A 57671-nucleotide genomic window follows, 5' to 3' on the forward strand; every position below is an offset into this window, starting at 1 on the left:
TCCCTTTAGCTCCACCATAAAAAGATTTACCAGAGAAGCCGGGAAGCTCGGCGACGGGCGTATAGCTCAGTTGGTTAGAGCGCGTCCCTGATAAGGACGAGGTCCTTGGTTCAAATCCAAGTACGCCCACCATAACTCCTCTGGTTCAGGCAGCGAAAGCTGCCGGTTGTTTGACAATTGAAGAAGAGTCTTGAAGAAAAGCCGCAAAAAATATGTATTAACAACTTAGTCGAGAACAAGAAATTGTTTTTCTTGGTGGTTAAGCTACTAAGGGCACATGAAGGATGCCTTGGCACTGGCAGGCGATGAAGGACGTGGTAAGCTGCGAAAAGCTTCGGTGAGCCGCACTCAGGCTGTGACCCGAAGATGTCCGAATGGGGCAACCCGGCTGGAGTAATGTCCAGTCATCGGCAACTGAATAAATAGGTTGTCGAAGCGATACTCAGGGAAGTGAAACATCTCAGTACCTGAAGGAAAAGAAATCAACCGAGATTGCGCAAGTAGTGGCGAGCGAACGCGCAATAGCCTAAACCGAGAAGTTTACTTTTCGGGGTTGCGGGACTCCGTCTGGAGAGAACGATGGTTAGCAGAAGGAACTGGAAAGTTCCGCCATAGAGGGTGAAAGCCCCGTAAGCGAAAATGATCGAGTATCCAGGAGTATCCCAAGTAGGTCGAAACACGTGAAACTTTGACTGAATCCGGGGGGACCACCCTCCAAGGCTAAATACTAGCCAGTGACCGATAGCGAATAGTACCGTGAGGGAAAGGTGAAAAAGCACCCCTGTTAGGGGAGTGAAAAGTTCCTGAAATCATGTGTCTACAAAGTGTGGGAGCGCAAGCGACCGCATGCCTTTTGCATAATGAGCCTGCGACTTACTCTAACGAGCGAGGTTAAGTTAAGAACGGAGCCGAAGCGAAAGCGAGTGTGAATAGCGCGACTAGTTCGTTGGAGTAGACCCGAAGCTGGGTGATCTATCCATGGCCAGGTTGAACCTCCGGTAACACGGAGTGGAGGACCGAACCAGTTCATGTTGAAAAATGTTTGGATGAGCTGTGGATAGGGGTGAAAGGCCAATCAAACCCAGTGATAGCTGGTTCTCTTCGAAATATCTTTAGGGATAGCCTTGCGCAATAATTTACGGGGGTAGATCACTGACTGTTCGCGGGCCCTTACCGGGGTACCAACAACTATCAAAATCCGAATACCGTAAATCGTACCGCAGGAGTCAGACAGTGGGGGATAAGCTTCATTGTCGAAAGGGAGACAGCCCAGACCGCCGGTTAAGGTCCCAAATTTAAGCTTAGTGGTTGAAGGATGTGGAGTTGCATAAACAGCCAGGATGTTGGCTTAGAGGCAGCCATCATTTAAAGAGTGCGTAATAGCTCACTGGTCGAGTGATTCTGCGCCGAAGATGATCGGGACTGAAGCTTAAAACCGAAGCCGCGGATTGTAACAATTGTTACAGTGGTAGAAGAGCGTTGTATATGGGTAGAAGCCGATGAGAGATCGGAGGTGGACTTTATACAAGTGACCATGCAGGCATGAGTAGCGAAAAACCGGATGAGAATTCCGGTCACCGAAAACCTAAGGATTCCTGGGGAAGGTTCGTCCGCCCAGGGTTAGTCGGACCCTAAGGCGAGGCCGAAAGGCGTAGTCGATGGACAACAGGTTAATATTCCTGTACTATCTGATCGTAGTGATGGAGCGACGCAGTATGCTAGATGAGCCAACGATTGAAAGTGTTGGTCGAAGCCATTAAGGCGTGATACAGTCAAATGCGTATCACATATGCCCCAGAGGTGTAAGGTAGTTGGAACGCAAGTTTCGACGAATTTATCGATGCTACGCTGACGAGAAAAACTTCTAAGCGTTTGATGATCAGGTATCCGTACCGTAAACCGACACAGGTAGGTGAGGCGAGAAGCCTAAGGTGCGCGAGAGAAACCACGTTAAGGAACTCGGCAAATTGACCCCGTAACTTCGGAATAAGGGGTGCCGTCATGGTGTAGGGACTTGCTCCCCAAGCCTGCGACGGTTGCAACAAAGAGGCTGGTGCGACTGTTTAACAAAAACACAGCTCTCTGCTAACTCGTAAGAGGATGTATAGGGAGTGACACGTGACCAATGCCAAAAGGTCAAGGGGAGAGGTTAGCGCAAGCGAAGCTTCAAACTGAAGCCCTGGTGAATGTCGGCCGTAACTATAACGGTCCTAAGGTAGCGAAATTCCTTGTCGGGTAAGTTCCGACCTGCACGAATCGTGTAACGATGCCAGCACTGTCTCAACGTGGATCTCGGCGAAGTTGTAATTCCGGTGAAAATGCCGGATACCTGCGGAAGGACGGAAAGACCCCATGAACCTTTACTGTAATCTGATATTGGTATTTGGTTATGATTGTGTAGCATAGGTGGGAGGCTGTGAAGCCGCTACGCCAGTACCGGTGGAGCCACAGGTGAAATACCACCCTGTTGTAATTGAATATCTAACCCCGAACCGTGAAGCCGGTCAGGGAACAGTGTCAGAGGGTCAGTTTGACTGGGGCGGTTTCCTCCTAAATCATAACGGAGGAGCCCGAAGGTACACTCAACACGGTTGGCAATCGTGTGCAGAGCGTAAGGGTAGAAGTGTGCTTTACTGTAAGACCGACAGGTCGAACAGTTGCGAAAGCAGGGCCTAGTGATCCAGCGATGGAATGTGGAATCGTCGTTGCTTAACGGATAAAAGGTACTCTGGGGATAACAGGCTGATAGCGGCCAAGCGTCCATAGCGACGCCGCTGTTTGGCACCTCGATGTCGACTCATCACATCCTGGGGCTGTAGAAGGTCCCAAGGGTTCGGCTGTTCGCCGATTAAAGTGGTACGCGAGTTGGGTTCAGAACGTCGTAAGACAGTTCGGTCCTTATCCTCCGCAGGCGCAGGATATTTGACGGGAGCATTCCTTAGTACGAGAGGACCGGGAATGACTAACCTCTGGTGTTCCGATTGTCGCGTCAGCGGCACTGTCGGGTAGCTATGTTGGGAACGGATAAGCGCTGAAAGCATCTAAGCGCCAAGCCCGCCCGAAGACAAGATATCCCTTCTTTTAGACTGAAGGCAGGTTGAAGACTACAACCTCGATAGGCTGCAGGTGTAAGCTCAGCAATGAGTTCAGCTTAGCAGTACTAATCAGCCGTGAGGCTTAACCACCTTTTTCTTCATCGTTTCCCTCTTCAAAAAAAGGGGAGCTATGCCGAAAAAGTTGCAAGACTCAGTTGTTTATATGAGTTGCTCGCTTCATTCAGACTCTTCTTAAATTGATTTTTTATTCCGGCGCCCATAGCGAAGTTGAAACACACGTTCCCTTCCCGAACACGGTAGTTAAGGGCTTCTGCGGCGATGGTACTGCACATACGAGTGTGGGAGAGTAGCACGACGCCGGATCTTTATCTTACCCCCTCCTGCATTACGGTCGCACCCGGCATGCATAAGGGGGTCTTTTTGTTTCGACATTATGAACGACAGACGCGTAGAGGAGTAGAGGACGTGCCGGACGACTACTGCGAGACGATGTTTGAATGAAGAGGAACGATTAATTCCGGCCGAAGGTTTCTAATGCCTTGAGAATTTCCGTTTTATAGGGATTCTTTTCGACTCCGATCAACACGAAGGAACCGTTGACGAAGGTCTGGAATTTCAGCCCGTTCACATAGACGAAACCATTTTCCTTGCAGAAATCCAATTTCTTCCGCTGCGTTTCGACATCGATGTTGTATTTGTAGACGCCGATATCCTGTTCCTTGCCGTCGGGCAGAGCTATGGTCACGGCCAAACCCTCGCCGGCTCCCAGCAGCTTGGGATTCACCGGCGCCACCGCAGTGACCGGAATGTTGCTGGCTGCCAGATGGTCAACCAGGTGTTTGACTTCCAGATGATTGTTGCCGACGCTGAAACAACCGGCGGCCAGCAACACCAGGGCCGTAAACAGCACACTGCCGAAGAATGCGACCCGATGGCAGTTCAATTTCCGCATGGTACATGGTCTCCTTTCGGTCATTTAATGCTGATGGCAGCCGCAGTTGCCGCCGCACTGGTGGGCGGAAGGACAATTTTCAGCGGCGGCACAACCCGAAGGCGTGTTGGCCGCGACGGCAAAGGCCGAAAATTTACGTTCCAACTCTTCGGAATGACAGGCGGGACAATTCACCGTTTCTTCACGGCGTTTCAACAACGCTTCAAATTCCCGGCCGCACTGGCGGCCGCGATATTCAAAAATAGGCATAACGTTTTCCGGTTCAAGATTGTTTTTGTTCAAAACCATTGTAAAGTATCATGCCATTGCGGCATTGTCAAAGGGTTGCCAAAAATTTTACGGATGAAAGAAGAATGCGAACGATTGAAGTGGCGGCTGCGGTGATTCTGCGGCGCGATCAGTGTTTGTTGTGTTCCCGGCCGGCCGGTAAGGAATTGGCCGATTTCTGGGAATTTCCCGGCGGAAAATTGGAACCGGGGGAATCGCCGGCACAATGCCTGAAACGGGAGTTGCGCGAAGAACTGGCGGTCGAAGCTGTTGTTTTCGACATTCTCAACCTTACCGAGTTCCGTTACGAAACCAAACAGGTCAAATTGTTCTTTCTGCGCACGCTTCTGCCGGCGGAGGCGGTCATTCGGCCGCAGGAACGGCAGTTGTTCCGCTGGGTGGCGCGCCGCTCGCTGCCGTCCTGCCGCTTGCTGCCGGCCGATCAGGCGGTGGCGGAATATCTGGCGAAGATTTGAGGCGGATCGATATGCTTGCGCCTGGGGCGGGAAATGCTTGGCGCTTGCAACTGCGGTGAGTTTTCGTGTCCGTTGTCCGAACGGCTCAAAGCTGCCGGTTCCGGGAGAGGCGACGGCGCCGGACATTGAAGCTGGGCGTCAATGCCGGCAGCGGTACACCACCGCCGGCGGCAAATTGCGCCAGACCACCGGTGAAATTTTCACTTCGCGGAAATGCTGCTTCAAACGGTGACGGAAACGAATTCCGGCCGGCAGCAACAAGCCCTGCAGATAGGCGAATGTGGTAAAATAACCGCCTTCATTCAGATTGGAGACGATCGCGTCGAGGATACGGTCCTGAAGGTCGCCGGGAAAAGCCGCCCACGGCAGGCCGGAGACGATGACGTCCACTTTGTTCATCGGCGAGGTGGCGACCAGCGTCGTCAATTCTTCGGCGCTGCAGTTGAAGACATTGACTTGCGGGTACGCATGGTGAAAGCGGCGGTAAATTTCCGGATCGAGTTCGACGGCGAAAAATTCCGAACCATCCGGCAGGGTCGCCAGAATTTCCCGGGTGATGACTCCGGTGCCGGGCCCCAGCTCCACCACTGCCCCGGCGCGTTCCATGCCGATTTCCCTGATCATCTGGCGGCAGAGTGAGCGGGAAGACGGACACAGCGCGCCGATACGGGACGGATTTTTGAGAAATTGCTTCAACAACAGCAGGCGTTCCATTTTACGCGATCCTTCAGTCTTGAAATTTCACCAGCCAGAGACGGTCTTCACAGCGCTCGAATGGCGGTTGTTTCCAACCTGCCGGCAGATAATTCGGGCTGCGGCTGCGCATCAGCAGGATCAACCGGTCCTGGTTTTGGCGGATGAATTCGGCATAACGATCGCCGGTGATCAGGCGATCGGCGTATTCCGGATAAGCGGACAAGCTGTGTTCCAACTCGCCGCCGGTATGCGGAAAATAAAAGTCGGTGCGGCGGTAAATCCAGGCTGCCGCGTGCATGACGTTCGGGTGAACCAACAATACGGCGTCATCCGGGATGTTCTGCCGGAATTTTTCCAGTTGTTCCGCCTGCGCCTTGCCGACGCCGACCTGGTGGGGGAACGCGGCCTGGCCGGCAATGATCACCAGCGCCAGGCCGAAAAAGAACGTGCCGAGCCGGAAGGACAGCGCTTTGCGGCGGAAAAACCAGAGGATGCCGCCCCAGTAAAGAACGGTGACCACCGGTGGAATCCATTTGTAAAATTCCGCTTTGCTGTAAAGTCCCGGGCAGAGATCCAGATGGACCAGAAGTTGGGCAACCGTGAAGCCAACGGCCGCCACCAGCAATATGATGGCCAGGATGTTCAGCGTGAGATCCAACGTTTTCCGGCCGCCGGCACGAAGATAGGCGAGCAGCCCGGTCGCGCCGATGATGGCCAGCGGTGCGAAGCAGGGCAGGACATAGGTCGCCAGTTTGCCGCTGGAACAGGAAAAAAAGAGCAACGGCATAATGAACCACAGCAGCGCGTATTTGAGCAGCGGATCGCGCCACAGCGTTTTGACCCGCTGTTTGAACCCGAGAATCATGCCGCCCAGCAGCAGCGCGGCCGGAAAAATGCCGCCGAGTATGACCGGCAGAAAGAACCAGAACGGTTCCGGGTGCTGTCCGGAGGTCTCTTCGAAGAAACGCTGGTAATGTTCGACCCAGAAGAAGTAGTGCCAGAAACTCGGCTCCTCCCAGTGGATTGCCAGGCACCACGGTCCGGCGACCAGCACGGCGAAAAGCAGGAGCAGCCAGGGAGTGGTGAACATGGCTTTGAAACGCCTTTCCCACAACAGATAGGGGATGACCGTCACCGCCGGCACCGCAAAGGCGATAAAACCTTTGGTCAGAAAAGCCAATCCGCAGCAACAGCCGCTCAAAACCAGATATTTTCGGCGTTCCCGGGGCGCTTCGGCATGGAGGGCCAGAAAGTAGAATGCCAGGATGCCGGTGATGAATGCGGTCATCTGGCTGTCCAGCACCGCAAAGACGCCGATGCCGTAGACCAGCCCGCAGGTCAAATAGAGGAGGCTGCTCAACAGGGCCAATGCTTCGTCTTTGCGGAATTTCAACACCAGAAAATACAGCAGCCAGGCGGCCAGGCCGGCGCACAAGGCGGAGGGCAGCCGTACCGCAAAAGCGTTTTCTCCGAAAACAAGCATCGAAAGCGCAGTCAATTGATAGCCGTAGACCGGTTTTTCAAAATAACGGATGCCGATCAACCGCGGCGAAATATAGTCGCCGGAGGCAATCATTTCCCGTGGAATTTCCCCATAGCGGAATTCGTCCGGAGTGATCATCGGCCGCCAGCCCAGCGGCAGGAGGTAGGTCAACAGAAAAAAGGCGATTACGCCCCAGCGAAACAGTTTACAGTTATTTCCCATCGTCATTTTCTTGGTTGGAGCCGGAATATTCCATATACATGATGCCGCCGCCGGAGGTCACTTTCAAATCTCCGGGCGGCAGCCGCTTGATACGTTTGGCGGAATCCATGACGATGACGACCGGTTGGCCGGAGGCGGCCAACTGTTCGAACTCCTCCGGCGACACCAGCCGGCCGGCGCCTTCCGGCCGATCCAGCCCGTACCCCAATTCGCTGCGGCTTTCGTACAGCATGATGTCAGCGCGTTTCCAGCTCCAGGCGGCCCCCGGTACCAGGTGTTTGAAGGCGACGATCCGGGTTTCCGGCGTCAGCCGGTCGGCCAGGATTTCCAGAAACGGCTCCGGCGCCAGTTTATCGACCAGCCGGGCCGGCATGACGAAATGCGCCACCAGCATCGCCGCCAGCGGACCGGCGGCAAACAGTGCAGTCTTGATAAAGCCGTCCGAATATTTTTTGATCTGATTGAGGACGAAACACCAGACGATCACTGCCAGTACGGCGGCAACCCACAACCAGCGCTCGTGGCGGTTATAGAGGGCGGCTTCCGCCGGCAGCAGATTGCCGACGGCGGCGGCGGTTTGATAGACGATGAAAGCCAGTCCGGAGGCCACCAGCAGCGAACGGAATAATTTGACGGTCAGCTCGAACCACCGGAGATCGCCTTGGGCGAAATAGCTTCGCAAGCCGGCGGCGACCAGGATGGCCAATCCGGGAAAACAGGGCAGGATATAGGTGCCGAGTTTGGCGCTTGAGATGGAGAAGAACAGGAATGGGAAGGCGGCGGAACAGACCGCGTAACGCAACAGGGAATTTTGAAACAATGTCCTGACTTTTCCGGCGTAGCCCTTGATGACGACCGGCAGCAGCAGTGTCCAGGGCAGCAATCCGCCGAGCAGGACCGGGATGAAATACCAGAACGGTTCCGAACGGTCATCACTGCCCTGGCCGGTGGTGAATTTGCCGAGATGTTCGACTTCGATGAAATAGCGCCAGTAGTCCGGATCGCGCTGATGGACCAGCAGCGCCCACGGCAGCACGACTGCCAGCATCGCCAGCAGCGGAATCCACGGCATCGTCCAGAATGCTTTGTAACGCTTCTGCCAGATCAAATAGGGAACGACCGTCAAGCCGGGGACGGCAAAGGCCAGAAATCCCTTGGTCAGGAAAGCGCCGCCGGCGAAAAGGCCGGTCAGCACCAGATAAAGAAATTTTCGGTTCGAACTGGTTTCTTCCAGCGCATAATAGAACGCGACGAGGGTTCCCAGCAGAAAAAAGGCCAGAATACTGTCCAGGACCAGATAGGTGCCGATGGCAAAAACCAATATGCAGGTCAGATAAATCATCGTCGCGCCCAGCGCCAGTTTGGCGTCCTCCGTCCGGCGGACCAGCAGCCAGAGCAACGCTCCGCCCAACAATGCGGCCAGCGCCGGCGCCAGCCGGGCGGCGAATGGAGTTTCGCCGAAGAGCAGGAAGGAACCGGCCGTCAGCCAGTAACCCATGACCGGTTTTTCGAAATATTTCAAATCCGCCAGGGTCGGAACGACGTAATTGTCGTTGGCGATCATTTCCCGGGCGATTTCGGCATAACGGGTTTCGTCCGGCATGAAGAGCGGCCGATACCAAATGGTGCCGAGGTAGGCAAGAATGAATATGAATATTCCCGCCCAGATAAGACGTTTGTATATCAAAAGATTACTTCTCCTGATGATTATTATACATATAGAAACGACTTTACAATAATCTGTCAAGCAGGTTTTCGCAAGTTTTTCCGATCAGAATTTCGCAAGATGGCATAGCTCCGCACCCGGTATCGGTTGAAATCCAACCGCGACCATCCCGCAGGATGCCCGGTAAAAAATAAACAGCCAATATCCCGGAATCTTACTCGGATGTGCTTCGGCCGGAGTTCGGTGGACGGCCGAATTGGACAATTTCATCGGAACAAGTGTAAATTTTCTGTAAAAAATGGATTCCTCCCCGATTGGAAAAAGGGGTCCGGGGTTGCATAAATCCGGTTCGAACATATATTACCCCTGTAAGAACCAATACGAAAGTGAAAGTTTAGTTTCCGAGGGTAAAATGAACAACAACTCTTATTTCCGGTCGGCGGTGGAAGCGATGGCCGGCTATGTGCCCGGCGAACAGCCGAAAATGGCCAATCTGATCAAACTGAATACCAATGAAAATCCCTATCCGCCGTCGCCGAAGGTGGCGGAAGTGCTGCAATCCTTCGATTATGAACATCTGCGGCGTTATCCGTCGCCCCGGGCCGACGACCTGTGCGAAACGGCCGCCCGGCTGTACGGTTTCAAGCGCGATGAAGTGATTGCCGGCAATGGGTCCGATGACATTTTGACGATGGCGTTTCGTTGCTTTACCGCGCCGGACCGGCCGCTGGCCTGCCTGATGCCGACCTATTCGCTCTACTTTTCGCTGGCGGAAATCCAGGCGGCGCCGGTGATGCCGATCCGCTTGAATTCCGGCGACTTCTCGCTGCCGGCTGATTTGCTCGACCGGGCGAAGGGGGCGAATCTGCTGATTATCACCCGGCCGAACGCGCCGACCGGCAACACGTTCTGCCATCGGGCGATGACTGAAATTTGCGGCCGTTTCAACGGCGTCGTGCTGTTTGACGAAGCATATGCCGATTTTGCCGACGACAACTGCCTGGATCTGGCGCGGGAATTCGACAATGTCATCGTTTCGCGGACGCTGTCCAAGAGCTATTCGCTGGCCGGGCTGCGGCTCGGTTTGGCGATGGGATCCCGGCGGTTGATCGAGGGCATGTACAAGGTCAAAGACTCCTACAACGTCGATATGCTGACCCAGTTCATCGGCCAGGCCGCTTTGCAGGATCAGGCTTATCTGCGACAGAACGTCGCCAAAATCAGGGCGACCAGAACCCGCCTGACGGCGGAGCTGGCCCGTTTGGGCTTCGATGTCGTGCCGTCGTCGACCAATTTCGTCTTTGCGGCGCCGCCGGACCGGGATGGCGGGCGTTTTTTCAAGATGCTGCGCGAACAGGCGATCCTGGTTCGTTATTTCAGCGGGGAAACGACCGGCGCTTATGTGCGGATCAGCGTCGGCGCCGAGGCCGATGTCGACCGGCTGTTGAAGGTGACCGAACTGTATTTGCAGATGCGGAAGTAATTCAAGCCGGCTTGGCGGAAGGAGGACGCGATGGTTCGGATACGGGAAACGGCGGCGGCCGGAACTTTTTATGAAGCGGATCCGGCGGCGCTCCGTCGCCGGCTGGAGGATTGTAAGGCGGCGGCCGGAAGGTTGTTGCCGGCCATCCGGCCGCGGCCGAGTGCGGCGGTGATTCTGCCGCATGCCGGATATGGGTATTCCGGGACGACGGCGCTGGCGACATTGTTGACGGTGGAAGAGGCGCCGTGGCGCCGTTATCTGGTGATGGCGCCGTCGCACCGGATCGGTTTCCGGGGCGTGGCGCTGGCCGATTACGACGCTTTTGCCACGCCGCTCGGCGTTTTGCCGCTGGACCGGGTGGCGATGGCGCAGCTGGCGTCGGCGCCGGGCGGTATGATCGGTTATGCCGACCGGGCGCATGCCGGCGAACATGCGCTGGAAGTGGAATTGCCGCTGTTGCAGTATTGTTTCGGCGCTCGTCCGCTGCTGCCGGCCGTCGTCGGCATGCTTTCCGCGGCGGAGGCGCGGCGGTTGGCCCCGGCCTGGCGGGCGTTCTGGAACGATGAGACGTTGTGGGTGATCAGTTCGGATTTTACCCATTATGGCCGGGCCTTTGATTATCTTCCCTTTGTCGAAGCGGTGCCGGAACGGCTCAAGGCGCTGGACTTGGGAGCGGTCGATTTGATTGTACGAAGGGATCTGGATGGCTTTGAGCGTTATCTGGCGGAGACCGGGGCGACCATCTGCGGCGCCAATGCGATCAAGCTGCTGCTGGCGGTCCTGGAATCGGCGGGCGGCGATTATGTGGTTGAATTGGTTCACTATACCACTTCCGGTGAAAAAACCGGCGATTTTTCCCATGTTGTCAGCTATGCGGGGGTTGCAGTTCGCCGAAAAGATGCTTAATTGAAAGGCGGGTGACGGAAAACTTTTAACTTTTTAGGACAGACTGGATGAAGAAGACAATCTGGATGTCGGCGTTGTGTCTGGCGGCCGGGATGAACCTGGCGGCGGCAACGGTGGAAGGAAAAGTATTCCTGGATGACAACGGCAATGGCGAACCGGATGCCGGAGAAAGCGGTTTGCCGGGATTTCTGGTCAGCGACGGCGTCAATTTCGCCAGAACGGATGCCGCCGGGCATTACGAACTGGAAGTGCGCGACGGCCAGAAAAGCGTTTATGTGCATCAACCGCGCGCTTACCGGGCGGACCGCTGGTTTTACCGATTGCCGGCGGAGCAGACGGCGCTGAATTTCGCGATGCGGCCGGCCGGACCGTTCCGCGGCATGTTTCTGCAGGTGGCCGACAGCGAAACGGAGGAGTTCGACTCCTGGCTGCCGAACCTGAAGGCGCTGGTGAAGGCCGTGGGGCCGGATTTCATCGTCCATACCGGCGACCTGTGCCGGATCGACGGCATCAAAGCGCACGCGGCGAATTTCACTTCCGAAAAAGTCGGCGTACCGGTTTATATCACGGTCGGCAATCATGATATCATCGCGCCGGTGGATGGTAAAGACTACAGCAGTTTTCTCGACCCATATTATTACTCCTTCGAATGGGGGCCGTATCTGGTCGTGGCGGCGCCGATGAATTACGGAGATGTCGAGCTGCCGTATGATCTGGCCGATTTCGGCGATTATCTGCAGAAATTGTTTCAAGTGATTCCGGATAACAAGCCGTTGATCGTCCTCGGCCATGAATTGCTCGCTTCCGGGGGGAAAAAGCGGATCGCCGGCCATGACGGCTTGCAGGTCGATTTGAATGAACATAATTTCAAAGCCTGGGTTTACGGCCACTGGCACAACAATATCGTCAACAAGCATGCCGACGGCAGCGCCAGCTATTGCACCGGCCTGCCGAACAAAGGCGGCATCGACCATTCACCGGTCTGCAGCCGGATGATGATAGCCGGAGAGGATGGCCGGCTCGCCAGCTATCTGATCTGGGGTGGGTTTGCCGACCATCTGAGCATTGCCGTGCCAGGTGAGAACATGATTCCGGCCGGCCGGCAGGAATTGCCGATATCGGTGGCGGCTTACAATTCCGGCGCGCCGGTCATCGCTGTAAAGGCCGTGCTCGGCAGCGATGACCAGGTGCTCGGCAGCGTCGTTCTGCGCAGTGAAAACGGTCTGGTCTGGAGCGGTTCGTTGCCGGTTCCGCCGGCCGCCGCAGGAAAGACGTTTCAACTGAAAGTGGTTGCCAGCCGGGTGGACGGCGAAGAGTTCGAACAGACGAAATCGTTTGTCTGGTCGCCGCCGGCAGCGGCGGAAACGCCGGTGACCGGCGAATGGAATAATCTGCTCGGCAATGCGATGCACAGCGGTTATCGGCCGGATTCGGCGATTCCGGCGGTGCAATTGCAGTGGCTGCAGCAGATGCCGGGCGAGAATTTCATGGTTGCGCCGATTTTGGCCGGCGGCAAGGTGTTTGCCGGCTGCATGGATGACGGCGATGCCGGGCGCGGCGGCATTTATGCCTATGATGCGGCCGGTGGCGAGGAGCTCTGGCATTTCACGACCGGTTATTCGGTCAAGAATTCGATTGCCTGCGGGGAAGGGCTGGTGTTTGCCCAGGATGCCCGCGGCAATGTCTATGCGCTGCGGATGGCCGATGGGACGTTGGCCTGGAAAGCCGATTCCCCGACCGACGGTTTGCCGGCGGTGGCCGGCGGGGTGACGTATGCCGACGGCGTGCTCTATGCCGGACAGCGGCGGAGCCTGGCGGCTTACGAGGCGGCCAGCGGCAAGGCGTTGTGGCACAATACCGCCTGGGACGAAGGCGAATCGACGGTCAATACCTTGTCGGTTGGCGATGGCGTATTGATCACTTCCGCCAATTGGCGGGCGTTGTACGGGATGGATGCGGCGACCGGTGAATTGCTGTGGCAGCATCGTGATGACGACACGCGATTTCAGTCGGCGCCGGCGGTGTTCCATGACGGCAAAGCTTATGCCAAGGGTTACCGCCAATTGCTGGAAATCGAACCGCGTAGTGGCGAGATTCTGCGCAGCAAGGAGTTGCCGGCCGATCTGCAGTCGGCGACTGCACCGGTGGTTGTCGGTGGCCTGGTGCTGGTCGGTACGGCGAACCATGGTTTGATGGCCGTCGATTTAGCGACCTTTGACGTGCGCTGGCAGTGCGAGGAAATTCAGCCGGCCTTGCTGGACACTGCGCCATATCACTGGCGGAGCAGGACGGTGGAGAGCAGTCCGGTCGTGCTGGGGGATACCGTATGGATTGGCGCCAGCGACGGATTTTTGTATGCGCTGGAATTGCAGACTGGACAAGTGAAACAGAAAATCGATCTGGGCGTGCCGGTTTTGTCCTCGGTGGCGGCTGGAAATGGTTGGCTTTTTGCCGCCGATTTCGGCGGCCGGCTTTTCGGTTTCCGGGCGGCTGCCGAATGATGGAATGAACTGTAAATATTGCCGGCCGGTCAGTTCAGGCTGATCGGCCGTCGTTCTTTTTGCCGGTAAGCCGAAGGGGAGACGCCGGCCAACTGGCGGAATCGTTTGTTGAATTCCTGCGGTGTGGCGTAGCCGACGGCCGTGCCGATTTCCTTGATGCTCAGATTGCTGGCGGCCAGGAGGTAGCGGGCTTTGTCGATGCGGCGATGCATGACGTAGCGGGCGATGGTCATGCCGGTCTGCTGCCTGAACTTCCGGGTCAGGTGGGTCTGGCTGACGGCGAAACGCTGCGCCAGCGCTGTGATGCAGACCGGACTGTCGGAGGAACGATCGAGTTCATAGAGCAGCCGCGAAATACGCCGGTCCGGGAAGGCGGTGTGCTGCGGCTGGCATTTGAGCCGGAACAGCGCGGACAACAGCAGATTTTCCGCCGCGGTCCGTTTTTCCGGGTCGTCGCTGCAGCGGAACAGGGCGACGAGTTCCGTCAGGTCGTCAGTCAGCCGTTCCGGCAGTTTGCCGGTCGGCCAGTGAAACGGCAAGCTTGTGTTGCCCTGCGGAGCCAGTTCGAAGTGGATGCACAGGTGAGTTCCGGGGGGTTCCAGGGCGTAACTGGTGATAGTGCCGGCCGGCGTCAGCGTCAGATCGCCGGGCGCCAGTTCGAAGCATTCCGTTGCCGTCCGGAGCGAACCGGAATAAGCGTACAAATGCAGCGCATGAAAATCCTCCAGACAATATTCCGTTTCGAAATTCCGGTCGCCGATCCGAAAGAAACCGGCCCGGATCAGCAGCGGCCGATTTTCTGGCGTCAATTCGAAGCATAATCCATGTTCTGCTTTCATTTTTTTGGCATCCAGGTTGAGTTGATACTATAAATAGGCGAAACAATACTATGGCGTCTTGGTTCTTGGACGGTTATTATAAGGATAAAACCGATTGGGAAATTGTCAAATCGTTTGGGAGAAGAAAAATGACCATCGACTCAAGAACACTGATCCGGCGGATTATCAATGGTGAATCAGTACCACGCAGTGGTTTCTGGATGGGGAATCCGCACGCCGACGCCTGGCCGCTGCTGCGAAGTTATTTTCAGGCGGAAAGCAACGAAGAAGTGCGCCGTGTTCTGCGGGATGATCTGAGCTGGCTGCCCTGTGACGGCGGCTACAAGGCCAATGGCGGCCAGCCGTTTCCCAATCCCCGCAAGAGCGAGGGATTGAGCGCGGCCGGAATTTTTTCCGATTGCGAGTCGCTGGCGGAAGTGGAAGCCTATCCGTGGCCGGCTCCGGAGGCGTTTGATTTTTCGGCCGAACTGGCGGCGGTACGCGGCGCCGGGGATCGTTATCGCGCCAGCGGCATGTGGAGTCCGTTTTTCCATCTGGTCGGCGACTTGTTCGGTATGGAGAATTATTTCATCAAGATGTATACGCACCCGGAAATCGTCAAAGCGGTGACCGGACACGTGGTGGATTTTTATCTGGCCGGCACGGAGCGTTTCTTCCGGGAAGCCGGTGAGGACGTGGACGGTTTCTTTTTCGGCAACGACTTCGGCACGCAACTGGATATCATGATCAGCCCGGACGCCTTTCAGGAGTTCGTTTTTCCGTATTTCAAAAAACTGACCGATCTCGGCCATGCCGCCGGAAAACAGGTATTGCTGCACTCCTGCGGCGCCATCGTCAAAGTCATTCCGGATTTAATCCGGCTGGGGGTCGACGCCCTCCATCCGCTGCAGGCCTGCGCCGCTCATATGGAAGCGGAAAGTCTGGCGCAGTTCCGGGGCCGGCTGGCTTTTTTCGGCGGCATCGACACCCAGCATCTGCTGGTGCACGGCACGCCTGATGCGATCCGTGCCGATGTGCGGCGGGTCCGGCGCTGTCTGGCGCCGAGTCTGATCGTCAGTCCCAGCCACGAGGCATTGCTGCCGAACGTGCCGCCGGCCAATGTCCAGGCGATGTCCGAAGCCGCTCACGAACCGTATTTGCCAATCCGGTGACCGGTGCTCCGGCGCCATTCCACACGGCAATGGCTCCGGCACCGGCCGGTCATCGTGCTGGCCGGCATCCCATGGTGTGTATTCGTTGCCTGGTTGGGGGGAACGGCGGTTTATTTGATCAATGCCTTCTTCTATTGCGGTTTTTATTTGCAGGCGAGCGAAGGAGTTGCGCCGTTTCAGGCGTCCCGGAACGGGGAAAAAGAAGAAATCGATGATATTTGCGTTGACGAAGGAGAGGGCAGGTAAAAAACGATTGCTCGCAATTGGAGTTGCCGTCAGCGTTTTTATCCCCGGAGGTTTTTCGTGTCACTCCGCAACGGCCTGCGGCCGACTGGCGCCGTGACCGGTGAAAGACCGGTATGGCGTCATCGGTGGGAACTGCTTGGCAGGTGCGCCGGATGGTTGGCGCACCTGCCAGATATAACAGGCCTTTTCAGCGCAGATATCTGAAGTAGAGATAGACCGTACAGATCAGAACGCTGACGATCATGCAGGGCGCACCATAACAGGTGAAATCCTTGAAGGACAGTTTGTAACGGTTCTTGTTGGCGATCTGGCCGATCACCACGTTGGCCGACGCGCCGATCAGAGTACCGTTGCCGCCGAGGCAGGCGCCGAGCGCCAGGGCCCAGAACAACGGTTCGCTGATCTGCAGCCGGATGGCTTCCTCGCCCTGGAGACCCATCTGCTGGGCGAAAACCGGGACGATCGAATGAATCAATGGAATCATCGAGATGACCAGCGGAATATTGTCGATGATGGCGGAAAGCACCGCGCTGCCCCAGAGGATGATCATCATCGTCAGGGCGAAATTGCCCTGGGTCAATTCGACCATTTTCTGGCCCAGCAGTGAGAAGACATCGACCAGTTCGAGCGCACCGACCATCATGAAAAGCCCGCAGAAGAAGAGGATGGTGTTCCATTCGACTTTTTCAAGCATCGTGCTCAGTTCGATCCGGCAGACCAGCGCCATGGCGAAAGCGCCGCAGATGGCGATCAGCCCCGGTTCCAGCCCGGTCAGCCGGCTGGTGAAAAAGCCGAGCAGCACCAGCCCGAAGACGAGCAGGGAGCGCAGCAACCGGCGCGGCAGCAGAATCGCCTGCTTGGGATCGGTCAGCAGAACCTGGGCGATGGCGTCCGGGTTGCTCCGCAGCCGTTTGCGCATCAGCAGTACGACCAATCCGAGCATAATCGCCATGATGACCAGGACAATCGGCGCCAAATTGAGCAGAAAGTCGTTGAAGCTCAAATTGCAGCTGGCGCCGATCAGAATGTTCGGCGGGTCGCCGACCAGGGTTGCCGTGCCGCCGATGTTCGAAAAGAGCGCTTCGAGGATCAGCACCGGCACCGTCGGCAAGCCGAGCAGTTGCGTGATCAAAATGGTGATCGGCGCCATCAGAATCACCGTGGTTACGTTGTCCATGAAGGCTGAAATCACCGCGGTTGCCAATAGGAATTCCGCGGTGACCAGGATTCCGTTGCCTTTGGTCTGACGGGCGATCAGCACTGCCAGATATTCGAAAACGCCGGTCGTTGCCATGATATTGACGATGATCATCATGCCGATCAGAAGACCGAGCACGTTCAGATCCACTTTGCCCAGCATGGCCGAGAAGTCGGCCACCTGGAACGCCACCATCAAGCCGGCTCCCAGCATCGCCGCAATGGTTTTGTCAACCTTTTCGGAGGCGATGAGGCAGTAGGCCAGAATGAAAATGATAATTCCTGTCCACATGAGTTAACGATTTCTCCCTGAAAATTTACAGATTGATGATTCTTTCAAGCAGCAGCGCCTGACTGATGATACCGAGCAGTTCCTGCCGATGATTGGTGATGTAAATCATCTGCTGTTTGAGAACGCTGATGCCGAAAACGATCTCGATAAGGGTGGCATTTTCGTGGAAGGTCGGAAGTTCCCGGTTCATCACGTCGCCGACGCAGGACGCCGCTTCGACGGCGAAATATTTCTCGAACGGATCGAAATAGCGGATGAAGCCGACGCTTTTGAGCTGGTTGAAAAAATCCGGAATGCCGAGTTTGAACAGTTCCGTACTGCTCAGTTCGCCGACCAGTTTGCCGTCGTCCAGGACCGGCAGGATTTCCTGACGATTTTCCGCCATCATCCTGGTCGCCTGGCGCAATTGCGTTTCCGGCGTGACGAACAGACGCGGCGGCGCCATGATGTCCGCCGCGATCAACGTATGGGTGGTGCTGCGTTGCGTGGCCAGCAGTTCTTTGAGTTCCAAGCCGGTCTGGGCGGCCAGCAGCCGGTTGCGTTTTTCTTCCGAGCGCATGCAACTGCCGAGATCGGCCATAAAGCGGAGGCCTTCCACCGGTTTGCTGTTCGGTACCAGCAGGAGGCAGGCGATGGCCAGCGGCTGGTCGTCCGGCGTCGGATGATTCATCGGCTGATCCAGGCGGCCGAAGACGACGACCAGGCATTCCAGGTCGTTCAGCCGGATGTGCGGAAGGATCAAACCATTGCCGATGGCGGTAGAAGCCAATGCTTCACGCGCCTTCACCAGTTCGAAAATTTTGTCGGCCGACAAGCCGCAAACGCGGGCGTTGTCGTCCCGGGCGGCGACTTGGCACAATTGCATGAAAAGGTCGTCGCAGTGGCGGGCGTTGAGTTCGGAGACGATGGTGATGGAAGCCGGATATTCATTGGTAGTCATGGTAAAAGAGATTCCTGTATGGATGGAGAACGTCGTTATAAGGGATCAAAACGACGATAACCCGAATGAGAACCCAATGCCTCCCTTCCGGAACCGTCCCGAAAGGAGGGAAAATGGATTCGATTGTTGACTGAAAGCCGTACCGAAGTGATTCCGACCGTATTGGCAGGGTCGGTGCGAACGCCGTTCAGAAATTCCATCCCGGCGGATGGAAAATCTCCGGTAAATACTATCGGCCGCTGGCGGCAGCAGGGTACGACACCCCTCCGTTTCCCGATGGAAACGGTTTTTCGACAGCATATTCAATAAGAATTGTCCGAACGGTGTTCAGCAGGAGTATACCGGCGGCGCCCGGCCGACCGGCAGGGAGAAGTAAGTCTCCAGACAGGGGGTATGAAGGGAAAAAACACATCGTTTGAAACAATTTTTCGGGGAAGCGCGGAAGGTGTTTTCAGCCGACAACACGACTTTCTCTTCCGGCGAGAACGACCGGCGCATTTCGCTGATTTCCAAAACTTCCGATTCGGAAACCAGCAGCCTCCGATTGCGGCGGTCCAGTTCGGCGGCGTTGCCGCCCAGAGCGTCGGCCGGAGGCTGATTCCATGGCGAGAACGCCGGCAGGTGCTGCGGAGAGGCGTGGAAAAATTCCTGGCCGTGATAACCGGAAAGGCAGATGAAAAATACGGCTGCCGCCATCGCCAGGAAGAGAGATTGCAATTTCATAACCGGAGCACCAAATCAGATAAGTTTTCAGAATAATTCCAATAATATAGCGCCGAACCGGAATTTTTCAAATGGGATTGCCCGGCTGCCGGCCGATTGGAAGAAAGGAAATTCCCGGCGTCCGGCGGCTGGGCGCCGGAATGCCGGAATTTCAGTGGCGGCAGAGGGGCGGTGCTGCCGGAAGGCGGTCAGTTGACGTTCGGCTGAAAGCTGATCAGCAATTGATTGGCATTGTTGTAAAGTTGTAAGTTGCCATCGACCACCAGATAACGTTCGGCATGGATCAGGCGGGAAAGGAACAGGCCCTCATAACGGGCGCCCGGCCCGGCCATCCGGGTGGAATTGATTCGTTCGATCCTGATGCGGTCGGGAGCGGTGAGGGTAAAATCGCCGAACAGGCGATTGACGCCGCCGCAGCCGCTGAAACGGCCGGTGGCCGAATTGAAGATCAGCGTGACTTCCGGCATGGCCGGCTTGACGATGTCATGTTGGCCGTCGAGATAGACCGGTTCCCATTCGATATCGAGAATCGCGCCGGAAACCGGCGTCTCCCGGTAAATCTGGCCGTTGCCGGTCAGTTCCGGTTTGTCAGCCGGAGAAGCCAGCTGGTAATCCCTCGCTTGGCCGTTCGCGTCGGAGATGGTGAGGGTATCTTTTTTCATCGTCCATTGTCCATTCGGTTCGGGGTAATTGATTGGCAAAACCGCGCCGTCGGAGGCCAGATAAAAGCCGCCGGCCGGCTTCGCATTGTTCAGCCAGGCTTTCCCGGCGACCTCCGGCGTCTTGCTCTGCCACAAGCCGCAGCCGTCCAGCATGAAAATTGCCGTTGCCGCCAGGCACCATGTCCATCGAATCGTTTCGGGCCAATGTCGCTTCATCCCGCATCTCCTTTCGGCGCGTCGGCGATCCGCCGGCAGCTTGGTTCAATTGTTCGGATTTCCTGAAAAACGCCGTATGCAAGATATTACACTCGGAGGCAAGTCTCCTCTCATAATATCTTGCATACGGCGTTGAAAATTAATGTAACATCAATTTCAAGGATTTCCAAATTTTTTCCCGGGAAAGCAAAAAATCAGTCCGGCAGCCGGATGTCATGGCGGAGCAGCTGGCAGTTTTCCAGGATAACCGGCGGCCGCTCATCCGGATAGCGCAGTTGAATCTGTACCTGGTCGAGTGATAAATGCCGGACATTGCGCAGGTCGACGGCGGCCGCCCGGCTCCAGGCCGGCGCATAGTTGTTTTCCACCACCGGCACGTCCGGGGGATAGGAGTCGCGCTGGTCCAGAACCGATGGATACTCCTTCGGCAAATCGGTTGATTTTACGCCGCCGATGACCCGATAGCTGAGATTGGATACCGCCAGGCCGTCGATCGGATGTTCGGCCGCGGCGTCGGCCCTTATGCCGTTGAAACGGGGGGAACCCATCAATTCCCCGCCGAAACGGCGATGTTCGGCCAGCATTTCGTCGTCGTCATGGATCAGAATATTGTTGAATTTGAGATCTTCCAGCCGGCCGATGGCGGGGATGGCGCCGCCGGGCGGCCGATAGGCCTGCATGACCCTGCTGTTGTTCAGGAGGAGGAAGAGCGGCCTGGTGACATTGCGCATCGTCAGATTGCCGGCGGTGATATCGCGGATGACGCCGCCTTCGCTGCATTCGATTTTGATCCCCTCGCGCCAGACGTTTTCAAACGTGCAGTTGGCGATGACGACGTTGGAAATTTCGCCGGCGGAGCGGTAGCCGATCCGGATGGCGGCGCAGAGGGAACTGAAATGACAGTTGCTGATCTGGACATTGCGCACCGGTTTGTCCGGCCGGGAGTTCTGCAGACATAAATTGTCGTCGGTGCCGCGAATCGAACAATCGGTGACGAAAACTTCACTGCAGTTGTCGAAATCCAGCCCGTCGCCGTTGTAATGCCGGTCATTGAAGATGTCCAGACCACGGCACCAGAGGCGGTCGCAGTCCAGGAACGCGACGGTCCAGGACGCGGCTTGATGGAGCCTCAGATTTTCCAGCCGGACATTCCGGCAGCGCAGCAGCCGGATCAGCATCGGCCGCGGTTCGTCGCCGCCGGGCAAACCCGCGGCGAATTTTTCATTGTTGCCGTTGATTTCACCATAACCGACAAGACCGATATTCTCCGCATCGGCTGCGAAAATAAAACAGCGATTCAGGGCGGTTTCACAGCGGTAACGGTTGTAATAAGTGTCATCGGGGTAGTCGTCGATGTTGCCGGAAGCCAGCAGCGTCGCCGCCGGTTCAATTTCGAGAAAGACATTGCTTTTCAAATAAAGCGTACCGGACAGAAACGTTCCTCGATCCAGTATAACCCGGCCGCCGCCGTCGGCATGGCAACGGTCGATTGCCTGCTGGATGGCGGCGGTATCGGGCGTGACGCCGTCGCCGCTGGCGCCATAACGGCGGACCGGATAAGCGGCGGATGAGGTGTGGTAAGCGGTCATGATCTTCTCCCATGATAAATTTCCACTTCGATGTCGAGAAAAACTCAATTTTTTACGAGCTTGAATTGAGTAAAATTCTCAAACATCCAATTGTTTTTTAATGTTCTATACACGATATCGAGGAATTTGCGAGCCAAGGCGATATTGGCTTTCGCACCTCCCCGCCGACTTTTTACCGATTCATGAAAGGCATTGAGATACGGGCTGTAGCGTTTGGCGATCAAAGCGCATTGCACCAAAGCGGTTCTGGCGATCTTGCTGCCGCTCTTCGTGATTCTTCCGTGGCAAACCGTGTCATTTGAATTGCTCACTCTGGGGACGATTCCGATATAAGCGGCCAACTGCTTTGCCGATCGGAAATCAGCGATATTGCCGATGGTTGCCAACAGGATCGCCGCACCTTTCGAGCCGATTCCCTTGATGGATTTCAGGTTGTCGAAGCCGTCCATCTTGCTGCCGTGATCCTCAATCGCCTTATCCAGTTTTTCAATGCTTTTGTTCAGACTGCGAATCTGTTCGACAACCACCAGCATTTCCGTGTCGGTGATCGGGTCGAAGTGATAACTCAATGCTTTCAAAAGCCCTTTCTCCGTGGACAGTTCTTCCCGTTTCAGCACGATGAAGTTAGCTGCTAACAGATTGTTGACTTTGTTTTTCAATACGGTACGCAACTGAACCAGTTTTTCCCTGGTCTGCGTCAGACTTGAAATTTTCGCCTGCAAATCGTCTTTCACTCTTACCTCCGGAAGCATATCCTTTTCCAGGAACTCCGCCAACACTTTTGCGTCATGTTTGTCCGTCTTTTTGGTGGACATGCTGATGACTTTGAACTGTGATGGATTCACCACCACCAGTCGCCCGACATGAGCTTTCAGCGAGCTGCAAAACATGAACGTATTTCCGGTCGCCTCCACCGCCATCGCCGTGTTCGGACCGAGCATTGCGGCAAAGCCCTTCAGTTCGGTAATCTCACACTTGCCGATTTTCCGTTCTTCCCCATTTACCCGGATGCAATAAGTAAAATTGTTCCGGTGCAAATCCACTCCAACAAAACTTGTCATCATTCTCTGCCTCCATTCGTTTTTCACGAATCGAAGCGGAACTGCTGTCACGGCCTCACCATCCTCCCATACAGAGTAGTCGATTAATCAGTCGCTCTCTACGGTGGCGCTCTGGTTTACAGATCTGACTAATCTCCTTTCCGGGGTCGTCATCGTTTCTGATGCGCCTCATTGAAACATTCAGTCTGCAACCTGTCCGCTTCCAAACGTGTAAGTTAATCGCCATAAATTACACGCAGAAAGCTGATTCCGCGAACGTCAGTTATTTATCATACCATCTCCTATGGTTGTGGTGCGATGGCAACCGGCAGGCGGAAATATTGCGTTTCGCCCGGCTGCAGCGTAACGGTGAAAGCCGGTTCATCCGGCAGCAATGGCGAATGGACCTGGCCGGTCACCGTTTCCGGGGTCGGATTGTGCAGCGCCGCCCGCCATTCCCGCTCATTGGATTGCAGTTCGATCCGGATGTCGGGCCGGTCGCAGACCAGCGGATGGCCGATGAAGACCTCCCGGGCGGCCGTCGAAGGCAATAGCGCGATTGTTTCGCCGTCGTATACCGGCAGTAATTCCAACGTGTGGCGGCGCCGGTCGCAGACGGCGGCGGCGAAATTGTTTTCCAGTCCGGTTACCCGGATAGGACAGTCCGGCAGAATCGTACTGCCGGCATGGAGCAATAATTCGACCCGGCCGTCCCGGGCGGCTGTCGTTACCGGAAACAGGACGTTCGGGTCGCGTTCGCCGTGGCGCAGTTCGACGGCATCCTGCATGGCACCGAACGAGGCCTGCAGCATGGCCGCCAAATTGGCATTGCGGTCAGTGCCGCTGTCCAACGCCACCAGCAGTTTCTGCCGGAAAACGTCGCCGCGGCGGATTTGGTTGTCCGGCAGCGTGTAGCCGACTTCCAGGCAGTTGCGGTACGGGTAAGCGCCGGAAACCAGCGCGTGATTGTGGCTGTTGCTGATGCCGACGGCGGCGGTATAACCGTCCTGCAGGGCAAAGACCAGCCAGTTGCCGGCCCGGCCGGGAAACAGTGTGACGCCGTCGCCGGCCGCGAGCTGCCCGGTATCGCAAATTTTGAAACAGTTTTCACCGGGCAGCTCTTCCTGATCAAATTGACCGGTTCCGGCGATGGCGCCCTGCTTTAAAAAGCGGTAATGCGGCAGCGGCTGGACTGTCGTCGAGCCCATCAGCCGCAGCAGCCGGACGCTAATGGCATTTTCAGTCGGGACGGCCCCGCCCGGCAGGCCGTTGCGCAGCAGGTGGGTGGGGTGTCCCGGGCTTTCCGAGGCGGCGATGGTGAAATCCTGCTGCGCTTCGAATTCCCCTTCGATCAGCAGCAGCGACAGTCCGTAAAGTGCCGGCCGGAAGATGGTGAAGCGACTTCTGCCGCGCATATAGGCGTCGTCGAGGAGGCTGTCGGTGACGATCAGTTTCGCGCTGCTGGCCACGCAATAACGTTTGACCAGCTCGGTCAGTCCGCCCGATTTGACGACTTTGCCGTCGTGCGGCAGGTAGCCGGGCACCGTTTCAAAGCCGCTGATGGCCCCCCAGGTGACATCTTCGCCGGCCGGCGCAATTTCTTCGGGAGGAACGTTGACCAGGAACAATCCGCCGTCCATGCCGGTGATCCAGCAGCTCAGGATACTGGTTTCCCGCCCCAGCTCCGGCTGGTTGAAATTCAGGATCAGATTCTGTTTGTCCACGCACATCGTATAGTTGAGGCGCGGATTCAAGGCCCGGATGCCGTTGGAAATCAGGCGTCCGCCCTGTTGATCGCGCCAGCTCAACAGCCAGACGCCGTTGTCGGCGACTTCGAGCGGAAAATTGTGCTGCAATTCGGCCGATTCCGTTGCCAGACGCCGCCAGACCGTGTTGTTGTGCACCAGCTCCAATTCGCCGCCGTCCGGCAGGGCGGCCAGGTGCAACAGCATTCGGGCCGGATTGACGCCATCCGGATTCCATTCCAAGCTGCCCGCCTGCCGGATCAGCCGGTCATCCTGCTGTAATGCAAAGGCGGCGAGGCGCGCGCCGGTGGACAGATAGGTGGCGCCGGAATCGGCGAATGTTTTCAGGCTGTCGGGGATTGCGGCGGCATCCGAAGCCAGCGCAATGGTTTTGGCCCCGGTGTAGGCCGCCAGCGTCTCCGGGGAGGAAACCTGAACGACGGCGGCCGGAATCAACCGATAGTCGCTGGCGGTCAATTCCCGGTAGAGTGTTTCGGCATCCCCGGTCAATTGGCTGTCGGTGTACGACAATACCGATAAACCGGTGTAGAATTTCAGGTACCACGGTGATTTGGCATTGGCGGCCGGCCGGTCGAGAATGACTCCCGGCCAGCCGAGGTTGAACAGCAGTGCCGGCCAGTAGAGGTCGTCGAATTCTTCCGGGGTTGGAAAACGTTTCGGATCGATAACGAACCGGTTGCCCCGTTCGGGTTGTTCCAGATAAAGGGCCGGCAGAATCAGGAATGTTTCATCGCCGGCTGTCCGGCATTGCTGCCGGAAGCGCTCGAACCGTTCCCCGTCATTGCGGCCGGCTCGCAGCGCCAGAACGGCGTAATCATTCCGGTTGGCGCGCGCCGCCGCGAAATAGGCGGACCAGTCGCTTTCCGGTGTTTCGGCCGGCAGCACGGCCAGAATTCCGCTGTAGGCGGCTCGGCCATCGCCGGGGATTGCCGTCGGTGCCTCCGGGACGGGCAGCGGGCGGATGCGCGGCGCCGGCTGTTCCGGCCGGGCAACACCCCGTCCGGCTGCCAGCGATGGCACCGCCAGATAGGCCAGCAGCCGGTCATAAAATTCCCGGGTGTCGCCGCGTTGCAACGCATAGCCGTCATAGGCCGGATGGGAACCGTTCTCCAGTGGATACATCGGATCGATTGCCACTACCGCAACCCGGCCTTTGCCGAAGTCCCGTACCGCCGCGATGGTTGCCGGAGCGGCGGCCGGTCCGCCGGTGATCAGCGTCTGCCATTCGGATTGGGGCAGCAATTTGCCGGTGGCCGGTTCGTAATCGGCCTTGCCGCCGGGATAATAGAACTCCTGCAAGCCGGCAGTGACCGCATGATTGCGGTTCAGCCGGTCGGTGCGGTAAAAGAAATAACGGCTGGTCCATTCGACGGCGACTTCGTGGTCCGGGTCGCTCAGCCGTTCCCGGTGGTATTCGATCCCGAAGGGGCGCAGCAATTCGTTCAATTCAGCGGTCGCCCGGTCGAAGTCGCCGTAACCGTTAAAACCGGTCATCACCAGCAGACCGCCGCCATTGGCGACGAAGTCGGCAAGCTGCCGCCGGAATTCCGGCGGGTAGTTTTCGGCTTCGGTGTCGCTGCGGGTCAGGATGACCAGATTGGCGGCTTCCGGCAGCTGGCGGCCGGTCCGGGTTTGAACCGACAGGTTTTTCCGGGCCAGATGATGTTGGTAGTCGGCGGAAATCCGCGGTGTGAAGTGGCCGGCCGCCGCGGTCAGGAAAACAGCCAGCGGCACCCGTTCTGCGGCCGGCGGCGCGGCTTCGTCATCCAACTGAATCGCACCGATACCCAGCTTTGAAGCGGCTTCGCCATCCGCCCGGTCCAGCCGGAGCCGGATGAAATCGACCGCCGCGAAATCAAAATTACTGCCGTCCCAGTAGGTGTCGGCGAAATCGCCGGACGGACCGCTGGCCGGTGCGCCCAGTTGGAACACCAGTTCCCGCCGGCCGGTGAAATTGATCAGTCTGGGTTCGGTTTGCAGAAAACGGTTGTTGACGGCATTGCCGAGAATCAGCCGCAATGTCTGGTTGGATCCGTCGCCGCCGACGGTCAGGCGGAGTTGCCGGAAAGGCCGGAAGTCGTGCGGTTCGGCCAAATTGGCGCTGCACCAGACGAAGCTTCGGGCATTCGGCAGTTCCGAATGCCACTGCCACAATTCACCCGGCCGGGCCGGTGCTTCCAGCGTGGCACGGGATTGGTTATGCGTTTCCAGCGTCCAAGTTTCCTGCAACGGGACGGCAGTGGGGGCCGCCGTAGCCGTCCGGAGTCCCAAGGCCAGACAGCCGGCTCCCAGAATGATCTGTTTCAACATCGTCACCTTTCACCTTTATTCCCAGGGCATGAACCACTCTTTTTCATTGATCTCCAACGCATAGACCTTCTCCGCCGCAGCGTGGCCGTCGATCCAGCCGACATTGGCGGAATCGCCATGTTTGCTGCGTAACGCATCGCCGACGTTCACGCCGTTGTAAGTATTGGTCGGGGAAACACAGTAACGCCATTGCGCCCAGGCTGGTCCGGTGCCGGAAGCGGAAAGGGCGTTGTCGCCGATTAAAATCAATGTCGATGGTCGTTCAAAGCCGGATAGTTTGGCATTCACTGCCTGCAAGCTGGAGTTCAGCAGCAGATAGTGATTGTAACCGTATCCCAGCGTGGTATTTCCCGGGCCGTTCAAACTGCCGGGCAGGGCCGGGCAGAGCTGGGCAGCCGGAAATTTATCATAATCGGTCATGTCGTTGCTGCAGGCCAAGCCGCCGACATATTCGCGCAGCCGCTGCATGAAATTCCAGCCGGCCCAGGCATGGGTATTGTCGTAATCGGCCGGCAGATAATCCTGATTGTCGTTGGCATAGAGGTGGAGTCCGGTGGTGTTCTGTTTGACGTTGCTCAGGCATTTGATCCGGATCGCCGCTGCTTTGGCTTTGCCCAGCGCCGGCAACAACATGCTAGCTAAGATGGCAATGATTGCGATAACAACTAGTAATTCAATTAGTGTGAAAACTCTCTTCGCTTTCATTTCGTTTCCCTTTCCTGGTTATTGAAAGCTCATTTCTGCCTGGTATTGTTTGACGGCACAGCACAATGCCGTTTCGTCTGGATCATTATCGCCGGCGGGTTGCCTCCGGGTGGAATGACGGACGGCCAGATGGCATGGCACCACGGTGTTTTCCGTTTCGTTATTTCCCGATATTTGCCGGAACAGGTTGGCAATCAGTTGACGGCCGAGTTCTTCCGGTTGCAATTCCATCGAGGTGATCGACGGCCGGTGCAGCCGGGCCATTTGAGAGTTATTGCAGCCGCAGATGCCGAAATCACGACCTGCTTCGACCCTGTCGCGCAGCAGTTGATCGGTAACGCAGACCGCCAGAAAGTCATCGCCGCAGACCACCGCATCGGCGCCGGCCGCCAGCAGTTGACGTGCTCCCGTCCGCCCGCTGTGCTCGGAATATTCACCGAAGAGAATCCGGTTGCGCGGACACGGCAGTCCGGCGGCGTGCAGCACGCCTTTGTAACCGGCCAGCCGGTCCCGGGTAACGGTGAAGTCCCGGCCGTAGCCGAAAAAACCGATACGGCGAAAGCCGCGTTCATAGAGATGGCGGGCCAGGGCCGCGCCGACTTCGACATTGTCCGAGTCGACCGAAGCAATGTTGCGCTGATTCGGCTGGCCCAGCACCACCAGCGGCAGAGCCAATTTTTTCAACTGCCGCAGCCGCAGGTCGTGAAAATGCGGGTCGGCGATAATCGCGCCGGCCAAGCCACCCGCCCGGGCCAGTTCGAAATAACGCTCCTCTTTGGCCGAAAAAAGCAGCAGATCGGCTTCCCGCGGCTGCAGCGCCTCCTTGAGTCCGGCCACCAGCCGCATGCTGAACTCGCTGGCTGAAGTGTATTCCATGATCAAAGCCAGCGTTTGCCGCTGGCGGGGCGACTGATCGTCTGGCATTGTCCGCCGGCCGGCGGCGAAAGTCCCTTTGCCCGGCACCCGGACGACCAGTTGGCGCCGTTCCAGTTCAGCCAGCGCCAGCCGCACGGTCATATGGCTGACGCCGTAGCGGCGGCACAATTCCCGTTCCGACGGCAGCAGGCCGTCCGGTGCCAGCGCGCCGGAGCGGATCAATTCTTCCAACGTGTCCTGCAGCTGCCGGTAGAGCGGGAGCGGGTTATTTTTCAGTAAAATCATTTTTTTTGTTGTAAATTATAACTGTTTATATTGTTTTGAAATTATAATAGAATATTAGCAAATTTTGACGATAAAGTCAACCCCCCCGGCCGGGAATTTATTGTGATTTTTTGTTGTCGCCTTAATTTTGAAGCAATAATTGCAGAAAATGATTGGCAAAACCGGTCCCTCGGCACTATAAATATCAATGTGTCACTTGCCGGATGGTTGAAACGGTTGCAAATGATTGGGAGGGTATCATGGTGAAAAAGACGTTGTTGCTGGGAGCATGTGCGCTGTTGGCGATGACCGGCTGTACTGCGGTGGATCAGGGATTCATGGTGGAAGAAGCCGATCAGATGAGCAGCGGCCGCGGCGCGTCGTCTAGGATTAATGGGGTTGACGGCGCTGCTATACTTCCCGCATGCGGCGAGACCTGGGGGGAAGGGGCGGCGGTCGCGGCGGATATGATGGCGATGGCGACGGCGCCGGCGGAAGCGCCGCAGGTCGAAACGGCTCCGGCCTATGCTGGCGGCGGCAACGGCGGGGAGGAGTCGCAGCCCATGGCACGGCAGCGGATCACCAGTATTTTTCTGGTTTACAGCGTCAGCGATGTGAAACAAGCGATCAAGGAGGCGGAAGCGATCGCCAAAGACTGCAATGGTTATGTGCAGAGCATCGGCGACTACAATGTCATTCTGCGGATTCCGGCCGATGCATTGACTGAGGCGAACGAGCTATTGAGTAAGCTGGGGACTTTGCAGAGCCGGCAGGAGCAGGTGGAAGATGTCACCGGCGAGATGTTCGATGTGGAGACGCGGATCGGCAACCTCGAAAAGCTGCGGGAACGGTTGCTGGCGATTGCCGACAAAGCGGTCAAAGTCGAAGACATGCTGATGGTGGAAAAGGAGTTGAATCGGGTTTCCGGCGAACTGGAACTGTTGAAAGGACGGCTGAATTTGTTGCGCAACCAGGTGAACTATGCGACGATCCGGATTGGCTTCAATGAAGTAATTCCGGTGACGCAGCGGCTGGAACGGCGTATGCCAGTGCCGTGGGTGGCCGAATTGGGCGGTGAAATCCTGTCGAATGCCAACCGGTTCAACGCGGTCCAGCGGTTCCCGTACGACGTGGCTTTGCCGGAGGATTTCATCGTCACGTATTCCGACGGCAGGCAGTTGCTGGCGATTTCGCCGGATCGGAAAGCCGTACAACTGCAGCGTCGCAACAATTTGAAGGGCGGTTCGCTGAAATTCTGGCAGGAGACCGTCAAACGGGCGTTGGAAGAAGCCAATTTTTATCGGATCGATGAAGTCAGGGAGATTGTCATCGGCGAAGGAATTCCGGCGGTGGAGATCACCGCTCACAAAATGATCGGCGACGAAAATTGGTATTATCGCGTCTATGTGTTTCTCGACCGTGCCTGGTATGATTTCTGCGGGGAAGGCGAAGTGTATCTCTATGAATTTCAGGCGCCGGAAGTCGGCTTCGGGAAGGACAAGGCGGCTGTCGGCCGGCTGCTTGAAACCGTCGACCTGAGCATGTGGAAATAGCCGGCCGGCTCAAAATGCCGGGCGTCAACCACAGACGTCCGGTATTTTGATGGCTCCGGGTGAGAAAAACCTACAGGAAACGCCGCATCAGAGTGATTTCCGAAGTCGTCAGTTTCAGGCTCCGGCAGAATAATTGGTCGATCTGCAGCTGGCGTTCGGCGGAGTAATGTCCGGTTTGCGCCCGGGCAAGCCGTCCGACGGTTTGCTGCAATTCCGAAGAAAGCTCGGGAATCGGCAGCCGGCGCAGCAGCGTCAGCTTGATCTGGGCGAAGTTCCGGCCGCGTTCGTCGCTGGTCGCCCGGTAATAGAAGTTGACCACCATACTGTTCAACGCCGCCAGCAGATACCACGGGTCGGCGGCAACCGGAGCGGAACCGTGCAGGGTATTGCTGTAATAATAGCGCCCCTCGGCATCGTAGGCGGCGATGATCCGGTCGGCGGTCTGGCGGGTCAGCAGCTTCGGACGCTCGAATACGGCCGGCTGGCGCAGCCGCAGGCCGTTGCCGCCGCGCTGTTGTTCCAGTTGCCGCATTGTTTCCGGCCGATAGTCGATTTGGTCGCCTTCATAATGGATTTGATAAGCCGAAATTTGCCGTCCGAACAGCAACGGTTTGGCGCCGTCGGGAAGCTGGCGGCCGAACAGTTTGTCGCCGACTTTGCTCTGGATGATGCCGTCGCGGCTGTCGGCCAACTGGCCGAGTGGCGTGGAACGGGCGACGATTTTGGCCAGCAGCCGGCTGACGGCGGAATCGGCGGATAAGACGAATTGACCGGTTTGCCGGTGGTACAGTTCGTCCAGCGGCAGGAATTGCCGGTTGCCGACCTCGACGGTCCGACTGCCGGGACACGGTCTGGGGCGATAGGCGAGGACGACACTGTCGACCGCCGCCTGACGGAAGCTGCGCGGCGGCAGCCGTTGCAGACGGGTCAGTTGCCAGCGCCGCAGCAGGTGCTCCCGTAAGGTTTGATATTGGGTGTTGAGCAGCAGCCGGTCCGGAATGACAAAAGCGGCGACGCCGGAATCGGCCAGTTGGGCGGCCGCCTGTTCCAGGAACAAACTGAACAGGTTGAAGCGCCCGGTGGCCAGCCGGAAGCGTCCGGCCAGTTCCCGGCGCCGCTCTGTTGGAATATCCCGGATTTGAACGAACGGCGGATTGCCGACGATCCAGTCGAGTTGCCGGAAATTGGTATCCAGATAATCCTGCCGGTACAGTTCGAAGTGGAAATTCGCCTGGGTGGTCTGCCGAAAGAGCGCCAGCCGGCGCCGGGTGATGGCCAGGGCCAGCGGATTGATATCGACGCCAAGGCATTGCAGTTGGGCCTGCGGCCGTTGCCGGACTGCTTCGATCAGAAAGGCGCCGGCGCCGACTGCCGGGTCGAGAATACGCTTGCCGTCGGGGAAGGCGGCCAGCGCCGCCTCCAGAACCGGCCGGATCAGGGACGGCGGCGTGAAGAAGCTGCCGCTCAGTTGCCGCTCGGAACGTTTCCGTTCTTCACTGCCGCTTAAATAATGCTGCAGCCAGTCGCCGGCCAGTTGCGGCGTCAACGCCAGCCATGACAAGGTTGCGGTATTTTCCGCCGCAGTCAGCGGATAACCGGCCAGCGGAACCGCCAGCGGGTTGTCGTTGCCGGCCAGCAATTCGAAGTATTGTTCGATCAGCGATTCCGGCGAAAGCCGATGTTGGCGGCGATATGCTTCCAGCCGGCTGACGGCGGTTCTGGTCCAGCCGGCCGGGGCCGGCCAGTTGCCGCGCCGGGCGTTTTGCAAAGCCTGGCGGACCAGTTGCCGCTCCGGCTGCAGCGGCAGCGCGCTCCATCCGGCATCGGTACGCCGGAGCAGGAAATTGCCGGTATCGGTTTGAATCCAGCTCCAGCGAACGGACGCTGCCAGCATTTGAAGCCGTTCCGCCAACGAAACGGACAAATCGGCGAGATTGCCGGATAGCTCCAGCCGAATTCCCGGCTCCCGGAGGTGGTTCCACAAGAAATCCGCCCTTTGAGCCGAATCGGTTCCGGCCGGCGCGGCAATTGCCGCAAAAAGCTGTCGGGCAGCGGGCATCAATGCGTCGCGTTGACGACGGCAATAAACTGCCGCAGCCATTCGACATGCGCCGTCCAGGCCGGACCGGTGACCAGATTGCCGTCGGTGACGGCGTCCGGCAGCCCGACTTCGATATATTCACCGCCGGCGGCGATCACTTCCGGTTTGACGGCGGGATAAGCGGAAAGTTTCCGGCCGCGAACGACATCGGCGGAAGTCAGCAGTTGCGGTCCGTGGCAGATTGCCGCGATCGGCTTGTCGGCGGCGGCGAAAGCCTTCACCAGCGCGATGACGCCATTGTGCAGCCGCAGATATTCCGGCGCCCGGCCGCCGGGAATGACCAGCGCATCGTAATCTTCGGCCTGTACCGCCTCGAAATTGGCATTCAACACGAAATTGTGGCCGCGTTTTTCCGAATAAGTCTGATCTCCTTCGAAATCGTGGATGGCGGTTCGGACATATTCGCCGGCTTTGCGGTCGGGACAAACCGCATCGACCTGGAAACCGACGATCTGGAGCGCCTGGAACGGAACCATCATTTCGTAATCTTCGACATAATCACCGGCCAGCATCAGAATTTTTTTGCTCATGGCAAAATTCCCTTTCGCAGTTGGATCGGATGGGGCGTTGGAAGAGAAGCCGCCGTCCTGTTTTTTCGGATATCAATATACACCAGAAATATCGAAGTTGCAAGAAAGGCCTGGCGGTCCGTCGTCAAGCCCATTCCTGGCCCATCAACGTCGCCTCCGTTCCGTAAGAGGCCAGCTTTTCCGGCGTCCGGAGTTGCTGGACCGGCCAGACCCGGTAGCCTTGTTTTTGCCAGAACGGCACGGAATGTTGAACGGCGATCAGGTGGGAACGCCGGAAGCGTCGCCGGAGCGCCGCTTGTCTGGCGGCGTCGAACAGTGCCGATGCCAGCCGTTTGCCGCGCAAAGCCGGATGTAGCGCCAGGTCATGCAGGTAGAACGATTCTGCCGCTTCGGGCAGTTGTTCCAGATACCCATGCAGTTCCGGCACCCGGTCGGCGTGCCACGGATGTGCCAGCACGTAACCGTGCACTTCACCGTCGGCCAGACAGACGAAGCAACAGTCCGGAGCCAGTTCCCATTTGCGGATCATGACCCGGTCGGACTCCGGTACGATATCCCGATAGGCGATCGCCTGTACGCGTAGAACGCCGGGCAGATGTCCGGCCTGCATGGGATCAATTTGCAGGTTCATGGTCGGAACGCTTTCAGAAAATCATATAAGGAGAAATGCTGCTGTCCTTCACCAGCTTGCTGAGGATGGGAATCAGTTCGCCGAGTTCGCCGTCGGCGGCGCTGACCGGGATAATCGGCGTCATTTCACTGCCGAGGGCTTCGCGCAGCGCCGCGAGATTTTCCCGGCTTTCCGGCAAATCCATCTTGTTGGCGACGATGACGGCCGGCCGTTTGGACAGACCTCTCATATAAAGTTCCAGTTCGCTCTGCAAATGACGGTAATCTTCATAGGGCGACCGCCCGTCAACGCCGGCCATGTCCAGTACGTAAGCCAGCACATGGGTCCGTTCGATGTGTTTCAGGAAGGCATGGCCGAGCCCGACATTGGCGTGAGCGCCGTCAATCAAGCCCGGAATATCGGCGATGGTCAATCGCCCGTAAGCCGGCAGTTCAACGACGCCGACCACCGGATGCAGTGTCGTGAACGGGTAGGGGGCGACTTTGGGACGCGCCTGGGAAACCGCCCGCAGCAGCGTGGATTTGCCGGCGTTGGGATAGCCGACCAGGCCGACGTCGGCGATGGTTTTCAGTTCCAGTTCCAGCCGGCGTTCTTCGCCGGGCTTGCCCTCTTCGCATTGGCGCGGCGCCCGGTTGGTGCTGGTGGCGAAACGGGCGTTGCCGCGTCCGCCTTTGCCGCCCCGGGCGACGACGAACTGCAGGCCGGAGGTATCGAGGTCGGCAAGCAGTTCGCCGGTTTCCTGATCGGTCACCACGGTGCCGACCGGCACGTCGAGTATAATATCCGGCGCTTTGCGGCCATGCAGATCTTTGCCCTTGCCGTGGGGACCGTTGGCGGCGGCATAATGACGGTTGTAAACAAGATCGACCAGACTTTGTTCGTCGGTAGAAGCTCTTAAGATGACGTTGCCGCCGTCGCCGCCGTCGCCGCCGTCCGGGCCGCCTTTCGGGATGAATTTTTCGCGCCGGAAGCTGCAGCAGCCATTGCCGCCGTTGCCGCCTTTTACTGTAATTTTAGCACGATCCACAAACATATCTTACTCCTCTGCCGTTTGGGTTCCGCAACCGATCAGATTCAAAAAAAAGAGCCCAAGGCACAAAACCCGGGCTCAATCCGACACGAAATTCGAGCGGAAACCGCTCGTTTCAGGCCATCGGAACGATGTTGACCTGACGCGTGGTTTTCTTGAACTCAACCGTACCGTCGCACAGCGCGAAGAGCGTGAAATCGCGTCCGCAGCCGACATTTTTGCCGGGCCGGAATTTCGTGCCGCGCTGCCGGACGATGATGCTGCCGGCCGATACATATTCACCGCCGTAGGCTTTCACGCCGAGGTACTTCGGGTTGCTGTCGCGGCCGTTTCGGCTGCTGGATTGACCTTTTTTATGCGCCATGATTGCAATTCCTTATGTTAACTTCACTTTTGTCTTTTGTCAAGTTTGTTCATAATTCAAGAATATCTAATATAGCCTTCGACCGGAAAATATCAAGCATCTTCCAGGAAAAAAATGAACTTTTCGACGGAAAAACCGGTCGAAGATTGAAGAAAAAAGAAAAATGGAAAGAATTTGTATTTCCGGAAAGACCGGCTATACTAAAGAATGGACAATGCGGTTCGAAAACAATCTGGGGGTGTTCCGGATTCGACTGGCAGGGTTCGGGGTTGATTGCATGCCGAGGATGATTGTTGGCCTCGTAAATCATCAATCGAACGAATAATTGCGAACGATCAAGAGTTTGCTCTGGCCGCTTAATTGACGGCCTCGTACTTCCCCTGACGGGTGTTAAGGGATAAGTGCGTCATCTAACGCCCTGGTCGGCTGTTTCATCTTTCGGCAGCCGATAAGACAATAGAGAGGTTAGTCCGAAAGCCCGCCTGATTGCCGGCAAGGTGGACGGACGATAAGAATCCAAAGGCGATCTAAGCATGTAGAAGTTGATCTTAGACATTGTCAACACGCGGGTTCGACTCCCGCCACCTCCACCATATTTAAAAGCGGGCAGCCCGGAGTGTTTGTAAACACTTCGGGCTGTTTTCTTTTTTTTTGAAAATTTTGCTGAAAACTTTCCCCTGCCCGTTTCCCGGTCCTGAATTTTTTCGTAAAATTAAGATTGCCTCCGGATTGTCGGCCGGAAAATTATTGTTGCAATTACCGCTTTTCCGTGGTATTTTATCCGGATAATAATGAAATCAAGGAGCAATCGTGATGAAAAAAATCAGAGTGATGGTTGTCGGTTACGGCAACGTCGGCCGCGGCGTGATCAAGGCGCTGGCAGCCAATGAAGATATGGAACTGGCCGGCATCGTTTCCCGTTCGCCGGAACGGGTGCGCCGGGCGGTCGAGCTGCCGGTGCTGCCGGTGGAGGCGGTCGGCGAATGGCAGCAGGCGTTCCGGCCGGATATCGCCATTCTGTGCGGCGGTTCGAAGAATGATTTGCCGGAGCAGGGGCCCACGCTGGTCAACTGTGTTTCGACGGTCGACAGTTTCGACAATCACAGTTGCATTCCGCAATACTTCGAGCGGATGGACGCGGCCGGCCGGGCGGCCGGCCAGGTGGCGGTGATCTCCACCGGCTGGGATCCGGGCATCTTTTCGCTGGAACGGGTGTTGGCCAATGCGTTCATCCCCGGTTCCCGCGCCTACGGTTTCTACGGCTTGACCGGGAAGGGCGGTTTGAGTATGGGCCACTCCGATGCGCTGCGGACCATTCCGGGCGTCAGGGACGCCCGGCAATATACCCATGCGGTCGAAAGCGCCGTCGACCGGGTGCGGGCCGGTGAAAATCCGGAATTCGAACCCGGCGACATGCATACCAGGGAGTGCTTTGTCGTGCTCGACGCCGGCGCGGATCCGGCGGCGGTGGAAGCGGCGATCAAGTCGATGCCCGGTTATTTCGCTCCGTATCGGACGACGGTGCACTTCGTCTCTCAAGACGAATTGGATACGCGTTATCGGGGATTTCCGCACGACGGCTGCGTCGTGGCTGCCGGCGTGACCGGCGGCGAACATGCCGCGACGGTCGAATATCGTTGCAAATGGGAAAGCAACCCGGAAGCGACCGCCAACGTACTGGTAGCGCATGCCCGGGCGGCGGTGCGGCTGAAAGCGGAAGGCAAAACCGGCGCCTTTACGATCCTGGATATTCCGCCGGCTTACTTCAGTACCCACAGCCGGGCGGATCTGTTGAAAAAGTTCATGTAAAACAAAAGTGATCAAGTCGGTCCGCCGGAGGGCAGGACTCCGGCCGGCTGCATTCCGGAGGTGGATGATGTTGGGAAAATCGGTATGGACGTCGATGGTATTCGGATTGTCGCTGGCCTTGTCGCCGCTTGGGGCGTTGCAGACCGGCGACGCGGCGGAGACGCTTTCGGTCGACTGGCTGGAGGGACGCAGCGTGCCGCTGCTGCTCAACCGGGCAGACAAGAAGCAGCCGCTGGAAAAGGATCTGCGGGTCATCGTCTTTTTCGGGACCTATACGCCGCTGTCCCAGCAGATGATGCCGACTTTGATGGAGATGCAGAAGCGGTACCGCGACCAGGGGTTGCTGATCGGCGCGGTTTCGCCGGAGCCGGCGGAAAAAGTCGAGCCGTTCCTGAAAGCGTTTCCCAACGTCAATTTCAGTGTCGGCGTCGACCGGGACGGAGAGGGAACCGTCAAATATCTCGGGCCGCGGCCGATTCTGCCGAAGGTTTTCATCGTCGACAACTGCGATGAAATTCTCTGGGACGGTGAAGTCGAAGAGCTGCCCGATGTGCTCGAAAGCATTTTCGATCAGACCTACAGCCGGGACACCCAGAAGAAGATTGCGCCGCTGCTGTTGGAATTGGACCCGGCTTTGCGGACCGGCCGGCTCGGCGAAATCGAAAATCTGACCGACCGCATTTTGAAGGAGGCGCCCGGCAACGGCCAGGCGCTGCGGGCACGGCTGTTCAGTTATGAGAGCAATGGGCAGGTCGAGGCGGGCTGGGAGTTTTTGACGGCGCGGCGGAATGAATTTCCGAAGGAGCGCAAGCTTTATTTCATGCAGTTGGATATGGCGCTGCGTTACCGGCAGTTCTCCGGCGATCTGGTGCCGGTGGTGCGGTCCTTCCTGCTGAATTTTCCGGATCGCAGCGGGGAAATCAATTCGATCGCCTGGACTTTGCTGAACGGCGGCGATTTCAACAGCGACGCGATCAGCGCGGCCAGGCTTTGCATCGAAGCGCTGAAGCCGTTGCTGGACCGGTCCGATATTGACGCTTTGACGGCGACGCGCATTCTGACCAGCCAGGCGTTGTACCAGTACCGGATCGGCAATGTGCCGCTGGCGCTGGAATTGCAGAAACAGGCGGCCGACCGGGGCGTCGATACGTCCGAAGCGGAGGCGGTCAACCGTTTCGCCGCCTTCTATCAGGCGATCGAAGATTTGCGCCAGTAATTGCCGCGGCCGATTTGACCCGGATGATATTGAAACGTATATTACGCGGTTGTATATCATATTTTTAATCACAGCAATCTAAGGTAATAAACGAAGATGTTTGATGCGTTAAGCGATAAACTGCACGATGTGTTCCGGCATTTGCGCGGCCAGGCGAAATTGACCGAAGAGAATATCGCCGAGGCGATGCGCGAAATCCGGCTGGCGCTGCTTGAGGCCGATGTCAATCTCGAGGTCGCCAAGTCGTTCATCGACGCGGTTCGAAGCGATTGCGTCGGCCAGGAGGTCATCCGGAGCGTTACGCCGGGCCAGCAGGTCATCAAGATTGTCAACGACCGGCTGGTCGAACTGCTGGGCACCGAGAGCGCCGGGCTGAATCTGGCGGCCCAGCCGAGCGTGATCATGCTGGTCGGTCTGCACGGCAGCGGCAAGACGACGACGGCGGCCAAGCTGGCCAAACTGCTGACCAGGGAGAAGAAGACGGTGATGCTGGTTGCCGGCGACATTTACCGGCCGGCGGCGGTCGATCAGTTGGAATTCCTCGGCCGGGAGATCGGGGTGCCGGTGTTCACCGACCGCGGCAACATCAATGTCGCCAGCATCGCGGTAAAGGCGATCAACGAAGCGAAATTCCGCCATATCGATGTGGTGATTCTGGATACCGCCGGCCGGCTGCAGATCGATGAGGCGATGGTGCAGGAGCTGGTGCGGGTGCGCCAGGCGATCCGGGCCGACGAAACGCTGCTGGTGGCCGACGCCGCTCTCGGCCAGGAGGCGGTCGCCGTCGCCGACACCTTCCACAAGGCGTTGGATTTGACCGGTTTCATCCTGACCAAACTTGACGGCGACGCCCGCGGCGGCGCGGCGTTGTCGATCCGTAAAGTGACCAATTGTCCGGTCAAATTCATCGGCGTCGGTGAAAAACTCGACGACCTGGAACCGTTCCATCCCGAACGGATGGCCTCGCGGATTCTCGGCATGGGCGACGTGGTGTCCCTGGTGGAGCGGGCGGCGGCTGAAATCGACGAGGAAGAGGCGCGCAAGCTCCAGGAAAAGCTGAAGAAGAACAAGTTCGACTTTGAGGATTTTCTGGCCCAGCTGCGCCAGATTTCCAAGATGGGCGGCATCGAGTCGATCGCCAAATTTCTGCCGGGCGGCCGCCAGTTGACCGCGGCGATGGAAGGATTCGACCCGAAATATTTTTCCCGGCTGGAGGCGATCATCCTGTCGATGACCCGGGCGGAGCGTTCCGATCCGGATTTGATCGATTTTTCGCGCCGGAAACGGATTGCCGCCGGCAGCGGCACTTCGCTGGAGCAGGTCAGCGGCCTGATCAAGCAGGTGACGCAGATGCGCAAGATGTTGCGCAAAAACGGCATGCTGGGACGGTTGTTCTCCGGCGGCAGCGGCACCGAGCTGTCGATGGCCAGTGCGGCGTCCGGTCCGAGCCTCGGCGGTTTCGCGGTGACGACCGCCAACCGGAAAGAGGCGGAGAAGCGGAAACGGCTGGCGAAAATGCAGAAGAAAGAGCGCGCCAAACAGCGCAAGAAGAAAAAATAAACTTTTGGAAGAGACCTTATGTTGACATTGCTGATTGCCGTCGTCGTCGCGTTGCTTTTCGGTTACGGCGCGACGATGGCTTGGAATATCTGGTGGGGGGTGGCCTGTGCTCTGGTCGGCTTTGCTGCGGCACAGCTTTCGATCGGGTTCTGGATCCGGAAAAAGATCAATTTGATCAATACCGAATTGCAGAATATCATGACGGAAGCCCAGAACCAGATCAACCGGCGGATTCAGAATTTTCAGCGTCGTCCGGTCGGCAGTCCCAAAGCCGCCCAGGAACTGCTGGAAAAAGAACAGAATAAGTCGATTGAAAAGGCGTTGGAAGCGACGAAGAAATTCGAACGCTTTTATAAGTGGAATTTGCTGCTGTCCCGCCAGACCAATACGATGCGGATGATGTTTTACTACCGGCTCAGGGAGTTCGGCAAAGTGGACGAGCTGTTGAAGAAATGCTTTTTCATGGACCCGCAGTCGGTGGCGATGGCGCTGGCCAGAAAGTATCACCGGCACGATGAAAAGATCGACCGCTTCTTCAAGCGCCGGATCAAGCGGTTCAAAGGGGATGACTGCGCACTGCTGTACGCGGTTTACGGCTGGATTCTGGTCAAGCAGGATAAAGTCGACGAGGCGATCAAGCTGCTGACTGCGGCCAAGTCCAAGACCGATCATCCGGTGATCATCGACAATCTGGATCGTCTTTTGAACGGCAAGCCGAAACATTATTCCAATGCGGTACTCGGCGATCCGTGGTACGGACTCTATCTGGAGGAGCCGAAGATCAGGCAGACCCGCCAGGAACGGATGTTCTGATGAATCTGCTGTTCATCGGGGATGTCGTCGGCAAGGGCGGCCGGGAGGCGGTGCGGATGCTGGTGCCGGAGTTGCGCCGGGAATTCAATGTTTCGTTCGTCATTGTCAATGCTGAAAACAGTGCGGCCGGTTCCGGCCTGACCGCCGGCTGCCTCCGGGATCTCGGCGCGGCGGCGGATGTCTATACCGCCGGCGACCATGTCTGGGATCAGAAGATGTTCGAGCAGGAGATCGTCCATTGCGACAACGTGCTGCGGCCGGCCAATTTAAGTAAATTGCAGCCGGGGCGCGGCTTCGGCGTTTTCCGCAATCCGCTCGGCGGCAGCGTGGCGGTCATCGTGTTGCAGGGGAAGGGTTTCATGCGGGAATCGGCTTACTGTCCGTTTGAAACGGTGGAAAATATCCTCCGGGAATTGCCGGCGCCGGTCAAGACGATCATCGTCGATTTCCATGCGGAGGCGACCAGCGAAAAGATCGCGATGGGCTATTTCCTCGACGGCAAAGTGACGGCGGTGTTCGGAACCCACACCCATGTGCCGACGGCGGACGCCCGGGTACTGCCCGGCGGCACTGCCTATCTGACCGATGTCGGCATGGTCGGCGGCGTCGAGTCGGTGCTCGGCCGTGAAGTCGGGCCGGTGCTGCAGAAATTTCGCACCGGCATGCCGGGACGGCTGCCGGTGGTGGAGGAAAATATCCGCCTCGACGGCGTGATCGTCAGTTATGACCAGCATACCGGCCGGGCGACGGCCGTGAAGAATTTTTCGAGAATCTGGAATTCTGCCGAAAGGAACGGGTGATGAGTGAAATGAAGTTGCCGGAGATTGATTTTCAAAGGGTTGACCAATTGATTGAGTCGGCATTGGCCGAGGATCTCGGCGAACGCGGCGATACGACGACGCTGGCGGTGATTCCGCCGGAATTGATGGCGACAGCGGTCCTGTTGGCCAAGGAGGATCTGGTGTGCGCCGGATTGCCGGTGGCGGAACGGGTGTTCCGCCGGCTGGACGGGCATTGCCGGTTCGAGGCGCTGGTCAAAGAGGGGGAATTTTGTCCGAAAGGGACGTTGCTGGCGCGGATTGCCGGCCGGGCGCAGGCGCTGCTGACGGCGGAGCGGACCGCGTTGAATTTCCTGCAGCGGCTTTGCGGCGTGGCGACATGCGCCAGGCGCTATGCCGATGCGTTGCGCGGTAGCGGAACCCAAGTCCTCGATACCCGCAAAACGACGCCGGGATACCGCAACCTGGAAAAATATGCGGTGGCGGCCGGCGGCGCCGCCAATCATCGCATCGGCCTGTTCGACCGGGTGATGATCAAGGACAACCACCGGGAATTGGCCGGGCTGGAAGGCGCCGGCGGCATCGGCCGGTCGGTAGCCCGGGCCCGGCGGATGTTTCCGGACCTTGAGGTCCAGGTGGAAGCGGACAGCCTGAACGAAGTGCGGGAGGCGCTGGAGGCCGGGGCGGATTACATTCTGCTGGACAACATGTCCAACGAAATGATGGCCGAAGCGGTGAAGATGACCGCCGGCCGGGCGAAACTGGAAGCCAGCGGCGGAATTACGCTGGAACGGTTGCCGTCGATCGGCAAGCTGGGAGTCGATTTCGTTTCGGCCGGCGCGCTGACCCATTCGGTGAAATCGGCGGACATTTCGATGGATATCGAAGCGGAGAAATAACGAAAAGTGATTGCCAAACTTTATGGAATTCTCGACGAAAGCAATTTCACCAGTTGCATCGTCAATGTGCAGGGGGTCGGCTATCTGCTGTCCATACCCTTGAGCACTTTCGACCGTTTGCCGCTGCCGGGAGAAGCGGTGACGCTGCTGGTCTGCACCCAGGTGCGCGAGGATGCCATCACGCTGTTCGGGTTTGCGACGCCGGAGGAAAAGGCGTTGTTCGAACTGCTCATCACGGTCAGCGGCATCGGCGGCAAATTGGCGCTGAGTGTGCTCAGCAGCATGCCGGTCGGTAATTTCTGCTCCGCCATCGGCAGCGGCGACGTCAAAAGCCTGAGCCGGATCAGCGGCGTCGGCAAACGGACGGCGGAACGGTTGATCGTCGATTTGCGCGATAAAGTGACGACGCTGGGAACGGTGACCGCCGCTTCCGGCGCCACTGCCGCCGGCAAATTGCCGCCGGAAGCGGCCGCCGCGGTAGGCGATGCCGGAATGGCGCTGGAGCAGCTCGGCTTCAAGCGCGACCACGTCAACCAGGTGCTGCAGGAACTGGCGGAAAGCCTGCCGGCGGAAGAACTTACCAGTGAAAATCTGTTGCGCCGGGCGTTACTGGCGTTGAACCGAGTTTGATGCCGGGATAAAAAAAGACCTTCTTCCCCGTTGGGAACAGGGAAGAAGGCAGGCAAAAAGGGAAAGAAATAAAGATTCACATACCCTTTTAGACTGCCTGCGCGATGCTTTGTTCGATATCCTTTCCATTTTTTTGAAAAAAACTTTCCCGCCTTTTTCAAATTTCTTTCCCTGAAAATTGCTTTGCCGCGTTTCGTTTGCCGGGGTAGCGGAGAGCGCCTGATGAAAACAGCCGGTTCGCCTGAACAATACGGTTTCCACGTAAAATTATTTGAGGCGGCGGGAGGATGGGGCGAAAAAACGGGAAGGCTCCCTTTGGAAGAAAAGAGCGCCTTCCCGTTTCTTTAGAGACAGAATCGACAGGTTATTTGGAAATATCGATCACTTTGCCGTTGACCATGACAACTTCCGGCTGGAAATCATCATCCAGGATCAGGATATCGGCGAAATAGCCCGGCTCGAGTTTGCCGAGTTTCTCCAGGCCGAGCGCCTGCGCCTGGTTGTAAGAAGTGGTTTTGATCAGCTCCTTGAGTTCCAGGCCGGTTTCCTCATAGACGTTGCGCAGTGCGTTGCAGATCAGCAGCGTGCTGCCGGCCAGCGCACCGTTGGATTTCAAACGGGCGGCACCGTCGCTGACGATGACCGGCAGGCCGCCGAGCGTGTATTCGCCGTTCGGCATGCCGGCGGCACGCATCGCATCGGAAATCAACTGGATCTTATCGACGCTCTTGAAGCTGAAGACGAAACGGATCATGTCCGGACAGATGTGCAGTTTGTCGCAGATGAATTCGATAAAGACGTCTTCGCACATGAAGCCGGCGCCGACCAGGCCGATGTCGCGGTGATGCAGCGGCGTCATCTGGTTGCAGAAGTGGCTCAGGTTGCGCAAGCCGCGCTGGTTGCCTTCCATGAATTGGGCGAACGTCGCCGCGCTGTGAACGCAGGACGGCGTGATGCCGGCGGCGGTGAGGTCGGCGGCGAATTGCGGTCCGCCTTCGGATTCGATCGCATAGGAGACTTTCAGCACCGGAAAGATCGCGTTGAGGCGCTTGACCTCCTCGATGTCCGGCTTGCGGACGAAATCCGGATTCTGGGCGCCGAGACATTTGGCGTTGATGAACGGGCCTTCCAGGTGGACGCCCGGCACTTTACAGCCCGGCTTGCCGGATTTGACGTAATTGGCGGCGGTCCGCAGCGAGGCTGCCAACTGCTCTTCCCCGAGCGTCAGCGTGGTCGGCAGCAGCGTGGTGACGCCTTCCTTGAGTTTGCTGAACGCGATGGCCGCCATGCCTTCATCGGAAGCGTCGCAGAAGTCATAACCGCTTTTGCCGTGGCAATGGACGTCGATGAAACCCGGCACCACCATCCGGCCGCCGGCATCGATCGTCCGGTCGGCGGCCGGCAGTGCGTCGTCGTCGACATAGATTTTGGCGATCTTGTCGCCGTCGACCAGCAGCGCGGCATCCAGCACGTCGTAATCCGGCGAGATCAGGTGGCAATTTTTCAATAAAGTACGCATAAAAAAGTCCTCCTCTTTGGGGCAGAGGCGCCGTTTCGGTCGGATGGAGCGGAACGGCGCGGTTGAATGTGGTCCTTACTTTTTCAATTCCGGCAAGCTGGCGGCGATGACCGCCTGGCCGTGACGTTTGAATTTCTCGTCCGGCGTCCGGAAGGTGATCTGGGCCGCCAGGGCCGGAAATTCCGCTTTCAATACTTTTTCCGCTTCCCGGAGGATGATTTCACCGCCTTCGCCGGAAGTGACCCGGCCGAGGATCAGCAAGTTGCGGATTTCATAGAATTCGGCATAATGCGCGATGGCGTAACCGAAGCAACAGCCGATCGTCCGGTAGATTTTGGCGGCGCGCTCGTCCTTGGCGGCCATCGCTTCCTGGACTTTGACCAGGCGTTCCGGAAACGGCATCTCCTTCGGGAAGTCGAAACCGGCGGCCGGAGCCAGCCGGGCGACGCCCTGCTGCGAGAAGTACTGGACGCCGCAGCCGAGGTCGCCGGACCATTCGTCGGCCGGCGCGTTGTCGCGGTAATCGATCGGCGCGAAGGCCAGTTCGTTGAGCCAGTCGGTGATGTTGCCGTCGAGGTTGACGTAGCCGACCGCCTGGCTGGTGCCCATCGACAGACCCAGCACGCCGGCAGCTTCCATCGACATCGCACCGGCCAGCGCGGTCACTTCGCCGTCGTTGGCGACGACCAGCGGCACGTTGAACTCTTTCTGGATGTCATCGAAAATCGGCACGACGTATTTTTTGAAGTCTTCTTCGCTGACGCCGCGGAACAGGCTGGCCAGCCGCGGCTGGTTGTTGACGTAGACGCCGGCGGCGCTGCCGCCGATGGCATCGACGCGCGGCATCTTTTCGGCGGCGCGTTTCAGCGAGTCGCGAATGCCGGCCTTGTGGTACTCCGGATCTTTCTGGAAGTAGGGATCCCACGGCACTTCCTCGGTGAATACCACTTTGCCGTCGACGACCGCGGCGCATTTGCGGTCGGAGCCGCCGAGGTCGAAACCGATGCGGCAGCCGTCGAGGTGGCCGCCGAGCTTGACCTGGATTTCATGGGACCGGGGCGCTTCCGCCAGCGGACAGTTGACGATGGCGAACGGCCGGCCGTAGATTTTTTCGCCCATGATCTTATAATCGAATTCGCGGGCGCCGCCCGGGCAGTAGATTTTGCGCAGGTCGTCGGCCAGCGCGTCGCAGCCGGCGATGGTCACCTGGTAGCCGCCCTTCATCCACAGCAGATATTTGATCAGGCGTTCGACATATTTGATATTCAACGCGGCATAATCGCCTTCGTGGGGGAAGATCGCCGTCGAAAGCGTCGAAACCGTACCGTTGGAACGGGTGAGGGCGACGACGATGTCAACCCCTTTGCCGGACGCGGCGACTTCGGCGCGATAGGCCCGGTTCCAGAGGATGGCCGGAATGAATTCCGGGTCGAGTTCGGGACGAACTTTCGGGGAAACCGTAAGTTTCATCGATAACAACCTTTCGTTTTGTGTATGGTTTGAAAAAAATAAATACAATGACAATTAAATATAGCCAATTCCGATGAAAAGACAAACTTTGCGAAAACATTTACGCAAAAAAAAGCGATTTTTTTGTTGAAAACTCTGAAAAGCATGGTAAAATAAACCTGCGTAAACGATTACATTCAACGGCAACGGATAGAAAGCCTTCATGACGGAAAAACGCAATCTGACCATCAAGGAATTTGCCCGGCTGCTCGGCGTCTCGACCGCGACGGTGTCGCGCGCCTTCAGCGACAAGGGGCGGATCAGCGGCAAGACCCGTCAGCGGATTGTCGCCGAAGCGGAACGGCTCGGTTATCATGCCAATGTCCATGCCCGCAGCTTGTCGCGCAATGAAAGCGGCGGCATCATGCTGTTCTATCCGACCGTCAACGTCGATGAGCCGGACTATTTCATCAACGAGATCATGACCGGGCTGAACAGCGCGCTGCACCGGCTCGGCCAGCCGCTGCAGATCAATCCGTACGCGGCGGACAGCGATGCCGAATTCGAAAGTTGCCGGCGGCGGATTCTCGACGGCAGTACCGGCGGCGTCATCGTCGTCGCCGGCGACCGCCGGGCGGCGGAACTGGCCCAGCTGGCCCGGCGGCGCGGGCTGGCCTATGTGGTCGTCGGCCATATGAAGGGGATGGAGAGCAACACAGTCTGGTTCGACAACGAATACGGCGCCTTTCTGGCCGGCAAGTATTTCCGCGACATCAACCGGCGCCATCCGGCGTTTATCGGCGGCGTGCTGGACAAGCGCAAGCGCCGCGGCTTCATGCGCGGGCTGGGTTTGTCCGGCGAAGAGGTGATTTTCGTGCCGGGCGGTTCCGGCTTCCGCAAAGGGGCGCAGGCGCTGGAGTGGCTGTTGAGCGCGCATCCGGACGTGGATTGCGTGCTGTGCGCCAATGACGTGTTGGCGATCGGGCTGATCAAGGCGGCGCTGCAGCGGCAGATCGCCATCCCGCAGCGGCTGTCGGTCATCGGTTTCGACGACCTGCGTTTTTCCCGGCAGTTCACGCCGGCGTTGTCGAGCGTTTCGCTGAATTTGTTTGAAATCGGCACGGCGGCGGTGGCGATGCTGTCGCGGCAGTTGCAGGAGGGGAAGAATACGCTGCCGTCGGAAATTATCGAATGCGATCTGGTATTGCGCGAGTCTTCGTGATATTTTATATAGGCAGAAAGCATAGAAAACAAACCTAAAACGCAAAGGATGTTAGATGAAGCCGACATTATTGGTGCTGGCCGCCGGCATGGGCAGCCGCTACGGCGGACTGAAGCAGTTGGATCAACTGGGGCCGTCCGGTGAAACGATTATGGATTATTCGATTTATGACGCGATCCGCGCCGGATTCGGCAAGGTGGTGTTCATCATTCGCCACGATATCGAAAAGGAATTCAAGGACGTGATCGGCAAGCGCTATGAAGGGCGTATCGCCATCGATTACGCCTTTCAGTCGCTGGACGATCTGCCGGCCGGTTTCAGCGTGCCGGAAGGCCGCCAGAAACCGTGGGGAACCGGGCAGGCGGTTTACGCGGCGCGCGATGTCGTCAGGGAGCCGTTCGCGGTGATCAACGCCGATGATTTTTACGGGGCCGACGGCTACCGGAAGCTGGCGGAGTATTTGAGCCGGGCGGAAGATAAAAACGGCATCGGCGATTATTGCATGTGCGCCTTTGTCATGCGCAATACGCTGTCGGAAAATGGTTCGGTGTCGCGCGGCGTCTGCGAAGTCGATGCCAGCGGCGACTTGACCAAAGTGGTCGAGCACGCCAAGATCGAACGCGCCGCCGATGGCAGAATCGTCAGCACGCTCGAAGACGGTTCGGCGGTCGACTTCACCGGCGAAGAGCTGGTGTCGATGAACATGTGGGGCTTTACGCCGTCGCTGTTCGGCCGGATGGAAGCGTTGTTCAGCGCCTTTCTGCAGGAGCGCGGCCGGGAGTTGAAGAGCGAATTCTACATTCCGTTTGTGGCTGACGCGCTGATCCACCGGCGCCAGGCGCAGCTCAAGGTGCTGACCTCGGCGGATGCCTGGTTCGGCATCACCTACCGGGAAGACCGGCCGCACGTTGTCGCCAGCATTCAGGCGCTGGTCGACCGCGGCGTTTACCCGGCCAAACTGTTTGCCTGATGAGATTATTTCAATACGAAAGCTTAGGAGAACTATGAAGCACGACGTCAAAGCGGTCAGCCGGATGTTCGACATTTACGGCGATTTCGTCGGCGCGGTGCCGTATGGCACCGGCCATATCAACGATACTTACCAGGCGGCTTACAATCAGAGCGGCACGCTGGTGCATTACACCTTTCAGCGGATCAACTCCAATGTGTTCAAGAATCCGCCGGCCCTGATGGAGAACATCTCCCGGGTGACCACCCATATCTACCGGAAAATCAAGGACCAGAAGCAGGAGGCTTCGCGGCGGACGCTGCGGCTGGTCAAGGCGTTTGACGGCAAGTCCTACGTCATCGACGCCGACGGCAATTACTGGCGCGCTTATCTGTTCGTCGAAAAGGCCCGGACCTACGATGTGCTGGAAACGATCGATCAGGCTTTCCAGGCGGCCCGCTCGTTTGCGGAATTCCAGATGGATCTGGTCGACCTGCCGGGAGAACGCCTGAACGAGACGATTCCGGATTTTCACAATACGCCGAAGCGGATCGCCAATCTGGAAGCGGCGATCAAGGCGGACAAAATGGGACGGGTCAAGGAGGTTTCCAAAGAGATCGATTTCGTCATGAAGCGCAAGGAAGAGGCCGGTCTGCTGATCGATCTGCAGAACAAGGGCGAGATTCCGGAACGCATCACCCACAACGATACGAAGCTGAACAACGTGTTGATCGATGACGCCACCGGCGAAGGCGTCTGCGTCATCGACCTGGATACGGTGATGCCGGGCCTGGCGCATTACGACTTCGGCGACATGGTGCGCACCGGCACCAGCCCGGCGATGGAGGATGAAAAGGATTTGTCGAAGGTCTGTATGCGGTTCGAGATGTTCGAGGCGCTGCTGCGCGGTTATGTCAGCAACGCCGGTAAATTCCTCAATCCGGTCGAGCTGAATTTGTTGCCGTTCAGCGGCAAACTGATCACGCTGGAAATCGGCACCCGGTTCCTGACCGACTACCTGGAAGGCGACGTCTATTTCAAGATCCACCGGCCGGAGCACAACCTCGACCGCTGCCGCACCCAGTTCAAGCTGGTCGAATCCATCGAAAATCAGATGGACCGGATGATGGCGCTGTTGAATTCGTTGAAATAATCTCAATACAGGAGTTTGATTGGAAATGAGAATATTGGTTACCGGCGGAGCCGGTTTTATCGGCAGCCACATCGTGGAATATTTCCAGGGCAAGGCTGAAGTGCGGGTGTTGGACAATCTGCGTTCCGGCTACAAAAAGAACCTCGACGGTTTCAAGGTCGAATTCATCGAAGGCGATATCCGCGACCGGGAGACGGTGCGGCAGGCGATGGAAGGGGTCGATTACGTTTTCCATATGGCGGCGATGATCAGTGTGCCGGAGTCGATGTTCAAACCGATGGAATGCGTCGACATCAACGTCGACGGTCTGCTGATTGTTCTGGAAGAAGCGGCCAAGGCCGGCGTCAAGAAGCTCTGCTTCAGCACCAGCGCGGCGATTTACGGCGACAATCCGACCGTGCCGAAGCGCGAAGAGATGTTCCCGGAGCCGAAGAGCCCGTATGCGATCACCAAGCTGGACGGCGAATATTACTGCAACATGTTCACCAAGGAAGGCAAGCTGCAGACCGCCTGCCTGCGTTATTTCAACGTGTTCGGACCGCGCCAGGACCCGAAGAGCGCCTATGCGGCGGCGGTGCCGATTTTCACGGCCAAAGCGGTGGCCGACGAGGAAATTTCCATCTACGGCGACGGCGAACAGACGCGCGATTTCATCTATGTCAAGGATATCGTCGCGGCCAATGTCTTTATGGCGATGAACGATTTCACCGGCGTTTACAACATTGCCTACGGCGGCCGGATCACCATCAACGACCTGGTCGAGACGATCAAGAAGCTGACCGGCTCGAAGTCGCCGGTGAAGCATTTGCCGGAACGGGCCGGCGATGTCAAGCACTCGATGGCGGCGATCGACAAGCTGGCCGCCACCGGATTCAAACCGACCTATTCGTTCGAGAAAGGCTTGGCGGCGACCATCGCGTTTTTCAAAGAACAGCGGCAGAAGTGACGGCCGCATAACCTTCAATCAATCCATCAACGGAGAGTGTGTGTAAAAATGGATGTCATTATCAGAAAAGATGTGAAATCGGCAGTGGATCTGGCGGCGCGTATCATGGCCGATGCCCTGCGCAAACGGCCGGACATGACGCTGGGACTGGCGACCGGCCGGACGATGGAAGCGCTGTATGCTGAACTGGTGAAAATGCACCGGGAGGAAGGCCTGGATTTCTCGCTGGCCAAGTCGTTCAACCTGGATGAATACGTCGGATTGGCGCCGGACAATGTCAATTCCTACCGCTATTATATGAATCACCACTTGTTCGATCATGTCAATATCGACAAGCGCAATACCCATCTGCCGAACGGCCTGGCCAAGTGTGAAGCCGGCGAGTGCGAACGGTATGAGCAGGAGATGAGATTGGCCGGCGGCATCGACCTGCAACTGGTCGGCATCGGCCGCACCGGTCACATCGGTTTCAACGAGCCGCTTTCGCCGCTGACCAGCCGGACCCGCTCGGTGGCGTTGACCCAGGGAACGATCGAACAGAATTCGCCGTTGTTCACCTATCCGGATGTCATGCCGCGGCGGGCTTTCACGATGGGCGTCGGTACTGTGCTGGATGCCCGTTCTGTGCTGCTGCTGGCCACCGGCGCGGAAAAGGCGGACATTATCGCCAAGGCGATCGAAGGACCGGTCACTTCGATGATTTCGGCTTCGGCGCTGCAGATGCACCAGAACTGCACGGTCATTCTGGACGAGGAAGCGGCGGCGAAACTGCAGCTCAGGGATTTCTGCGACTGGACGTTCGCCAACGATCCGAAGTGGGATGCGTTCCGGTAAGATGATGAATTAGAAAAAGCAGCGTCCCGCCGCCGGCGAAGTATATTCCGGCGGCGAAACGCTGACCGCCGGTATCACAGGGGCGGAGTTGATTTCAAGCGGCGTCGGCATTGCCGGCGCTTTTTTTTTAAGCAGCCGGCCGGTCAACGGCCGGCTGAACGCAGGAGATCGCTCAATCAAAAGGGATGATAATCTCCGATGAATCTCGAATAAATTATTCGAATAAAAATAATTTGTTGTTGAATGAATCAATCATTATCAGATGATTTTCAATGAGTTTTTGTTCGTTTTTGTGGCGGCTGACTGATGAAAAGGGTTGCTTTTTGGGCTGGTTTTTACTATAATTATAATAGTAATCGAAGTTTGCCAAATATGTGGTGTGGAAAAACTGAACCATTGCAACGGCCAATCAAGCCCAACAGGAAAGGAAACCGCCAATGAGGAACAAAAACTTTACACTTATCGAATTGCTGGTGGTGATCGCGATTATTGCCATTCTGGCCAGCATGTTGCTGCCGGCGTTGACCAAGGCGAAAGCGGCGGCCCAGTCGGTCAAATGCCTGAGCAATCTGAAACAGATGGGGTTGGTGCATGCCTTTTATCAGGGGGATTACGACGACTGGGCGATGCCATCATTCGTGGTGGGGGATAGCGCCTGGTTCGGAACCGGCTGGAAATCGCATGTCGAAGTGTTCAAGGACGATTATGGTTTTTCTTATCAGGCTCTGATCTGTCCGGCTTCCGGCGGAGAGATTAAGGAACTGTATGGCGACACTTGGAACAGCTTCTACGACGGCGAAGGCAGTTATGGCATCAATTTTAGCAGCGTCGGCAGTCTGCCGCAATTTGTCCTGCAGAACAATGTCTGGTACCGTCCTCACAAAGTCAGTGAGATTGACTCTTTCGGCCGCGCCTCCACGCTGATCTGGGCGGCTGATTCCACGCCGAAAAGCCAGGGCGCCTGTAGCTGGAATAGCGGACTGTATATTTCGGCTTATGGCGGTGTTTCGCCGAACTGGGTCAAATCCGCCGGTGAATATGGTGCCGCCGGACGGCACTCCGACCGGGTCAATGCGGTGATTTTTGACGGCCATGCCGAAGCCATCCAGGCCCGCGACCTGATGAGCTGGGATACCCACTGGAGTCCGCTCAACGGCCAGAATGGTTTGATAATCAATGATTGGAATATTACGATTCCGGATTAATATTAATAGGAGAAGTGGATGCTGTTCACGGCATGCCGGGTAGTGCGCAATACGGAAGTTGAAAATTTTAAAAGATTGAATAAGGATTGGCTATGAGGTTGATCGGAATCGCGGCGGCGGTACTGCTGGCCGGTTTGCAATGGTGGCCGGAAACGGCTTGCGGGGCGTTGCCGGAAAAGGAACGCAAACCCTGGAAGGAAGTATCCAGTTATGTCTGTTATTACGGCTCCGGCCGGCTGGAAGAGCTGGCGAAATACGACGTGGCGATCATCATGCCGTGGGAATTGAGCCCGGAAGAGATTGCCGAATTGAAACGGGCCGGCGTCTGGGTGATCGGTTATACCAACATCGGCGAGGATATGCTCCGCGTCGGCGACGGCATGGGTGCCGGCGGCTACGCCTCGTATTTCCTCGATGCCGACCGGGACGGCCAGCCGGATGTCAATCCGGTCTGGCAGACCTGTTACGTCGATGCCGGCAAACCGGCCTGGCGCGACCGGGTGTTCGAACGGGTTCTGCCGTTCATTCTCGATGAAAAGGGCTGTGACGGTGTTTTCCTGGATATGGTCGATTCCGCCGTACAGGTGGCGCCGTCCACGGCCGGCGGCATGGTGCATCTGATCAGGGAGATCAAAGCGGCCCGCCCGGAAGCGTTGCTGGTCGTCAACCGCGGCGACTTTCTGCTCGACGGCCTGGCCGGCGTCATCGACGGCATGATGATTGAGAATTTCTGCGGGTATTATGACTTTGCCAACGGCCGCTGGGTCAAATATACGCCGGAAGAGCTGGCCGGTTCCGCCTGGTACGGCGTCCGGATCAACCGATACCGGCAGCAGCATGACTTCCCGGTGTTCATCTTCGATTTTCCGGACGACGGCGACACCGAATTCGATGCGTGGCTCGGTCTGAACTGCGCCCGGTTCAATTTCATCCCGTGGCGTTCCCAGACCGACACGGTGGAAACGAAACGATTTTTTCCGATGCCGCAACGCGATTACGGTGATGAACAGGGCCGGTTCGCGCTCGATTTCGCCGGCTTCTGCCGGGAGACCGGCGTCGCTTATGACGAAATTAATCCGGAACCGAAAGCCGGCAACCTGGCGGCGGCGGCCAACGGGGCAAGGGTGGAGGTCAGTTCCTATCCGCATGTCGAAATGGCGTTGAACGACAGTTTTGCCGGGGAGCGGCGGCCGGCCTTCCTGCAGTGCTGGCAGTCGGCTGAAGTGGCGGAAACGCACTGGGCGGCCGTCTATTTGCCGAGGACCGCCAAAGTGCGGACTGTCAAAATTTACTGGGAGGCGCCTCCGCAGCAGATCACGCTCGATGTCCGTCGTTACGACGAATGGGAAAAAGTCGGCGACTATCCGGTCGCCTCGGATGAAATGGTCACGGAGCTGCGGTTGCCGGCTGAACAGGAAGCGGTCGACGCCGTCCGGCTCCGGCAGTTCCGCCATCAGGGAACGGCGGATCATCCGGAGAGGATGGCGATTCGCGAGATCGAAGTCTACGAGTGAAGCGGATTGGAAACCTGGCGTCCGCCGCCTTTGCCGGCGGCGGACGCGGTGTCATGCAAGGAAAAATGAAATGATCGGGCGCTTGGTTTTCCGGTATGCTGCCGGACCGGTCGTAATATGGGGTGTGTTCCATGCGGGAAACGTTTGAATGGGCCGAAGGCTGGAGCCGGTCTTCGGACAATTTTGTCGACGACATTCAGGAAAATGTCACTTTGCCGGATTGCCCGGTGCTGGAGCAGGAGGTGGTCAACACGCCTTTTTTCGGCAAAATCTGGTATCGCCGGCGTTTTTTTATTCCGGCGGAGTGGAAAAAGCGGGCGATGCAGGTCGAAATCGACGCCGCGATGCAGACGACCCGGGTATTTTTGAATGGCGTTTATCAGTTCACCCGTTTCGGCGGTTATCAGCGTTTTGTGATTCCGTTGAATGAAAACATCTTGTATGATGCCGAGAATGTGCTGACGCTGGAAGTCGACAATACGCCGCAGCCGGATTGTCCGCCCGGCAAACCGTGGCGGAATCTGGACTTCTGTTACTATTCCGGCCTTTACCGGTCGGCCCGGCTGACGGTGACCGAGGCGATCCACATCAGCGACCCGCTGGCGGTCAGCCTGACTGCCGGCGGCGGCATTTTCATCCGGACGCTTGAAGCCGGCCCGGAACGGGCGCTGCTGTCGCTGCGTCTGCACGCCGTCCATGAAGTCGATCTGGAGTGCCGCTGGTGTCTGGCTGAACTGGGAAAACGGGAGTTTCCCTGTTCGCTGCAGGTGGTCGTCACCGCGCCGGACGGAACGGAGGTTGGCTGTTTCGGCAGTGAAACGGTCAATCTGCGGATGAATACCGATCATACTTTCGAACTCGAATTGCCGGTCGACCGCCCGGAATTGTGGGATGTCGATCGTCCGGCGCTGTACCGGGTGGAATGCACTCTTTGGGCCGGGACTCAGGCGGTGGACCGCCGGACGGTGCGCTACGGCATTCGGACATTGGCCTTCCAGCGGGACGGGTTCCGGCTGAACGGCCGGAAAATCGAACTGCGCGGCACCAACCGGCACCAGGAGTTTCCGTATGTCGGCAATGCCGCGCCGGCGACGATGCAGCGGCGTGACGCCTGGCTGATCAAGCAGGCGCATTACAACTTCGTCCGGCTGTCGCACTACAACCAGCATCCGGCTTTTCTGGATGCCTGCGACGAATTGGGACTGCTGGTCATTGCGCCGATTCCCGGCTGGCAGTATTTCAGTTTGAACGGCAGCTTTGTCGAACGGGCGTTGCGCGACTGCCGGGAGCTGATCCGGACGGAACGGAACCGGCCGAGCGTCATGCTCTGGGAAGTTTCGCTGAATGAGGCGTATCCGCCCGGCTGGTTGAACGGCGAGTTCCATCGGACCGCACATCGGGAGTATCCCGGCGACCAGTGCTTTACCTGCGGCGATGTCTACGGCTGGTTCGACGATTGGGATGTGCTGTTCTTCCGGCCCGGTCTGGAAACCGACAAACCGGTCTTGATGCGGGAATACGGCGATTGGGGCTTCGGCGGCAACAACAGTACGTCGCGGCAGAGCCGGGGCGGCGGCCGCACCGCACTGTTGCAGCAGGCGTGGAATTTTCAGTGGACCTACAATCAATTGCGGGCGATGCCCGGCGTGATCGGCGGCGCCACCTGGGTGATGTTCGATTACAACCGCGGTTATCACCACCAGTTGGAACAATCCGGCGATACCGATTTTTTTCGGGTGCCGAAGTACAAATACCACTTCTACCGCAGCCAGGGCGCCGGGGAACCGATGGTGTTCATCGCCGACGACTGGCTGCCGCGGGAGGGGGAGGACAAAGTGGTGGTCTTCTCGAACTGCGACGAAGTGGAGTTGCTGGTCAACGGCCGCACTCTTGCCCGCCGCCGGCCGGATAACGGAGCGGATTCGCCGTACAATCCGGAACGGAATTCACCCGGCTGGGAAACCGCTTTGCTCGACGAGGTCGACGAATCCGGCGGAGTGCCGTTCGACGGCGGCAACTGCCATCACCTGCCGCATCCGCCATTCACCTTTGCCGGGATCGTCCATGAGCCGGGCGTATTGCGGGCGGTCGGTTACCGCCGCGGCGAACCGGTCGCCGAAATGACGGTGCGCACGCCCGGACCGGCAGTGGCACTGGAGTGCCGGGTACGGACCGACGGCGTCGAGTGGCAGGCGGACGGCGACCTGATTTTTGTCGATGTCTGCAGCGTGGATGCCGACGGCACGGTTGTGCCCGGGCGGTCGGATCGGGTGACGCTGCGGATTGACGGCGACGCGGTCATGGTCGGCAGTCCGGTGCGGAGCCTGGAGGCCGGCATCACGACTTTCCTGGTCAGGGGGCGGCCGGCCGCGCTGACCGCGTGCCCGGCGGAATGACCCGTCGCGGTTTCCGGCCGGGCCGTGTTCCGGCGGGCCGTTCGGGAACGTGTCTTGATTCCGCAGGATAACGTATTCCATTTCATTGCGGCAATTCGGGTCGATCGGACTGTTCGGGATTTGTATTTTGGAAAAGCGATGAGTATATTGAATATCGGCATCGGCGGAAAAGATCCCGTCGATGTCGTGCTTTTTGAAAATCGTCGTATTCCAATTTCGCGGAAAAAACCGTTCGGGATATTTCCGGCAAGTGAAATTGATCGGCCGCTCCGGTGCCGGTGCGAGGCGGCAGGCGGATTTTTTTATCGTTTCCGTACGGGATGAAAAATTCTTTGTTTTGAAATTGGCCGCGGAATCATTGGATGATTTTGCGGTCTCTTTTTGGCTCCGGCGGCGGCCGGCAATACGACGGTTTCGGGTGATCTGAACCATGAAGCGTCAGGGCGGCCGGCTGCAGATGCAGCAGGGGGAGGGGTGCGGCGGTCCGGCTGGAATAAAGGAAAAAGATGAAGCGGTTGCCACTCGTACTGATACTGGTGTGCTGCTGTTGCGCGTTGCGGGCGGATCAGCAGCACTCCAAACGGCCGGAGAAGAATATTCTTGTCCTGGTGTCATATCACCTGACCCATGATTGGACCCGGCAGCTCACTGCCGCGCTGGAGGAGCATACCGGCGATCTGCCGGTCCGACTGCATTTCAATTTCGTCGAATTTGACGCCATCCGCATCCACGATGCCGACGGCAATGAGAAAAAGCTCCGGACCTGCCTGGAATGGGTGGCATCCGGCAATTACGATATGATCGTCGTCCTGGATGATCCGGTGATCGATTTGCTGCTGGCTCACTACGCGGAGTTGCCGGCCGGCCTGCCGATTGTGGTTGCCGGCTATGAATATCCGCCGCCGGATTTGAAGGAAAAATATCCGAATGTGACCGGCGTCATCCAGCATTTCAATACCGAAGGATTGTTCCGGCTTGCTCTGGCGCTTTACCCGGACACCAGGGAATTTCTCATCTTGTCCGATTCCAGTCCGATGAGCCTGGAATTCGAACGGCGTTTGAAAGCGGAGAATTTGAACATCGACGGCGTCAAATTCTCCTTTGTCAACAATGCGGACCGGAGCCTGAAAGCCATTTTCAATCAGATTGAAAATTTGCCGGAAGAATCGCTGGTGCTGCTGTCGCCGTGGCGCGGACTTTACGGCAACGATTATCAAACGCTGGAAGCCTTCGCCGTCGATCTGAGTCGTTTCTGCAAACGTCCTTTTCTGGTCAGCGGCAATACGATGATCGGTTATGGCGCGCTGGGCGGCTACGTGACCGACCCGATTGAACACGGCAGGGAGACTGCCGCAGTCATCCGGGAGGTGATCGAAAAAGGCGGCGCCGAGTCGATTCCGCTGGTTCAGGGCAAAGTGCTGCCGGAATTCGATTACCAGGTCATGCGCGATAACCGGCTGGACTTCGGCAAGCTGCCGCCGGACGCCATCCTGAGGAACCGGCCGCCGTCCTATTGGGAAAAACATCGGCATCAGGCAATCGGCGTCGGAACGATGGTGTTGCTGGTTTTGTCCGGTGCGGCGGCCTACGGCGTGGCGGTGCGCCGCACCCTGCAGCGAAGCCGCAAACTTTACGAGGTGCTGCCGGCCCGGATCGGGGTGTTGAACCGCGAGGAGAAAATTCTCTATATGAACGGGGTGGACGCCCATACGGCGAATTCGGACCGGGCGAAAAGACTCTGCGATATTATGGATATCGATTACCCGAAAATCTCCGCTGCGGTCCGGGAAGTCTTCCTTACCGGTCAAAAACGGACGCTCGACTATGAGATTCGTTCGGTGAAACGGGTGATGACGCTGGCGCCGATTTCCCGCCGGTTGTTCGGCCAGGAGGCGGTCGTCTGGTTTTCTCACGACAACGCCGAATTGCAGGATGCCCGCAAACAGGCCGAAGCGTATGCCGCCCAATTGAAACATTCGGTGCGGATGTGGGATATCGTCACCAATTCGCTGCCGATTCATATTTTTGCCAAAGACGCCGACGAT

Annotated in this window: 47 protein-coding genes, 2 tRNA genes, 2 rRNA genes and 1 other RNA gene (2 of these 52 cut by a window edge); 29 read left to right on the forward strand and 23 right to left on the reverse strand. The window is 57.7% G+C overall.

Features of this window, described 5'->3' with window-relative positions:
- The 4 genes from HWX74_RS10130 to rrf all read left to right on the forward strand — a co-directional run.
- Positions 1–17, forward strand: a tRNA-Ala gene (locus HWX74_RS10130) (it extends 60 nt beyond the left edge of the window).
- 38 nt (positions 18–55) lie between these two features.
- Positions 56–132, forward strand: a tRNA-Ile gene (locus HWX74_RS10135).
- A 125-nt stretch (positions 133–257) separates the two neighbouring features.
- A 23S ribosomal RNA gene (locus HWX74_RS10140) occupies positions 258–3185 on the forward strand.
- Between the two features lie 119 nt (positions 3186–3304).
- Positions 3305–3419 (forward strand): 5S ribosomal RNA (gene rrf, locus HWX74_RS10145).
- A gap of 148 nt (positions 3420–3567) precedes the next feature.
- Here the strand turns inward: rrf and HWX74_RS10150 are convergent.
- Positions 3568–4008: a hypothetical protein gene (locus HWX74_RS10150; protein ID WP_176013422.1), complete on the reverse strand. Its 441-nt coding sequence runs from the start codon at positions 4006–4008 to the stop codon at positions 3568–3570.
- A gap of 24 nt (positions 4009–4032) precedes the next feature.
- Positions 4033–4257 carry a zinc ribbon domain-containing protein gene (locus HWX74_RS10155; protein ID WP_176013423.1) on the reverse strand — a complete coding sequence of 75 codons (225 nt, stop codon included), beginning with the start codon at positions 4255–4257 and terminating at the stop codon, positions 4033–4035.
- A gap of 104 nt (positions 4258–4361) precedes the next feature.
- Here HWX74_RS10155 and HWX74_RS10160 point away from each other — a divergent pair, with 104 nt between their 5' ends.
- A complete protein-coding gene (locus tag HWX74_RS10160; RefSeq protein ID WP_176013424.1) occupies positions 4362–4751 on the forward strand; it encodes a (deoxy)nucleoside triphosphate pyrophosphohydrolase in 390 nt (129 codons plus the stop codon).
- Between the two features lie 138 nt (positions 4752–4889).
- Here HWX74_RS10160 and HWX74_RS10165 read toward each other — a convergent pair whose 3' ends face one another.
- From HWX74_RS10165 to HWX74_RS10175, 3 genes are read right to left on the reverse strand one after another with little or no spacing between them, the layout of a single operon-like run.
- On the reverse strand, positions 4890–5465 hold the full coding sequence (locus tag HWX74_RS10165; protein ID WP_176013425.1) for a class I SAM-dependent methyltransferase: 576 nt from the start codon (positions 5463–5465) through the stop codon (positions 4890–4892).
- Positions 5466–5478: 13 nt separating this feature from the next.
- Positions 5479–7152 carry a phospholipid carrier-dependent glycosyltransferase gene (locus HWX74_RS10170; protein WP_176013426.1) on the reverse strand — a complete coding sequence of 558 codons (1674 nt, stop codon included), beginning with the start codon at positions 7150–7152 and terminating at the stop codon, positions 5479–5481.
- Positions 7142–8839: a phospholipid carrier-dependent glycosyltransferase gene (locus HWX74_RS10175; RefSeq protein ID WP_176013427.1), complete on the reverse strand. Its 1698-nt coding sequence runs from the start codon at positions 8837–8839 to the stop codon at positions 7142–7144. Before HWX74_RS10175 ends, HWX74_RS10170 begins: the two co-directional genes overlap by 11 nt.
- Before the next feature lie 391 nt (positions 8840–9230).
- Here HWX74_RS10175 and hisC point away from each other — a divergent pair, with 391 nt between their 5' ends.
- From hisC to HWX74_RS10190, 3 genes are read left to right on the forward strand one after another with little or no spacing between them, the layout of a single operon-like run.
- Positions 9231–10301 carry a histidinol-phosphate transaminase gene (gene hisC / locus HWX74_RS10180; protein ID WP_176013428.1) on the forward strand — a complete coding sequence of 357 codons (1071 nt, stop codon included), beginning with the start codon at positions 9231–9233 and terminating at the stop codon, positions 10299–10301.
- Between the two features lie 30 nt (positions 10302–10331).
- The gene (gene amrB / locus HWX74_RS10185) at positions 10332–11207 is read left to right on the forward strand and encodes an AmmeMemoRadiSam system protein B (RefSeq protein ID WP_176013429.1); all 876 of its coding nucleotides are present in this window, start codon (positions 10332–10334) and stop codon (positions 11205–11207) included.
- A 47-nt stretch (positions 11208–11254) separates the two neighbouring features.
- Positions 11255–13708, forward strand: a complete 2454-nt coding sequence (locus HWX74_RS10190; RefSeq protein ID WP_176013430.1) for a PQQ-binding-like beta-propeller repeat protein — start codon at positions 11255–11257, stop codon at positions 13706–13708.
- Between the two features lie 29 nt (positions 13709–13737).
- Here HWX74_RS10190 and HWX74_RS10195 read toward each other — a convergent pair whose 3' ends face one another.
- Positions 13738–14547, reverse strand: coding sequence for an AraC family transcriptional regulator (locus HWX74_RS10195; RefSeq protein WP_176013431.1), 810 nt, complete (start codon positions 14545–14547; stop codon positions 13738–13740).
- 128 nt (positions 14548–14675) lie between these two features.
- Here HWX74_RS10195 and HWX74_RS10200 point away from each other — a divergent pair, with 128 nt between their 5' ends.
- Both HWX74_RS10200 and HWX74_RS10205 read left to right on the forward strand, forming a co-directional pair.
- A complete protein-coding gene (locus HWX74_RS10200) occupies positions 14676–15698 on the forward strand; it encodes a uroporphyrinogen decarboxylase family protein (protein ID WP_176013432.1) in 1023 nt (340 codons plus the stop codon).
- A 3-nt stretch (positions 15699–15701) separates the two neighbouring features.
- Complete coding sequence (locus HWX74_RS10205; RefSeq protein WP_176013433.1) at positions 15702–15944, forward strand: hypothetical protein; 243 nt, start codon at positions 15702–15704, stop codon at positions 15942–15944.
- Positions 15945–16131: 187 nt separating this feature from the next.
- On the opposite strand, the gene HWX74_RS10210 is transcribed toward HWX74_RS10205, so the two are convergent.
- From HWX74_RS10210 to HWX74_RS10250, 9 genes are all read right to left on the reverse strand, one after another.
- On the reverse strand, positions 16132–17433 hold the full coding sequence (locus HWX74_RS10210) for an SLC13 family permease (RefSeq protein ID WP_176013434.1): 1302 nt from the start codon (positions 17431–17433) through the stop codon (positions 16132–16134).
- 25 nt (positions 17434–17458) lie between these two features.
- A complete protein-coding gene (locus HWX74_RS10215; RefSeq protein WP_176013435.1) occupies positions 17459–18373 on the reverse strand; it encodes a PTS sugar transporter subunit IIA in 915 nt (304 codons plus the stop codon).
- A gap of 327 nt (positions 18374–18700) precedes the next feature.
- Positions 18701–19096, reverse strand: a complete 396-nt coding sequence (locus HWX74_RS10220; protein WP_176013436.1) for a hypothetical protein — start codon at positions 19094–19096, stop codon at positions 18701–18703.
- A gap of 188 nt (positions 19097–19284) precedes the next feature.
- Complete coding sequence (locus tag HWX74_RS10225) at positions 19285–19974, reverse strand: META domain-containing protein (protein WP_176013437.1); 690 nt, start codon at positions 19972–19974, stop codon at positions 19285–19287.
- Positions 19975–20168: 194 nt separating this feature from the next.
- On the reverse strand, positions 20169–21563 hold the full coding sequence (locus tag HWX74_RS10230) for a glycoside hydrolase family 28 protein (protein ID WP_176013438.1): 1395 nt from the start codon (positions 21561–21563) through the stop codon (positions 20169–20171).
- Between the two features lie 44 nt (positions 21564–21607).
- The gene (locus HWX74_RS10235; RefSeq protein WP_176014518.1) at positions 21608–22624 is read right to left on the reverse strand and encodes an IS110 family transposase; all 1017 of its coding nucleotides are present in this window, start codon (positions 22622–22624) and stop codon (positions 21608–21610) included.
- A 281-nt stretch (positions 22625–22905) separates the two neighbouring features.
- Entirely contained in the window at positions 22906–26679 is a 3774-nt protein-coding gene (locus HWX74_RS10240) for a hypothetical protein (protein WP_176013439.1), read from the reverse strand.
- A gap of 15 nt (positions 26680–26694) precedes the next feature.
- Positions 26695–27384 (reverse strand): type II secretion system protein, encoded by a 690-nt coding sequence (locus tag HWX74_RS10245; protein WP_176013440.1) that lies wholly within the window; start codon positions 27382–27384, stop codon positions 26695–26697.
- Between the two features lie 18 nt (positions 27385–27402).
- Positions 27403–28545, reverse strand: coding sequence for a substrate-binding domain-containing protein (locus HWX74_RS10250; protein WP_176013441.1), 1143 nt, complete (start codon positions 28543–28545; stop codon positions 27403–27405).
- Positions 28546–28784: 239 nt separating this feature from the next.
- On the opposite strand from HWX74_RS10250, the gene HWX74_RS10255 reads away from it, so the two are divergent.
- The gene (locus HWX74_RS10255) at positions 28785–30077 is read left to right on the forward strand and encodes a DUF4349 domain-containing protein (protein WP_176013442.1); all 1293 of its coding nucleotides are present in this window, start codon (positions 28785–28787) and stop codon (positions 30075–30077) included.
- Positions 30078–30147: 70 nt separating this feature from the next.
- On the opposite strand, the gene HWX74_RS10260 is transcribed toward HWX74_RS10255, so the two are convergent.
- From HWX74_RS10260 to rpmA, 5 genes are all read right to left on the reverse strand, one after another.
- Positions 30148–32178 carry a TaqI-like C-terminal specificity domain-containing protein gene (locus HWX74_RS10260; protein ID WP_176013443.1) on the reverse strand — a complete coding sequence of 677 codons (2031 nt, stop codon included), beginning with the start codon at positions 32176–32178 and terminating at the stop codon, positions 30148–30150.
- Positions 32136–32708: a DJ-1/PfpI family protein gene (locus tag HWX74_RS10265; RefSeq protein WP_176013444.1), complete on the reverse strand. Its 573-nt coding sequence runs from the start codon at positions 32706–32708 to the stop codon at positions 32136–32138. The genes HWX74_RS10260 and HWX74_RS10265 overlap by 43 nt, the downstream gene beginning before the upstream one ends.
- Before the next feature lie 124 nt (positions 32709–32832).
- A complete protein-coding gene (locus HWX74_RS10270) occupies positions 32833–33339 on the reverse strand; it encodes a GNAT family N-acetyltransferase (protein ID WP_176013445.1) in 507 nt (168 codons plus the stop codon).
- 13 nt (positions 33340–33352) lie between these two features.
- Positions 33353–34372, reverse strand: a complete 1020-nt coding sequence (obgE, locus tag HWX74_RS10275) for a GTPase ObgE (RefSeq protein WP_176013446.1) — start codon at positions 34370–34372, stop codon at positions 33353–33355.
- Between the two features lie 112 nt (positions 34373–34484).
- Positions 34485–34733 (reverse strand): 50S ribosomal protein L27, encoded by a 249-nt coding sequence (rpmA, locus tag HWX74_RS10280; protein ID WP_176013447.1) that lies wholly within the window; start codon positions 34731–34733, stop codon positions 34485–34487.
- Between the two features lie 234 nt (positions 34734–34967).
- On the opposite strand from rpmA, the gene ssrA reads away from it, so the two are divergent.
- The 9 genes from ssrA to HWX74_RS20495 all read left to right on the forward strand — a co-directional run bounded on the left by ssrA (position 34968) and on the right by HWX74_RS20495 (position 42787).
- Positions 34968–35326, forward strand: a transfer-messenger RNA (tmRNA) gene (gene ssrA / locus HWX74_RS10285).
- Positions 35327–35546: 220 nt separating this feature from the next.
- Positions 35547–36542 carry a diaminopimelate dehydrogenase gene (locus HWX74_RS10290; protein WP_176013448.1) on the forward strand — a complete coding sequence of 332 codons (996 nt, stop codon included), beginning with the start codon at positions 35547–35549 and terminating at the stop codon, positions 36540–36542.
- A 64-nt stretch (positions 36543–36606) separates the two neighbouring features.
- Positions 36607–37758, forward strand: coding sequence for a redoxin domain-containing protein (locus HWX74_RS10295; protein WP_176013449.1), 1152 nt, complete (start codon positions 36607–36609; stop codon positions 37756–37758).
- Between the two features lie 96 nt (positions 37759–37854).
- Positions 37855–39318 (forward strand): signal recognition particle protein, encoded by a 1464-nt coding sequence (gene ffh, locus HWX74_RS10300; protein ID WP_176013450.1) that lies wholly within the window; start codon positions 37855–37857, stop codon positions 39316–39318.
- Positions 39319–39336: 18 nt separating this feature from the next.
- Positions 39337–40131, forward strand: a complete 795-nt coding sequence (locus HWX74_RS10305; protein ID WP_176013451.1) for a hypothetical protein — start codon at positions 39337–39339, stop codon at positions 40129–40131.
- Positions 40131–40931, forward strand: coding sequence for a TIGR00282 family metallophosphoesterase (locus tag HWX74_RS10310; RefSeq protein ID WP_176013452.1), 801 nt, complete (start codon positions 40131–40133; stop codon positions 40929–40931). The genes HWX74_RS10305 and HWX74_RS10310 overlap by 1 nt, the downstream gene beginning before the upstream one ends.
- Entirely contained in the window at positions 40931–41809 is an 879-nt protein-coding gene (gene nadC / locus HWX74_RS10315) for a carboxylating nicotinate-nucleotide diphosphorylase (protein ID WP_217704924.1), read from the forward strand. Before HWX74_RS10310 ends, nadC begins: the two co-directional genes overlap by 1 nt.
- Positions 41810–41815: 6 nt before the next feature.
- Positions 41816–42439 carry a Holliday junction branch migration protein RuvA gene (gene ruvA / locus HWX74_RS10320; protein ID WP_176013453.1) on the forward strand — a complete coding sequence of 208 codons (624 nt, stop codon included), beginning with the start codon at positions 41816–41818 and terminating at the stop codon, positions 42437–42439.
- Between the two features lie 222 nt (positions 42440–42661).
- Positions 42662–42787, forward strand: coding sequence for a hypothetical protein (locus tag HWX74_RS20495; protein WP_303048100.1), 126 nt, complete (start codon positions 42662–42664; stop codon positions 42785–42787).
- 16 nt (positions 42788–42803) lie between these two features.
- Here HWX74_RS20495 and nagA read toward each other — a convergent pair whose 3' ends face one another.
- Together nagA and HWX74_RS10330 are read right to left on the reverse strand one after the other, a co-directional pair.
- Entirely contained in the window at positions 42804–43958 is a 1155-nt protein-coding gene (gene nagA / locus HWX74_RS10325) for an N-acetylglucosamine-6-phosphate deacetylase (RefSeq protein ID WP_176013454.1), read from the reverse strand.
- 75 nt (positions 43959–44033) lie between these two features.
- Entirely contained in the window at positions 44034–45428 is a 1395-nt protein-coding gene (locus HWX74_RS10330) for an ROK family protein (protein WP_176013455.1), read from the reverse strand.
- 202 nt (positions 45429–45630) lie between these two features.
- On the opposite strand from HWX74_RS10330, the gene HWX74_RS10335 reads away from it, so the two are divergent.
- Genes HWX74_RS10335 through nagB form a run of 5 tightly spaced genes read left to right on the forward strand, consistent with a single transcriptional unit; the run spans position 45631 to position 50511 of the window.
- On the forward strand, positions 45631–46629 hold the full coding sequence (locus HWX74_RS10335; RefSeq protein ID WP_176013456.1) for a LacI family DNA-binding transcriptional regulator: 999 nt from the start codon (positions 45631–45633) through the stop codon (positions 46627–46629).
- Positions 46630–46684: 55 nt separating this feature from the next.
- A complete protein-coding gene (locus tag HWX74_RS10340; protein ID WP_176013457.1) occupies positions 46685–47599 on the forward strand; it encodes a sugar phosphate nucleotidyltransferase in 915 nt (304 codons plus the stop codon).
- Between the two features lie 34 nt (positions 47600–47633).
- A complete protein-coding gene (locus HWX74_RS10345) occupies positions 47634–48731 on the forward strand; it encodes a phosphotransferase enzyme family protein (RefSeq protein ID WP_176013458.1) in 1098 nt (365 codons plus the stop codon).
- 25 nt (positions 48732–48756) lie between these two features.
- Positions 48757–49677, forward strand: coding sequence for an SDR family oxidoreductase (locus tag HWX74_RS10350; protein ID WP_176013459.1), 921 nt, complete (start codon positions 48757–48759; stop codon positions 49675–49677).
- Between the two features lie 48 nt (positions 49678–49725).
- On the forward strand, positions 49726–50511 hold the full coding sequence (nagB, locus tag HWX74_RS10355) for a glucosamine-6-phosphate deaminase (RefSeq protein ID WP_176013460.1): 786 nt from the start codon (positions 49726–49728) through the stop codon (positions 50509–50511).
- A gap of 9 nt (positions 50512–50520) precedes the next feature.
- On the opposite strand, the gene HWX74_RS10360 is transcribed toward nagB, so the two are convergent.
- Positions 50521–50691 carry a hypothetical protein gene (locus HWX74_RS10360; RefSeq protein WP_176013461.1) on the reverse strand — a complete coding sequence of 57 codons (171 nt, stop codon included), beginning with the start codon at positions 50689–50691 and terminating at the stop codon, positions 50521–50523.
- A 257-nt stretch (positions 50692–50948) separates the two neighbouring features.
- Between HWX74_RS10360 and HWX74_RS20020 the strand changes: the two genes are divergently transcribed.
- From HWX74_RS20020 to HWX74_RS10380, 4 genes are all read left to right on the forward strand, one after another.
- On the forward strand, positions 50949–51716 hold the full coding sequence (locus tag HWX74_RS20020) for a type II secretion system protein (RefSeq protein WP_217704925.1): 768 nt from the start codon (positions 50949–50951) through the stop codon (positions 51714–51716).
- Between the two features lie 92 nt (positions 51717–51808).
- Positions 51809–53230 (forward strand): endo alpha-1,4 polygalactosaminidase, encoded by a 1422-nt coding sequence (locus HWX74_RS10370; protein ID WP_176013462.1) that lies wholly within the window; start codon positions 51809–51811, stop codon positions 53228–53230.
- Between the two features lie 131 nt (positions 53231–53361).
- A complete protein-coding gene (locus HWX74_RS10375) occupies positions 53362–55626 on the forward strand; it encodes a glycoside hydrolase family 2 TIM barrel-domain containing protein (protein WP_176013463.1) in 2265 nt (754 codons plus the stop codon).
- 506 nt (positions 55627–56132) lie between these two features.
- On the forward strand, positions 56133–57671 hold the 5' end (the start) of the coding sequence (locus HWX74_RS10380; protein WP_176013464.1) for an ABC transporter substrate binding protein. It continues 3990 nt past the right edge of the window; the window shows 1539 of its 5529 coding nt (coding positions 1–1539); the start codon lies at positions 56133–56135; its stop codon lies beyond the right edge, outside the window.

This window comes from Victivallis sp. Marseille-Q1083, from assembly GCF_903645315.1.
Taxonomy (GTDB): Bacteria; Verrucomicrobiota; Lentisphaeria; order Victivallales; family Victivallaceae; genus UMGS1518.

Bases quoted from the DNA above. Each gene is read 5' to 3' on its own strand.
- HWX74_RS10250 (WP_176013441.1), bottom strand. From the start codon at position 28,545: ATGATTTTACTGAAAAATAACCCGCTCCCGCTCTACCGGCAGCTGCAG.
- rpmA (WP_176013447.1), bottom strand. From the start codon at position 34,733: ATGGCGCATAAAAAAGGTCAATCCAGCAGCCGAAACGGCCGCGACAGC.
- hisC (WP_176013428.1), top strand. From the start codon at position 9,231: ATGAACAACAACTCTTATTTCCGGTCGGCGGTGGAAGCGATGGCCGGC.
- HWX74_RS10155 (WP_176013423.1), bottom strand. From the start codon at position 4,257: ATGCCTATTTTTGAATATCGCGGCCGCCAGTGCGGCCGGGAATTTGAA.
- ffh (WP_176013450.1), top strand. From the start codon at position 37,855: ATGTTTGATGCGTTAAGCGATAAACTGCACGATGTGTTCCGGCATTTG.
- HWX74_RS10340 (WP_176013457.1), top strand. From the start codon at position 46,685: ATGAAGCCGACATTATTGGTGCTGGCCGCCGGCATGGGCAGCCGCTAC.
- HWX74_RS10375 (WP_176013463.1), top strand. From the start codon at position 53,362: ATGCGGGAAACGTTTGAATGGGCCGAAGGCTGGAGCCGGTCTTCGGAC.
- HWX74_RS10270 (WP_176013445.1), bottom strand. From the start codon at position 33,339: ATGAACCTGCAAATTGATCCCATGCAGGCCGGACATCTGCCCGGCGTT.
- HWX74_RS10190 (WP_176013430.1), top strand. From the start codon at position 11,255: ATGAAGAAGACAATCTGGATGTCGGCGTTGTGTCTGGCGGCCGGGATG.
- HWX74_RS10310 (WP_176013452.1), top strand. From the start codon at position 40,131: ATGAATCTGCTGTTCATCGGGGATGTCGTCGGCAAGGGCGGCCGGGAG.
- HWX74_RS10170 (WP_176013426.1), bottom strand. From the start codon at position 7,152: ATGGGAAATAACTGTAAACTGTTTCGCTGGGGCGTAATCGCCTTTTTT.
- nagB (WP_176013460.1), top strand. From the start codon at position 49,726: ATGGATGTCATTATCAGAAAAGATGTGAAATCGGCAGTGGATCTGGCG.
- HWX74_RS10305 (WP_176013451.1), top strand. From the start codon at position 39,337: ATGTTGACATTGCTGATTGCCGTCGTCGTCGCGTTGCTTTTCGGTTAC.
- nadC (WP_217704924.1), top strand. From the start codon at position 40,931: ATGAGTGAAATGAAGTTGCCGGAGATTGATTTTCAAAGGGTTGACCAA.
- HWX74_RS10150 (WP_176013422.1), bottom strand. From the start codon at position 4,008: ATGCGGAAATTGAACTGCCATCGGGTCGCATTCTTCGGCAGTGTGCTG.
- nagA (WP_176013454.1), bottom strand. From the start codon at position 43,958: ATGCGTACTTTATTGAAAAATTGCCACCTGATCTCGCCGGATTACGAC.
- HWX74_RS10245 (WP_176013440.1), bottom strand. From the start codon at position 27,384: ATGAAAGCGAAGAGAGTTTTCACACTAATTGAATTACTAGTTGTTATC.
- HWX74_RS10160 (WP_176013424.1), top strand. From the start codon at position 4,362: ATGCGAACGATTGAAGTGGCGGCTGCGGTGATTCTGCGGCGCGATCAG.
- HWX74_RS10345 (WP_176013458.1), top strand. From the start codon at position 47,634: ATGAAGCACGACGTCAAAGCGGTCAGCCGGATGTTCGACATTTACGGC.
- HWX74_RS10235 (WP_176014518.1), bottom strand. From the start codon at position 22,624: ATGACAAGTTTTGTTGGAGTGGATTTGCACCGGAACAATTTTACTTAT.
- HWX74_RS10295 (WP_176013449.1), top strand. From the start codon at position 36,607: ATGATGTTGGGAAAATCGGTATGGACGTCGATGGTATTCGGATTGTCG.
- HWX74_RS10165 (WP_176013425.1), bottom strand. From the start codon at position 5,465: ATGGAACGCCTGCTGTTGTTGAAGCAATTTCTCAAAAATCCGTCCCGT.
- HWX74_RS10335 (WP_176013456.1), top strand. From the start codon at position 45,631: ATGACGGAAAAACGCAATCTGACCATCAAGGAATTTGCCCGGCTGCTC.
- amrB (WP_176013429.1), top strand. From the start codon at position 10,332: ATGGTTCGGATACGGGAAACGGCGGCGGCCGGAACTTTTTATGAAGCG.
- HWX74_RS10290 (WP_176013448.1), top strand. From the start codon at position 35,547: ATGAAAAAAATCAGAGTGATGGTTGTCGGTTACGGCAACGTCGGCCGC.
- HWX74_RS10330 (WP_176013455.1), bottom strand. From the start codon at position 45,428: ATGAAACTTACGGTTTCCCCGAAAGTTCGTCCCGAACTCGACCCGGAA.
- HWX74_RS10255 (WP_176013442.1), top strand. From the start codon at position 28,785: ATGGTGAAAAAGACGTTGTTGCTGGGAGCATGTGCGCTGTTGGCGATG.
- HWX74_RS10225 (WP_176013437.1), bottom strand. From the start codon at position 19,974: ATGAAGCGACATTGGCCCGAAACGATTCGATGGACATGGTGCCTGGCG.
- HWX74_RS10195 (WP_176013431.1), bottom strand. From the start codon at position 14,547: ATGAAAGCAGAACATGGATTATGCTTCGAATTGACGCCAGAAAATCGG.
- HWX74_RS10210 (WP_176013434.1), bottom strand. From the start codon at position 17,433: ATGTGGACAGGAATTATCATTTTCATTCTGGCCTACTGCCTCATCGCC.
- HWX74_RS10350 (WP_176013459.1), top strand. From the start codon at position 48,757: ATGAGAATATTGGTTACCGGCGGAGCCGGTTTTATCGGCAGCCACATC.
- HWX74_RS20020 (WP_217704925.1), top strand. From the start codon at position 50,949: ATGAGGAACAAAAACTTTACACTTATCGAATTGCTGGTGGTGATCGCG.
- HWX74_RS10265 (WP_176013444.1), bottom strand. From the start codon at position 32,708: ATGAGCAAAAAAATTCTGATGCTGGCCGGTGATTATGTCGAAGATTAC.
- HWX74_RS10370 (WP_176013462.1), top strand. From the start codon at position 51,809: ATGAGGTTGATCGGAATCGCGGCGGCGGTACTGCTGGCCGGTTTGCAA.
- HWX74_RS10230 (WP_176013438.1), bottom strand. From the start codon at position 21,563: ATGACCGCTTACCACACCTCATCCGCCGCTTATCCGGTCCGCCGTTAT.
- HWX74_RS10260 (WP_176013443.1), bottom strand. From the start codon at position 32,178: ATGGCTGCGGCAGTTTATTGCCGTCGTCAACGCGACGCATTGATGCCC.
- HWX74_RS10215 (WP_176013435.1), bottom strand. From the start codon at position 18,373: ATGACTACCAATGAATATCCGGCTTCCATCACCATCGTCTCCGAACTC.
- HWX74_RS20495 (WP_303048100.1), top strand. From the start codon at position 42,662: ATGAAAACAGCCGGTTCGCCTGAACAATACGGTTTCCACGTAAAATTA.
- obgE (WP_176013446.1), bottom strand. From the start codon at position 34,372: ATGTTTGTGGATCGTGCTAAAATTACAGTAAAAGGCGGCAACGGCGGC.
- HWX74_RS10240 (WP_176013439.1), bottom strand. From the start codon at position 26,679: ATGTTGAAACAGATCATTCTGGGAGCCGGCTGTCTGGCCTTGGGACTC.
- HWX74_RS10220 (WP_176013436.1), bottom strand. From the start codon at position 19,096: ATGAAATTGCAATCTCTCTTCCTGGCGATGGCGGCAGCCGTATTTTTC.
- HWX74_RS10200 (WP_176013432.1), top strand. From the start codon at position 14,676: ATGACCATCGACTCAAGAACACTGATCCGGCGGATTATCAATGGTGAA.